This window comes from Rhizobiaceae bacterium (assembly GCA_023953835.1).
Lineage (GTDB): Bacteria > Pseudomonadota > Alphaproteobacteria > Rhizobiales > Rhizobiaceae > Mesorhizobium_G.
The window spans coordinates 633690-691360 of sequence record JAMLJB010000001.1 but is presented as its reverse complement, the minus strand read 5'-3'; the positions used below and the strand labels follow the sequence as shown (position 1 = coordinate 691360).

Annotated in this window: 56 protein-coding genes and 2 tRNA genes (2 of these 58 cut by a window edge); 41 read left to right on the top strand and 17 right to left on the bottom strand. The window is 61.1% G+C overall.

All coding sequences use genetic code 11. The features are described from left to right. Positions 1-1994 carry the 5' portion of a hybrid sensor histidine kinase/response regulator gene (locus M9924_03275; GenBank protein MCO5063417.1) on the bottom strand. The gene continues 1486 nt to the left of window position 1, outside the view, so 1994 of the gene's 3480 nt are visible here — the first part of the coding sequence; it begins with the start codon at positions 1992-1994; its stop codon lies off the left edge, out of view. Positions 1995-2193: 199 nt separating this feature from the next. Between M9924_03275 and mscL the strand changes: the two genes are divergently transcribed. The 3 genes from mscL to M9924_03260 all read left to right on the top strand — a co-directional run bounded on the left by mscL (position 2194) and on the right by M9924_03260 (position 5112). After that, positions 2194-2634: a large conductance mechanosensitive channel protein MscL gene (gene mscL / locus M9924_03270; protein MCO5063416.1), complete on the top strand. Its 441-nt coding sequence runs from the start codon at positions 2194-2196 to the stop codon at positions 2632-2634. 114 nt (positions 2635-2748) lie between these two features. Next, entirely contained in the window at positions 2749-3915 is a 1167-nt protein-coding gene (locus tag M9924_03265; protein MCO5063415.1) for a pyridoxal phosphate-dependent aminotransferase, read from the top strand. Between the two features lie 114 nt (positions 3916-4029). Then, positions 4030-5112 (top strand): branched-chain amino acid aminotransferase, encoded by a 1083-nt coding sequence (locus M9924_03260; GenBank protein MCO5063414.1) that lies wholly within the window; start codon positions 4030-4032, stop codon positions 5110-5112. Positions 5113-5184: 72 nt separating this feature from the next. Here the strand turns inward: M9924_03260 and hemA are convergent, their stop codons facing one another. Beyond that, complete coding sequence (hemA, locus tag M9924_03255; GenBank protein MCO5063413.1) at positions 5185-6462, bottom strand: 5-aminolevulinate synthase; 1278 nt, start codon at positions 6460-6462, stop codon at positions 5185-5187. Between the two features lie 346 nt (positions 6463-6808). Between hemA and galE the strand changes: the two genes are divergently transcribed. Further along, positions 6809-7801: a UDP-glucose 4-epimerase GalE gene (gene galE, locus M9924_03250; protein MCO5063412.1), complete on the top strand. Its 993-nt coding sequence runs from the start codon at positions 6809-6811 to the stop codon at positions 7799-7801. 62 nt (positions 7802-7863) lie between these two features. Continuing rightward, positions 7864-8178 carry a hypothetical protein gene (locus M9924_03245; GenBank protein MCO5063411.1) on the top strand — a complete coding sequence of 105 codons (315 nt, stop codon included), beginning with the start codon at positions 7864-7866 and terminating at the stop codon, positions 8176-8178. A 3-nt stretch (positions 8179-8181) separates the two neighbouring features. Here the strand turns inward: M9924_03245 and M9924_03240 are convergent, their stop codons facing one another. Then, positions 8182-8328, bottom strand: coding sequence for a hypothetical protein (locus tag M9924_03240; GenBank protein ID MCO5063410.1), 147 nt, complete (start codon positions 8326-8328; stop codon positions 8182-8184). A gap of 141 nt (positions 8329-8469) precedes the next feature. Between M9924_03240 and M9924_03235 the strand changes: the two genes are divergently transcribed. From M9924_03235 to M9924_03210, 6 genes are read left to right on the top strand one after another with little or no spacing between them, the layout of a single operon-like run. Then, positions 8470-9522, top strand: coding sequence for a dipeptidase (locus M9924_03235; GenBank protein MCO5063409.1), 1053 nt, complete (start codon positions 8470-8472; stop codon positions 9520-9522). Between the two features lie 35 nt (positions 9523-9557). Continuing rightward, entirely contained in the window at positions 9558-11201 is a 1644-nt protein-coding gene (locus M9924_03230; GenBank protein MCO5063408.1) for an ABC transporter substrate-binding protein, read from the top strand. A gap of 45 nt (positions 11202-11246) precedes the next feature. Beyond that, positions 11247-12284, top strand: coding sequence for an ABC transporter permease (locus M9924_03225; GenBank protein ID MCO5063407.1), 1038 nt, complete (start codon positions 11247-11249; stop codon positions 12282-12284). Further along, entirely contained in the window at positions 12281-13195 is a 915-nt protein-coding gene (locus tag M9924_03220) for an ABC transporter permease (GenBank protein MCO5063406.1), read from the top strand. Before M9924_03225 ends, M9924_03220 begins: the two co-directional genes overlap by 4 nt. Beyond that, positions 13192-14025, top strand: coding sequence for an ABC transporter ATP-binding protein (locus tag M9924_03215; protein ID MCO5063405.1), 834 nt, complete (start codon positions 13192-13194; stop codon positions 14023-14025). The genes M9924_03220 and M9924_03215 overlap by 4 nt, the downstream gene beginning before the upstream one ends. Next, on the top strand, positions 14022-14765 hold the full coding sequence (locus tag M9924_03210; GenBank protein MCO5063404.1) for an ABC transporter ATP-binding protein: 744 nt from the start codon (positions 14022-14024) through the stop codon (positions 14763-14765). Before M9924_03215 ends, M9924_03210 begins: the two co-directional genes overlap by 4 nt. 52 nt (positions 14766-14817) lie before the next feature. Here M9924_03210 and M9924_03205 read toward each other — a convergent pair whose 3' ends face one another. The 8 genes from M9924_03205 to M9924_03170 all read right to left on the bottom strand — a co-directional run bounded on the left by M9924_03205 (position 14818) and on the right by M9924_03170 (position 19036). Beyond that, positions 14818-15099 (bottom strand): glycine zipper domain-containing protein, encoded by a 282-nt coding sequence (locus M9924_03205; protein ID MCO5063403.1) that lies wholly within the window; start codon positions 15097-15099, stop codon positions 14818-14820. A gap of 256 nt (positions 15100-15355) precedes the next feature. Then, positions 15356-15431 (bottom strand) — tRNA-Phe (locus tag M9924_03200). Between the two features lie 184 nt (positions 15432-15615). Then, positions 15616-15813 carry a DNA gyrase inhibitor YacG gene (yacG, locus tag M9924_03195; GenBank protein MCO5063402.1) on the bottom strand — a complete coding sequence of 66 codons (198 nt, stop codon included), beginning with the start codon at positions 15811-15813 and terminating at the stop codon, positions 15616-15618. Continuing rightward, the gene (locus M9924_03190; protein ID MCO5063401.1) at positions 15813-16454 is read right to left on the bottom strand and encodes a Maf-like protein; all 642 of its coding nucleotides are present in this window, start codon (positions 16452-16454) and stop codon (positions 15813-15815) included. Before M9924_03190 ends, yacG begins: the two co-directional genes overlap by 1 nt. Before the next feature lie 39 nt (positions 16455-16493). Continuing rightward, a complete protein-coding gene (infA, locus tag M9924_03185) occupies positions 16494-16712 on the bottom strand; it encodes a translation initiation factor IF-1 (GenBank protein MCO5063400.1) in 219 nt (72 codons plus the stop codon). A 104-nt stretch (positions 16713-16816) separates the two neighbouring features. Beyond that, positions 16817-17299 carry a UPF0262 family protein gene (locus M9924_03180; GenBank protein MCO5063399.1) on the bottom strand — a complete coding sequence of 161 codons (483 nt, stop codon included), beginning with the start codon at positions 17297-17299 and terminating at the stop codon, positions 16817-16819. Positions 17300-17306: 7 nt separating this feature from the next. Then, a complete protein-coding gene (gene hisD, locus M9924_03175; protein ID MCO5063398.1) occupies positions 17307-18599 on the bottom strand; it encodes a histidinol dehydrogenase in 1293 nt (430 codons plus the stop codon). Between the two features lie 2 nt (positions 18600-18601). Next, positions 18602-19036, bottom strand: a complete 435-nt coding sequence (locus tag M9924_03170) for a DUF2948 family protein (protein ID MCO5063397.1) — start codon at positions 19034-19036, stop codon at positions 18602-18604. A gap of 246 nt (positions 19037-19282) precedes the next feature. Here M9924_03170 and M9924_03165 point away from each other — a divergent pair, with 246 nt between their 5' ends. From M9924_03165 to M9924_03065, 21 genes are all read left to right on the top strand, one after another. Continuing rightward, positions 19283-19477, top strand: a complete 195-nt coding sequence (locus tag M9924_03165) for a hypothetical protein (GenBank protein ID MCO5063396.1) — start codon at positions 19283-19285, stop codon at positions 19475-19477. A gap of 322 nt (positions 19478-19799) precedes the next feature. Next, complete coding sequence (locus M9924_03160) at positions 19800-20312, top strand: Hcp family type VI secretion system effector (protein MCO5063395.1); 513 nt, start codon at positions 19800-19802, stop codon at positions 20310-20312. A 191-nt stretch (positions 20313-20503) separates the two neighbouring features. Beyond that, entirely contained in the window at positions 20504-20737 is a 234-nt protein-coding gene (locus M9924_03155) for a hypothetical protein (GenBank protein MCO5063394.1), read from the top strand. Continuing rightward, positions 20734-21897 (top strand): hypothetical protein, encoded by a 1164-nt coding sequence (locus M9924_03150; protein ID MCO5063393.1) that lies wholly within the window; start codon positions 20734-20736, stop codon positions 21895-21897. Before M9924_03155 ends, M9924_03150 begins: the two co-directional genes overlap by 4 nt. Before the next feature lie 169 nt (positions 21898-22066). Next, entirely contained in the window at positions 22067-23245 is a 1179-nt protein-coding gene (locus tag M9924_03145; protein ID MCO5063392.1) for a hypothetical protein, read from the top strand. A 281-nt stretch (positions 23246-23526) separates the two neighbouring features. Next, on the top strand, positions 23527-25230 hold the full coding sequence (gene vgrG, locus M9924_03140; GenBank protein ID MCO5063391.1) for a type VI secretion system tip protein VgrG: 1704 nt from the start codon (positions 23527-23529) through the stop codon (positions 25228-25230). 2 nt (positions 25231-25232) lie between these two features. Continuing rightward, entirely contained in the window at positions 25233-25481 is a 249-nt protein-coding gene (locus M9924_03135) for a hypothetical protein (protein MCO5063390.1), read from the top strand. A gap of 205 nt (positions 25482-25686) precedes the next feature. After that, a complete protein-coding gene (gene tssB, locus M9924_03130) occupies positions 25687-26187 on the top strand; it encodes a type VI secretion system contractile sheath small subunit (GenBank protein MCO5063389.1) in 501 nt (166 codons plus the stop codon). Between the two features lie 59 nt (positions 26188-26246). Continuing rightward, positions 26247-27722: a type VI secretion system contractile sheath large subunit gene (gene tssC, locus M9924_03125; protein ID MCO5063388.1), complete on the top strand. Its 1476-nt coding sequence runs from the start codon at positions 26247-26249 to the stop codon at positions 27720-27722. Between the two features lie 8 nt (positions 27723-27730). Further along, positions 27731-28183, top strand: coding sequence for a type VI secretion system baseplate subunit TssE (gene tssE / locus M9924_03120; protein MCO5063387.1), 453 nt, complete (start codon positions 27731-27733; stop codon positions 28181-28183). 1 nt (position 28184) lies between these two features. Further along, positions 28185-29948, top strand: a complete 1764-nt coding sequence (gene tssF / locus M9924_03115) for a type VI secretion system baseplate subunit TssF (GenBank protein ID MCO5063386.1) — start codon at positions 28185-28187, stop codon at positions 29946-29948. After that, positions 29912-30928, top strand: coding sequence for a type VI secretion system baseplate subunit TssG (gene tssG, locus M9924_03110; GenBank protein MCO5063385.1), 1017 nt, complete (start codon positions 29912-29914; stop codon positions 30926-30928). Before tssF ends, tssG begins: the two co-directional genes overlap by 37 nt. 15 nt (positions 30929-30943) lie before the next feature. Beyond that, positions 30944-32272 (top strand): type VI secretion system-associated FHA domain protein TagH, encoded by a 1329-nt coding sequence (gene tagH / locus M9924_03105; GenBank protein ID MCO5063384.1) that lies wholly within the window; start codon positions 30944-30946, stop codon positions 32270-32272. Then, positions 32269-32970: a type VI secretion system lipoprotein TssJ gene (tssJ, locus tag M9924_03100; protein ID MCO5063383.1), complete on the top strand. Its 702-nt coding sequence runs from the start codon at positions 32269-32271 to the stop codon at positions 32968-32970. Before tagH ends, tssJ begins: the two co-directional genes overlap by 4 nt. Then, on the top strand, positions 32967-34310 hold the full coding sequence (tssK, locus tag M9924_03095) for a type VI secretion system baseplate subunit TssK (protein ID MCO5063382.1): 1344 nt from the start codon (positions 32967-32969) through the stop codon (positions 34308-34310). Before tssJ ends, tssK begins: the two co-directional genes overlap by 4 nt. A 3-nt stretch (positions 34311-34313) precedes the next feature. Further along, positions 34314-35150: a type IVB secretion system protein IcmH/DotU gene (gene icmH / locus M9924_03090; GenBank protein MCO5063381.1), complete on the top strand. Its 837-nt coding sequence runs from the start codon at positions 34314-34316 to the stop codon at positions 35148-35150. Next, a complete protein-coding gene (gene tssH, locus M9924_03085) occupies positions 35150-37789 on the top strand; it encodes a type VI secretion system ATPase TssH (GenBank protein ID MCO5063380.1) in 2640 nt (879 codons plus the stop codon). Before icmH ends, tssH begins: the two co-directional genes overlap by 1 nt. A gap of 3 nt (positions 37790-37792) precedes the next feature. Then, positions 37793-39340 (top strand): sigma 54-interacting transcriptional regulator, encoded by a 1548-nt coding sequence (locus M9924_03080; GenBank protein MCO5063379.1) that lies wholly within the window; start codon positions 37793-37795, stop codon positions 39338-39340. A 56-nt stretch (positions 39341-39396) separates the two neighbouring features. Continuing rightward, entirely contained in the window at positions 39397-40131 is a 735-nt protein-coding gene (locus M9924_03075; protein MCO5063378.1) for a type VI secretion protein, read from the top strand. Between the two features lie 18 nt (positions 40132-40149). Beyond that, the gene (gene tssM / locus M9924_03070) at positions 40150-43725 is read left to right on the top strand and encodes a type VI secretion system membrane subunit TssM (protein ID MCO5063377.1); all 3576 of its coding nucleotides are present in this window, start codon (positions 40150-40152) and stop codon (positions 43723-43725) included. Between the two features lie 43 nt (positions 43726-43768). Further along, positions 43769-45091, top strand: coding sequence for a type VI secretion system domain-containing protein (locus M9924_03065; protein ID MCO5063376.1), 1323 nt, complete (start codon positions 43769-43771; stop codon positions 45089-45091). Here M9924_03065 and murA read toward each other — a convergent pair. Both murA and M9924_03055 read right to left on the bottom strand, forming a co-directional pair. Next, on the bottom strand, positions 45088-46377 hold the full coding sequence (gene murA / locus M9924_03060; GenBank protein ID MCO5063375.1) for a UDP-N-acetylglucosamine 1-carboxyvinyltransferase: 1290 nt from the start codon (positions 46375-46377) through the stop codon (positions 45088-45090). The two genes, M9924_03065 and murA, sit on opposite strands and share 4 nt — an antisense overlap. Before the next feature lie 104 nt (positions 46378-46481). After that, entirely contained in the window at positions 46482-46637 is a 156-nt protein-coding gene (locus M9924_03055) for a hypothetical protein (protein ID MCO5063374.1), read from the bottom strand. A gap of 187 nt (positions 46638-46824) precedes the next feature. Between M9924_03055 and M9924_03050 the strand changes: the two genes are divergently transcribed. Next, positions 46825-46899, top strand: a tRNA-Thr gene (locus M9924_03050). 41 nt (positions 46900-46940) lie between these two features. Here the strand turns inward: M9924_03050 and M9924_03045 are convergent. Beyond that, a complete protein-coding gene (locus M9924_03045; protein MCO5063373.1) occupies positions 46941-47396 on the bottom strand; it encodes a hypothetical protein in 456 nt (151 codons plus the stop codon). Between the two features lie 257 nt (positions 47397-47653). Here M9924_03045 and M9924_03040 point away from each other — a divergent pair, with 257 nt between their 5' ends. Continuing rightward, positions 47654-48970, top strand: a complete 1317-nt coding sequence (locus M9924_03040; GenBank protein ID MCO5063372.1) for an NAD(P)H-dependent oxidoreductase — start codon at positions 47654-47656, stop codon at positions 48968-48970. Between the two features lie 2 nt (positions 48971-48972). On the opposite strand, the gene proC is transcribed toward M9924_03040, so the two are convergent. Then, entirely contained in the window at positions 48973-49788 is an 816-nt protein-coding gene (proC, locus tag M9924_03035; GenBank protein ID MCO5063371.1) for a pyrroline-5-carboxylate reductase, read from the bottom strand. A 68-nt stretch (positions 49789-49856) separates the two neighbouring features. Continuing rightward, entirely contained in the window at positions 49857-50519 is a 663-nt protein-coding gene (locus tag M9924_03030; protein MCO5063370.1) for a TetR/AcrR family transcriptional regulator, read from the bottom strand. 219 nt (positions 50520-50738) lie between these two features. Between M9924_03030 and M9924_03025 the strand changes: the two genes are divergently transcribed. From M9924_03025 to M9924_03000, 6 genes are all read left to right on the top strand, one after another. Then, complete coding sequence (locus M9924_03025) at positions 50739-51149, top strand: hypothetical protein (GenBank protein ID MCO5063369.1); 411 nt, start codon at positions 50739-50741, stop codon at positions 51147-51149. A 107-nt stretch (positions 51150-51256) separates the two neighbouring features. Further along, the gene (gene folD / locus M9924_03020) at positions 51257-52147 is read left to right on the top strand and encodes a bifunctional methylenetetrahydrofolate dehydrogenase/methenyltetrahydrofolate cyclohydrolase FolD (GenBank protein ID MCO5063368.1); all 891 of its coding nucleotides are present in this window, start codon (positions 51257-51259) and stop codon (positions 52145-52147) included. Positions 52148-52273: 126 nt separating this feature from the next. Continuing rightward, positions 52274-53194 carry a GlxA family transcriptional regulator gene (locus M9924_03015; protein ID MCO5063367.1) on the top strand — a complete coding sequence of 307 codons (921 nt, stop codon included), beginning with the start codon at positions 52274-52276 and terminating at the stop codon, positions 53192-53194. A gap of 497 nt (positions 53195-53691) precedes the next feature. Then, positions 53692-53898 (top strand): hypothetical protein, encoded by a 207-nt coding sequence (locus M9924_03010; protein MCO5063366.1) that lies wholly within the window; start codon positions 53692-53694, stop codon positions 53896-53898. Positions 53899-54179: 281 nt separating this feature from the next. Continuing rightward, positions 54180-55844 (top strand): VWA domain-containing protein, encoded by a 1665-nt coding sequence (locus M9924_03005; GenBank protein MCO5063365.1) that lies wholly within the window; start codon positions 54180-54182, stop codon positions 55842-55844. Between the two features lie 11 nt (positions 55845-55855). After that, positions 55856-56200, top strand: coding sequence for an MliC family protein (locus tag M9924_03000; protein MCO5063364.1), 345 nt, complete (start codon positions 55856-55858; stop codon positions 56198-56200). A 188-nt stretch (positions 56201-56388) separates the two neighbouring features. Here the strand turns inward: M9924_03000 and M9924_02995 are convergent, their stop codons facing one another. Continuing rightward, entirely contained in the window at positions 56389-57138 is a 750-nt protein-coding gene (locus tag M9924_02995; GenBank protein MCO5063363.1) for an SDR family oxidoreductase, read from the bottom strand. Positions 57139-57389: 251 nt separating this feature from the next. Between M9924_02995 and zwf the strand changes: the two genes are divergently transcribed. After that, a protein-coding gene (gene zwf, locus M9924_02990) for a glucose-6-phosphate dehydrogenase (GenBank protein MCO5063362.1) crosses the window boundary here: on the top strand, positions 57390-57671 show its beginning. Its footprint extends 1188 nt past the window's final position; only the first 282 of its 1470 coding nucleotides appear in the window; it begins with the start codon at positions 57390-57392; its stop codon lies off the right edge, out of view.

Sequence of the window (57671 nt, the reverse complement as noted above, 5' to 3'; positions counted from 1 at the left end):
AGCCGCAGGTCGCTGTCGAAAACCGTGATCCCCTGTTCCATCTGGTCCAGCGCGATCTGGAGAAGGTCACGATTTTGCTGGAGCGCCTCGGTGGCGTCGTCCAGCAGACGGTAGGCGTCGCGGGCCGAAGCGTCGTTGCGCTTGAGCAGCAGCGACAGAATGAGCCGCGATGAGGAGGAACCGACCGCACTCGCCAGCAACTGCTCCGAAAAGCGTATGACCTCCGTTCCAGCCTGCTCGTTGCCGTCCAGCACGCGGCCATAGGCGTTCTGGAAACTCTGGAATGAGCGCTCGGTGCGTTCCACGCCGAGATAGCGGCCAATCGTGTCCTTGAGCTGGTTGACCGTCACCCGGGTGCGGAAACGGCGCAGGCTGGGCGCGGGCGCCGCGTCGCGCCGCACGAAGATCGATGCCTGAATGCGCTCCAGCGGTCGCGCGGCGCGTGACAGCGACCCGAGGATGAAGAAGGCAAGGTTGAGCGACAGGCTCCACAGCACGCCATGGTTCAGCGGCTCCGCAACCGTGCCGAACAGCGCCTGAGGCTTCAGGGATTCGATGCCGAGCGGCCCGTAAAGAACGATTGCCGCGTCCGGGGCGGCAAGCGTCGGCAGCAGCAATGTGTAGCCCCAGACGGTGATGCCGACTGCCATGCCGAGGATCGCGCCCCGGCTGTTGGCACCGCGCCAGATCAGCCCGCCGACGAAGGCCGGCGCAAACTGGGCAATCGCCGCGAAAGACATCAGGCCGATGGCCGACAGGCGCGAATTGCCCGTGCTTTCGCGGTAGTAGAGGAAGGCGGTGAACAGGATGATGAAGATGGCCGCGCGCCGGATATGAAGAATGACGGCGGACCAGTCTTCATTCTCGCGGGGGCTGGAGGTGAGCAGCCTGCGCACGAAAATCGGAATGACGAGGTCGTTGGAAATCATGATCGAAAGCGCGACGCTTTCGACAATCACCATCGCGGTCGCCGCCGACAGGCCGCCGATATAGGCGATCATCGCCAGCGTGTTGTGGCCCTGAAGCAGCGGGACCGACAGCACATAGAGGTCGCTGCTGGTGGCGTCGCCGACCGTGGCGCGCCCGGCCAGTGCAATCGGCAGCACGAACAGGTTGATCGCAATGAGATAGAGCGGAAACAGCCAGGTCGCCGTGCGCAGTTCCGAGGTGCTGCGGTTTTCGACGATCATCACATAGAACTGGCGCGGAAGCAGGATGATCGCAAAGCCGCTCAGCGCGGTCACCACCAGCCAGGAGCCGAGCGACGTGCGGTAGTCGAGCGCCGACGAAGCGTCCGACGACGCCGCGATCTTGTCCGCAAGCTCTGACGGAGACCCGAACAGGATGAAACAGGTAAACAGGCCGACCGCGAGAAAAGCCACCAGCTTGACGATGGATTCGACCGCGACGGCGAGCACCAGCCCGTCCTGATGTTCAGTCGCATCGGCGTGGCGCGTGCCGAAAAGAATGGCAAAAAGCGCCAGCAGCACCGCGACGACAAGAGAGATGTCGGAGACGAACGGATAGAAAGACAGCGGCGCGCCCGTGTAATATTCCACCATCAGGTTGACGGAGCCGGAGATCGCCTTGAGTTGCAGGGCGATGTAGGGAACCGCGCCGATCGTGGCGATCAATGTGGCGATGGCGGCAACGGAAAAGCTCTTGCCGTAGCGGGCGCCCAGAAAGTCCGCGATCGAGGTGATTTTCTCGCCCTTGGCCAGTCTCGCGAGCCGGTTGAGAAGCGGGAACCCGAAGAGGAACACGAGAATCGGTCCGACATAGATCGCGAGGAACTCGATGTTGCGCTCGCTCGCGAGACCGACCGAACCGAAAAATGTCCAGGAGGTGCAATAGATGGCGAGGCTGAGTGCATAGATGTAGGGTCGCGGCAGCCCGGGCCCTTCGCGCGCGGCGCGACGATCACCGAAGCTCGCTACCGCGAAAAGCAGCGTTACATAGACAACAGCCGTCAATACGACGAGCAGTCCCAGCACCCTTAACGGCCCTCCCTGTCCGGCCGAGGCAAGCACAGCCTGCCGAACTTGTCCATTCCGCTGCCGTCACCTCGATACAACGCCATGCTGCAAACTGTCAGCCGGATTCCATTAAGGGTTTTGCGAGCGATCCTTTTTGCTATCCTCAGCTGTGGCGATCGTCGTGGCGGCGCCTCTGTCACCAATCGGAGGGTGGATAATGCTAAAGGAATTTCAGGAATTTATCTCGCGCGGCAACGTCATGGATCTCGCGGTCGGCGTGATCATCGGCGCCGCGTTCAGCAAGATTGTCGATTCGGTCGTCAACGATCTTATCATGCCGATTGTCGGCCTTGCCGGTCAGCGCGACTTCAGCAACTACTTCTTGCCGCTTTCATCCAACGTCACCGCAACCTCGCTAGCCGCCGCCCGCGAGCAAGGACCGGTGATCGCATACGGAAACTTCGCCACGGTGCTGCTGAACTTCGTCATCCTCGCCTGGATCGTTTTCCTGATGGTTAAGGGGGTCAACACCGCGCGTCGCCGGCTTGAAAAGGAAAAACCGGCTCCGGCGCCTGCCGCCGCGCCCGCCGACGTGCAACTTCTCACGGAGATACGCGACCTTCTCGCGACCGGCGCCAAGCCCACAAAGGCGAAATAGACCTTCGAGTCCTGTCTGGATCAAGAAAACGTCCCCGGTGGTCGTCTCCGGGGACTTTCTTTTTTGGACGACACGTATAAATAGGACAGCAATTCTTACCTAATGGGTTTCCGGATGGACCTGCTCACTGCTTTGCGGCCTGAAGCGAGGCAAGCGCCGATCAGCGGCATTGTGGCCGTGATGACGCATGGGTGGGGCAAGCCGGGCCTCATCCCGTTGTGGGCGGGAGAAGGCGACGCTCCGACGCCGGAATTCATCAGCCGCCCTGCCATGGAATCCATGGCCGCGGGCGAAACCTTCTACACGCGGCAGCGCGGCATACCCGAATTGCGCGAAGCGCTCGCCCGCTACCATACGCGCCATTTCGGACGTGCGTTCGATCCCTCGGAATTTCTGGTCACGGGCGGCGGCATGCAGGCGATCCAGCTTTGCATCAATGCAACCGTCGGCGCAGGCGACGAGGTGATCTATCTTTCGCCGGCATGGCCAAACCTTCCGGCAGCAGTCGAAATCGCAGGGGCGAGGCCCGTGCCGGTGCGCCTCGACTTCAACGACAATGGCTGGACGCTTGACCCGGAACGCATCGAGGCGGCAATTACCCCGCGCACGCGCGCCCTGTTCATCAACACGCCGTCCAACCCGACCGGCTGGACCGGCGACCATGAAACGCTGCGGACGATCCTGGCGATTGCGCGCAAGCACGGGCTCTGGATCATCGCGGATGAAATCTACACGCTGTTTCACTTCGGCGGCGGGCGCGCACCATCCTTCCTCGACGTGATGGAGGAAGAGGACCGGGTTCTGTTCGTCAACACTTTTTCGAAGAACTGGTCGATGACCGGTTGGCGCATGGGATGGGTCAAGGTGCACCCCTCCCTTCAACAGGTATTCGAAAACCTCATCCAGTATTCGACCTCGGGCGTCGCCACCTTCATGCAGCGTGGCGGGGTTGCCGCGCTCGACGAAGGGGACTCCTACGTCTTTGCGCAGGTCGAGCGCGCGAGACGGGCGCGCGACCTGGCCACAAGCATCATTGGCGGCAGCGGACGCGCGCGTCTCACCGCGCCGGTCGGTGCGTTCTACCTGTTTTTCGGGGTGGACGGCATTTCCGATTCCGGCGCTGCGGCCTTCGATATCGTTGATGAGGCCAATGTCGGCCTCGCTCCCGGCACCGCTTTCGGCGAGGGTGGGGAAGCATTTTTCCGCCTGTGCTTCAACCGCCGGTTGGAAGATGTCGAAGAGGCTTCAAAAAGGATAGCGACGTGGATCGCCGGGCTGTGACATTCGCACGCGGGAGCCGCCGCTTGCCAAACGCAAGAACTGGCGTCACCACCAAGTTGAGATTTGCTAATATTTCAGCCGTTGCATCAAGAGGCGGCTGACGGGAGGTCAGGTATGACGCAGGAAGGCACTTTCAGGAAGATTGCCCACCCATCGCCCAAGACGGACGAAGAGCGTGCGGCCCTCATGGTGAACCCCGGCTTCGGCAAGGTGTTCAGCGACCACATGGTGACGATCACATGGACCGCGGACAAGGGTTGGCACGACGCCCGGATTCGCCCGCGCGAGCCGTTCCAGATCGACCCTGCAAGTGCTGTCCTTCACTACGCCCAGGAAATCTTCGAGGGCATGAAGGCCTATCGCATGACGGATGGTTCGCTCGCGCTGTTCCGCCCGGAAGAAAATGCCCGGCGCTTCAACCAGTCGGCGGAACGCATGGCCATGCCGGAGCTGCCCGAAAAGCTGTTCATCGAAGCGGTGGAAGCCCTCGTGCACACCGATGAATCATGGGTGCCGCAGGGCGACGGCAGCTTTTACCTTCGCCCCTTCATGTTCGCCAGCGAAGCGTTCCTTGGCGTGCGTCCGGCGAACGAATACATCTTCTGCGTCATCGGCTCGACGGTCGGGGCCTATTTCAAGGGCGGATACAAGACCGTTTCCGTCTGGATATCCGAGGAATACACGCGTGCCGCACCGGGTGGCACGGGCGCTGCGAAATGCGGCGGCAACTATGCGTCAAGCCTCGTGGCGACGGCGGAAGCGTTTAAGAACGGCTGCGATCAGGTGGTGTTCCTTGACGCGGTTGAGCGCAGATGGGTCGATGAACTGGGCGGCATGAACATCTTCTTCGTCATGGACGACAAGACCATCATCACTCCGCCGCTCGGCACGATCCTTCCCGGCATCACCCGCGAATCCATCATGAAGCTCGCCCATGAAGCCGGATACACGGTCAATGAGACGCCGTATTCCTTCGACCAATGGAAAGCCGACGCGGCCAGCGGCAGGCTTCGCGAGGCGTTTGCCTGCGGCACCGCAGCGGTCATCGCCGGCATCGGCACGGTGAAATATCCGGGCGGCACCTTCGCCATCGGCAACAGCGGCGATGGCGAGATCACCACAGAGTTGCGCGGCAGGCTGGTCGGAATCCAGCGCGGGTCGGTCGAGGACACGCACGGCTGGATGCACGCGCTGTAACGCTCCAACTCTTTCGCAGAACGAACTGGAATGATTCACAAAGGCCCGGCGGCATAGCCGCCGGAACGGCTCTTATCCGCCCGCTGCGGGAACAACCAGCGGAATGACCCGCTCTGACTGGGCGACCGTCGGACGGTCCTTTCCGGCATAGGGAATGCCCAGCGCGTTCCAAGTCTCGACCAGCGCATCCTTCAACACGTCGATCAGGGCATCGCTGTGAAAGGGGGTCGGCGTGATCCGCAGCCGCTCGGTGCCGCGCGGCACGGTCGGATAGTTGATAGGCTGGATGTAAATGCCGTGCTTCCCGAGCAGCCGGTCGGTCGCCATCTTGCAGAGTTCGGGATCACCAACCAGCACCGGCACGATGTGGGTCTCTGACGGCATGACCGGCAGCCCGGCATCGCCAAGCACCTGCTTGGTGCGCGCGGCCTGCTGCTGCTGGGCATCACGTTCGCTCTGCGATTGCTTCAGATGACGGATCGAGGTCGCTGCCGCCGATGCGATTGCAGGCGGGAGCGCCGTGGTGAAGATGAAGCCCGGCGCATAGGAGCGCACGGCGTCGACAACCGCGCGCGGGCCGCTGATATAGCCGCCAAGCGTGCCGAAAGCCTTTGCAAGCGTGCCTTCAATGATGTCGATGCGATGCGCGAGGCGCTCGCGCTCGGTGATGCCACCACCGCGCGGACCATACATGCCCACCGCGTGAACCTCGTCGATATAGGTCATCGCATTGTACTTTTCGGCAAGATCGGCAATGGCCGCGATCGGCGCGATGTCTCCGTCCATCGAATAGACGCTTTCGAAAACGATGAGCTTGGCACGTTCGCGCCCCGCCGTCTGGAGCATGCTTTCCAGATGCGCCACGTCGTTGTGGCGAAACACCTTCTTCTCCGCGCCCGAGCGGCGCACGCCTTCAATCATGGAAGCGTGGTTCAACTCGTCGGACAGGATCAGGCAATTCGGCAAAAGCCGCGCAATCGTCGAGATGGCCGCCTCGTTCGACACGAAGCCGGAGGTAAAGACCAGCGCGGCTTCCTTCCTGTGCAAATCGGCAAGCTCCTGCTCAAGCTCGACAAGCGGATGATTCGTGCCGGAAATATTGCGGGTGCCTCCCGCGCCGGACCCCATGCGCTCCGCCGTGCCCTGAAAGGCTGCGATCACGTCGGGGTGCTGGCCCATGCCGAGATAGTCGTTGGAGCACCAGACGGTGATTTCCTTCGCTTCACCGTTAAATCGCCAGATCGCCTGGGGAAATTTGCCGGCGATACGTTCAAGGTCCGCGAATACGCGATAACGGCGCTCCGCATGGAGCTGGTCGATCGCTTCCTCGAAAAACCGTTGATAGTTCATAGAGGCACTCCGAATTTGCGGGCGGATCATAAGGTCGCCCTTCGCACGCGTCTATTGTGCCTATGGAGGCAAAATGCCACGCCCGCATTGATGCAGGTCAAGTAGCCGGAAGGCTCGGGTCAGGACCTGCTAATTTGAACGAAATGGCACCCGAAACGGCCGCAAGCCGCCGCGTCGAACCGCTCGGACGATGGAACCCCATCGACCTTCGCGCTTCTCCTTGCACCTTTTTGTCGATTCAGGTGCCATTTCGTCCAAATTAATAGGCCCTGACCCTAGTTGCGCATCCGGCTTCAATCCGGCTAACTCCTCGCACAACCCGAATTGGCGGAATGCGGGGAGTTGCATGGCGGTGCTCGTGACCGGCGGAGCCGGATACATCGGAAGTCACATGGTGTGGGAGTTGCTCGATGCCGGCGAGGATGTCGTCGTCATCGACAGGCTCTCGACGGGGTTTGAGTGGGCGGTCGCGCCGGAGGCGAAGTTGGTCGTTGGCGATATCGGCGACACGGCGCTGACCGACAGTGTGATCGCCGAAAACGATATCGAATCGATCATTCATTTTGCGGGTTCCATCGTCGTGCCGGAATCGGTCACCGATCCGCTCGGCTATTACGCGAACAACACAACCAAGACGCGCAACCTTCTGGAATCGGCGGTCAAGGGAGGCGTAAAGCACTTCATCTTTTCCTCCACAGCTGCGGTCTATGGCGGGCAGGGGTCCGAGCCTGTGCGCGAGGATGCGGTGCTCAGGCCCGAATCGCCTTATGGGCGCTCCAAGCTGATGACGGAGTGGATGCTCGCCGATACAGCGGCGGCCCACCCGCTCACCTATACAGTGCTGCGCTACTTCAACGTGGCGGGGGCGGATCCGCGTGGTCGCACGGGTCAGTCCACGCCGGGCGCGACGCACCTCATCAAGGTCGCGAGCGAAACGGCGCTCGGCAAGCGCAGCCAAATGCAGGTATTCGGCTCGGACTACGCGACGCCGGACGGCACCTGCGTGCGAGACTACATCCATGTATCGGACCTCGCGGCCGCGCACAGGCTTGCGCTGGAGCGCCTGCGGGCAGGGGAGGGAAACCTCACCGCGAATTGCGGCTATGGTCACGGCTATTCCGTGCTCGAGGTGATCGACAGCGTTCGCCGCGTTCACGGCGGAGATTTCGATGTGCGCAAGGCTGAGCGCCGTCCCGGCGACCCCGCCGCAATCGTGGCCAATGCCGATCTGGCGCGCAGCGCGCTCGGCTGGAAGCCGCAGCGCGACAATCTCGACCTGATCGTCGGAGACGCACTGGACTGGGAGGCAGCGCTTACCCGGCGCAATACGGCGCGCTGAGACAGGAACCAACTCTGGGCTCGTCCGTTTTTCTGTGAACGATGCATCACTGAGGGCATGTCATGGCAAGCTATTTTTCCTACTCGCGCGACGAAGTGATCGAGAATTTGGAGGCGCAGCTCGCGAGCCTCCGCAAGGAAGTGAAGGGTCTGCGCAAGATCGCCGCGAAGCGTGGAGCGGCAGCGTATGAAGACGCCAGCGACGGCGTCGCACACATCTATGAAGAGATCGCCGACCGGGTCGTAGATGCCCTTCCGACCGTGCGCAAATCCGCGCGCACCGTGGAGCGGCATGCACGCGAAAATCCTGCTGCCGCCGCCGCTGTCGGATTGGTTGTGTTGGGCCTGCTCGCCGCAATGATGATGCGGCGGTCCTGACCCCTAGTTCTGTTCGACGGAAACGCCGTTCTGATCAATGCGCAGTTCGACGCCGTCGGGCTTCGATTCCTGCCGCCAAATGTAGAGGCCCATAACGATGACCGCTGCGAGGAGCACTCCAAGAAGCAAATAGAGGGTATTCTGATTCATCGACGATTCCTTCTTCGGTGTCCTTAATACACACAATAGGTGCGTGGTCCAAAGCTAACGCAATCCTGTGTTGCAGCGCGCCGCCCCCTTGATATGCAAAGCGACTGCTGAACATCATCGCGCAAAAACGTGGAGTGCGTGATGGAAGCGGTTTTCGACGGCCACAATGACGTGTTGCTGCGCATGTGGCTGAGCGCGCAATCCGGCAGCGATCCGGTCAGGGAATTTGCCGAGGGCACGCGGTCCGGCCATATCGACGGGCCAAGGGCGGCAGCGGGCGGATTGGCCGGCGGCCTCTGCGCTATCTACATCCCCGCAGGCCATCTCGCGCTCGATCGACCGGATGCGAAGGGCCACTATACCACCCCGCTTTCGCAAACGCTGGAGCGCCAGCCTTCGCTCGACATCGCAATTCAGAAGGCGGCCATCGCCGTGAAGCTGGACGAGGCGGGCGCGTGGCGGCTCTGCCGCAGCGTCGACGACATCGAGCACGCGATGGACGAAAAAATCTTCGCGGCGGTCATGCATATGGAAGGTTGCGAGCCGATTGACCGCGAACTCGCTGCGCTTGAAGTTTTCCACGCCGCCGGGCTGCGATCGCTCGGGCCGGTCTGGAGTCGCAACAACATATTCGGCCACGGCGTGCCCTTCGCCTATCCCATGAGCCCGGACACAGGGCCGGGCCTGACCGATGCCGGTTTCGATCTCGTGCGCGCGTGCAATCGGCTCGGCATTCTGATCGACCTTTCGCACATCACGGAAAAAGGATTTTGGGACGTCGCCCGCACCACCGACCAGCCGCTCATCGCCAGCCATTCGAACGTCCATGCGCTGACCCCGGTGGCGCGCAACCTCACCGACCGGCAACTCGATGCGGTCAAGGAGAGCAAGGGCCTCGTCGGGCTGAACTTCGCCGTGACCATGCTGCGGGCCGACGCGGGCGACAATGTGGACACCCCGGTCGACAGCATGATCCGCCATGTCGACTACATGGTGGAGCGCATGGGAATCGACTGTGTCGCGATCGGCTCGGACTTCGATGGCGCATCGATTCCCGCGCAGATTGGGGACGCAGCCGGCCTTCAATTCTTCGTTGAAGCCCTGCGAAGCGCCGGATATTCTGGACGGGAGCTGGCAAAGATATGCCGGGAAAACTGGTTCCGCGTCCTGCGTGCCGCCTGGGGCGAAAACTGACAAAAACGTCAATGATTACAGAAGGGAACAGAGTGATGATGATGCGAATTCATGCCACGCGTTCACGTGTCCTTTTGTCGGGGACGCTGCTTTCCGCTCTGCTTGCTGTTGTCCCTGCCGCGTTTGCCGACACCCCGCCGGACACTCTGGTTCAGGCCTGGGCAATCGATGACATGATCTCGCTGGACCCGGCCGAGGCGTTCGAGCTTTCGACCGGCGAAATCACCGGAAACACCTATGACATGCTTGTGCGTCTCGACGCCGCCGACACGACCAAGGTCATCAGCGGCATCGCGGATAGCTGGACCGTCTCCGACGACGGCCTCACCTATACGTTCAAGCTCAAGCCGGACATCAAGTTCGCATCGGGCAACCCGATCACCGCAGACGACGTGGCATGGTCGTTCGAGCGGGCCGTGAAGCTGAACAAGAGCCCCGCATTCATCATCCAGCAATTCGGACTGACGGCGGACAATGTGACCGACAAGGCGAAGGCTGCCGATCCGGGCACCTTCGTGTTCACGGTCGACAAGTCCTATGCGCCGACCTTCGTGCTGAACTGCCTGACCGCAACGGTCGGCGCAATCGTCGATTCCAAGCTGGTGAAGGAGCATGTGGCCGCCGTAGCGCCCAGCGAGGAATACAAGTTCGACAATGATTTCGGCAATGGCTGGCTCAAGACCAACTATGCGGGTTCGGGCCCGTTCAAGACGCGCGAGTGGAAGGCCAACGAAGCCGTCGTCATCGAGCGCAACGACAACTACTATGGCGACCAGGCCAAGCTCGCCCGCGTCGTCTACCGCCACGTCAAGGAGAGCGCCACGCAGCGCCTGATGCTGGAAAAGGGCGACGTGGATGTCGCGCGCAACCTGCAACCGGGCGACTTCGATGCGGTCAGCAAGAATGGCGACCTGGCGTTCACATCCGCGCCGAAGAGCACGGTCTACTATTTCAGTCTCAACCAGAAGAACGAAAATCTCGCCAAGCCGGAGGTGCGCGAAGCGTTCAAATATCTGGTCGACTATGAAGCGCTGGGGGAGACGCTTCTGAAGGGCATCGGCGTGATCCACCAGAACTTCCTGCCGACAGGTATTCTCGGCGCGCGCGATGACCTGCCCTACAAACTTGACGTCGCCAAGGCCAAGGAACTTCTTGCAAAGGCCGGCCTGCCGGACGGGTTCTCGGTCACCATGGACGTGCGCAGCCAGCAGCCGGTTTCCGGCGTGGCGGAGGCCATACAGGCGACCGCCGCACAGGCGGGCATCAAGATCGAGATCATTCCCGGCGACTTCAAGACCATTCTGACCAAGTACCGCGCGCGGCAGCACGACATGGCGATCCTGCAATGGGGCGTGGATTACTGGGACCCCAATTCCAATGCGGAGACATTCGCCTCCAACCCCAACAATGCCGACGATTCGATGAACAAGACGCTCGCATGGCGCAACGCCTGGGATGTCCCGGCCGACATGCAGCAGACGGTGAAGGATGCGCTGACAGAGCGCGATCCAGACAATCGCTCCGAAATGTATGCCGACCTGCAACAGAAAGTGCGCGACAACGGTCCCTTCGTCCTGCTTTGGCAGGAAATCGAAGTGGCAGGACTGCGCAAGAATATACAGGGCTTCCAGCTTGGCCCGACCTTCGACACGAATTTCGTGGCTCCGGTGACCAAATAGCGGGCAGGGGTTCCGCCATTGGCGAACGCCGCTGACCGCGCGACCATGCAGGGACGGCGCCATGCCGGCGCCGCTTTCCTCCGGTCGGCGGCAAATTTCATCGTCGTTGCCGCTATCACCTTCCTCGGCCTGATCACCGTCACGTTCTTCATTGGTCGCGTCATACCGATCGACCCTGTGCTGGCGATTGTCGGGGACCGCGCGCCAGCCAGCGTGGTTGCCGCCGCGCGCAAGCAATACGGCCTCGATCTCCCCCTGTGGGACCAGTACACGCTTTACCTCACCAAGGCGCTCAGCGGGGATTTCGGCAATTCCGTCCTGTCCACCTATCCGGTGATGGACGACATCAGGCGCGTGCTGCCCGCAACCTTCGAACTGGCCACCGTCGGCACCGTCATCGGATTGTTGCTCGGCATTCCCCTCGGCGTGCTGGCGGCGGTGAAGCGCGACAGCCTTGTCGATCAACTTGTGCGCGTGATCGGGCTGATCGGATATTCGGTGCCCATCTTCTGGCTGGGCCTCATCTCGCTTCTGGTGTTCTATGCCCGGCTCGGCTGGGTGGAAGGACCGGGCCGCATCGGCGTGGCCTACGAGTACAGCTTCACCCCGATCACCGGCCTGTTCCTGCTCGATGCGGTCTTGCAGGGCGATTGGAATGTGTTTGTCGACGTGTTCCGCCACGTCATCCTGCCGGGCGCGCTTCTTGGCTATTTTTCAATGGCTTACATCAGCCGCATGACTCGATCCTTCATGCTGAACGAGCTTTCGCAGGAATATATCGTGGCGGCGCGCGCAAAGGGCGTTTCCGAAACCCGCGTCATCTGGGGTCATGCGTTGCGCAACGCCGCGGTGCCTCTGGTGACGGTGATCGCGCTTTCCTACGCGACGCTGCTGGAAGGGTCCGTCCTGACCGAAACCGTGTTCGCATGGCCCGGCATCGGCTCCTATCTCTACAACTCGCTCCAGAACGCCGACATGAACGCCGTGCTCGGCGGCACCATCGTGATCGGCGCGATCTTCATCACGCTCAATCTCCTGTCCGACCTGCTCTATCGCGTTCTCGATCCAAGGACGCGCCCATGAGCGAAACCGCCATGTCCCGGCGCGAATGGCTGCTGAGCGAGCGCCCGCAATCGCGGCTGCAGGCAAGGCTCGGCCGCGCCTATATGAGCTGGCAGCGCTTCGCTTCCAACCGACTTGCGCTGGTTGGCCTCGGCATCATCGCCGCTTTGTTGTTCGTGGCCACTTTCGCCGATGTGCTGGCACCCTATTCCCCCGTCGCGGGTGACCTCAGACAGGGGTTGAGGCCGCCCGACTGGCAGCACTGGATGGGAACGGACGATCAGGGGCGCGACATTCTCTCGCGCATCATTTTCGGTTCGCGCCTGACGCTCTATGTCGTGGTGCTGGTCGCTATCCTCGCCGCGCCCATCGGGCTGATGGTGGGCACGGTTGCGGGCTATGCGGGTGGTTGGGTGGACACGATCCTCAGCCGCATCACCGACATCTTCCTCGCCTTTCCGAAACTCATCCTTGCGCTCGCCTTCGTGGCCTCGCTCGGCCCCGGCATCGAGAATGCGGTCATTGCAATCGCGATCACTTCATGGCCTCCCTATGCGCGCATCGCACGGGCCGAGACGCTGACGGTGCGCAATTCGGACTACATCGCCGCCGTGCGCCTGATGGGCGCGTCGCCCGCGCGCATTGTCGTGCGCCACATCATGCCGCTGTGCATTTCCTCGCTGATCGTTCGCGTGACGTTGGACATGGCTGGAATCATCCTTACCGCTGCGGGTCTCGGCTTTCTCGGCCTTGGCGCGCAGCCCCCGCTGCCCGAATGGGGCGCGATGATCGCGTCGGGTCGCCGCTTCATTCTCGACCAATGGTGGGTGGCGGCAATGCCCGGCATGGCGATCCTGATTGTCAGCCTCGGCTTCAACCTGCTGGGCGACGGCTTGCGCGACGCACTCGATCCAAGGGGTTCCAACCAATGAGCGCGCTGCTCACCGTGGAGGACCTGTGGGTCCGTTTCCAGACGCGAAGCAGCGCCATCGAGGCGGTGCGCGGTGTCTCCTTCCAGCTTGGGCGGGAACGATTGGGCATTGTCGGAGAGTCCGGCTCCGGCAAGTCGCAGACCGGCCGGGCGATCATGGGTCTGACGCCGCCGCACGCGCGGGTCACGGCGCGCAGGCTCTATTTCGACGGCATCGACCTGATGCGGTCCTCGGCGCGCCAACGACGCGAATTGCGCGGCGGCCGCATCGCCATGATTCTCCAGGATCCGAAATATTCGCTCGATCCGGTCATGACCATCGGCAGTCAGGTGGTCGAATCGCTGCGCACGCACGAGAAGATCGGCAGGGCTGAGGCGCGGGAGCGCGCATTGGCCATGCTGGAAAGCGTGCAGATTCGCGATCCGGCGCGTGTTTTCGACCTCTTTCCGCACGAGGTCTCGGGCGGCATGGGCCAACGCGCGATGATCGCCATGATGCTGATAGCCAATCCAGAACTGCTCATCGCCGATGAACCCACCTCAGCGCTCGACGTCACGGTGCAACTCGACGTGCTGCGTATCCTCGACCATCTGGTCACGGAGCGAGGCATGGGCCTGATCTTCATCTCGCATGACCTGCGGCTGGTATCGTCCTTCTGCGACCGCGTCATCGTCATGTATGCGGGCAGGATCGTCGAACAGCTCAAGGCATCCGAGCTTGCGCAGGCGCAGCATCCTTACACGCGCGGCTTGCTGGACTGCATGCCACGTCTCGACGTCGATCGTCATCCGCTGCCCACGCTCGACCGCAGGCCGGAGTGGGCGCTGTGACGGCGGCATTGGAACTGAATGAAGTCGCGGTTGTCTATGACGGTTTTCGAGCGCTCAAGGGGGTGAGCCTCAAGGTTGGTTCGGGCGAGGCTTTCGGACTGGTCGGAGAATCGGGTTCCGGCAAATCGACCATATTACGAGCGATAGCCGGGCTTGCCCCGGTTGCATCCGGCGCGATTTCCGTCGACGGGAGGGCGCTTGGGAGGAAGCGTGACAAGGCGTTCTACCGCCGCGTGCAGATGGTCTTTCAGGACCCTTACGGATCGCTGCATCCCCGCCAGACTGTGGACCGGCTGTTGCAGGAGCCGATTGCCATTCACGGCATGGACCAACCGGAGCTTCGCATCGTGCGCGCCCTTCAAGAAGTAGGTCTGGGTTCGGGCTTTCGCTTTCGCTACCCGCATCAGCTGTCAGGCGGGCAACGCCAGCGGATCGCGATTGCAAGGGCGCTGATCCTCGAACCCTCGATCCTGCTGCTGGACGAACCCACTTCGGCGCTCGACGCTTCTGTCCAGGCCGAAGTGCTCAACCTGCTCGAAGCCGTGCGCAAGGCGCGCGGTCTCACGTTTGTCCTCGTCAGCCACGATCTCGCGGTCGTCACCCATATGTGCGAACGCCTGATGGTGATGCAGCATGGCGTGGAAGTGGAAACGTTGCGGTCCGATGAATTGGCTGCCCACCATGCGCGTCAGCCCTATACACAGAAGCTCGTTGAAGCGAGCGCAGGCTTCCGGCGTTGAAAAAGAAAAGGCCCGGGCGATGCCGGGCCTCTCGAATGCAATGCCGAATGGATCAATAGCCGCTCGGGCAACGGGCCTCATAGATACGGCCATACTCGTCGCGATAGCGGCACCAGCCTTCGCGCGTATTGCCGTTGTTGTCCATCGCCTTGCCGACGAGCGCACCTGCAACCGCACCGACCGCACCGCCGATGAGGGCATTGCGTGTATCGTTACCGCCGGCGGCGGTGCCGAGTGCTGCGCCGCCAACGCCGCCGATCACCGCGCCTTTTTCAGCATTGGTGCAGCCTGCCAGCGGAACGAGCAGCGCGAGGCCGAGAACGAGTTTCTTCATTGATAAACCTCCAGAGATGACCCTTCGAGCGCATGAATACACGGATGCCCCTGCGTTACACAACGCCCCAGAGCCGGATTGGCTCCACTGGGAGTTGAACTTTGTTGCGTGGACGCCGCGCTGTCCCAACATGCTTGCCGCCACAAGCAGACAGAACATGGCAACCACAAGGCGAAGTTTCGCGAAAGCACAGAATTCGTTCGCTTTTCTGCCGGCCACTTGCGAGGGCGAATAGTTAGCTGACGCAAAGCAGAGGTGGTGCCCAGGGGCGGAATCGAACCACCGACACGCGGATTTTCAGTCCGCTGCTCTACCAACTGAGCTACCTGGGCCTGATGCAGTTTCAACAGAAGCTGCGTTGCGCAAGCGGGAAGTCCCCGAAAGGCGCGTGGGTTATAGCATGGGATTGACGGCTGTCCAGCGTCCCCGCAACGAAATTTCACCCCTCGCGCTAACTACATGAGATCGCGTCATTTTCTGTGCGATTGTGGGCGGTTGAACGGTGCTCGGCGCGGCTCACCGGTCGCCTTCGTCGCCCTCTTCCGCGTCGCCCTTCGGGCCGATCACATAGGAGCCGGAGAGCCAGCGATTGAGATCGATCTGCTTGCAGCGCATCGAACAGAACGGATAGGTCTCGCGCGCCGACGGCTTTCCACATTCGGGGCAGGGGCGGCGGCTGCGGATCGGCGTGACCTTTGCGGCGTCCGCGTTCATTAGCGCCCCGGCTTCGGCTGTCCGACGGTGAGCCAGCTAAAATGCACCGGATAGCCGTCGCCGGTCAGCAGTGCGACGGTCTCATAAAGCGGCAGCCCGACCACATTGGTATAGGAGCCCACCAGCTTGACCACGAAGCTGCCTGCGAGGCCCTGCACGCCATAGGCACCCGCCTTGCCGCGCCACTCGCCCGACGCGAGATAGGCGTCGAGTTCCTGACGCGACAGACGCTTGAATCTCACCCGGCTTTCGACGAGCCGCTGTCGCAGCTTGCCGTCCGGTGTGACCAGGCAGACGCCGGAATAGACACGATGCGTGCGCCCCGACAAAAGCTTGAGGCAGTTGGCCGCTTCGTCAAGGATTTCCGCCTTGGGCAGGATGCGGCGACCGACCGCGACCACCGTGTCGGCTGCCAGCACGAATGCGGGCTCGTATTCGCTTTCTTCCTTCAACCGTTGCGCGGCGTTTTCCGCCTTCTCACGCGCCAGCCGCTTGGCCAGCGAGCGCGGATGCTCCGAGCGCAAGGGGGTCTCGTCGATCTCGGTCGGGAAAACGCGGTCGGGCTCGATGCCCGCCTGTTGCAGCAGTTCGATCCGGCGTGGAGAGCCGGAGGCGAGTACCAGCTTTTTGTCGGTGCTCATCGCAGCGAATACCGTCCCGGCCGTCGAATCAGGACCGTCCTACTTGAAACGATAGGTGATGCGGCCCTTGGTCAGGTCATAGGGCGTCATCTCGACCAAAACCTTGTCGCCCGTCAGCACGCGGATGCGGTTCTTGCGCATGCGGCCGGCGGTGTGGGCAATGATCTCGTGTTCGTTTTCGAGTTTTACGCGAAACATCGCGTTGGGCAGCAGTTCCGTAACGGTGCCCGGAAATTCGAGGACTTCTTCCTTCGGCATTCTCTACCTTTGCTTGGAATCATGTGTTTTCGGCCGCGCCGAAAAGCTGGCGGAACCTATAGTATCGGGATCGATTTGTGAACCTTGGATTTGAAAGGGCGGCGTCATCCGCGCCAATGCAGCACGCATACCAGTGTGAACAACCGCCTCGCAGTGTCGAAATCCATTTCGATCTTGCCCGAAAGGCGATCCATGAGCGTCTGCGATCCCTCATTGTGCAGACCGCGCCTTCCCATGTCGATTGCCTCGATCTGGCTGGGCGTGGACGAGCGGATCGCGTCGTAATAGCTCTCGCAGATCATGTAGTAGTCCTTGATGATCCGCCGGAAGGGCGTGAGCGACAGTATATGCGTCACCACGGCCTCGCCGTTTTCCCGAAAGATCGCGAACACCAGCCGCGACTCAACCAGCGACAGCTTGAGCCTGTACGGTCCCGAATCATCGTTCACCGGCGCGAAACTGTTCTCTTCGATCAGGTCGAAGATCGCCACCGCGCGCTCGTGCTCGACATCGGGCGTTGAACGGCCGATCGTCTCGTCCAGTTCAACGTCCACGAGCTTTGCGTTGGTGCGCCCGGTGCCCGACATCCTGAACCTATATGTTCAGCCTGATTGCAACGGAGCGCGCATGCCCGTCCAGCCCTTCCGCCTTGGCCAGCGAAATCGCCGCCGGGGCGAGCTGTCGCAACTGGTCGGGGCCGAGCTTCAATATCGATGTGCGCTTGACGAAATCGAGAACCGAAAGGCCGGAGGAAAAGCGCGCCGAGCGCGCCGTCGGCAGCACATGGTTCGAGCCGCCGACATAGTCGCCGATCACTTCGGGCGTATGGCGTCCGATGAACACCGCGCCTGCATTGCGCATGCGGGCGAAAAACGCCTCGGCAGCGTCGAATGCAAGTTCGACATGCTCCGCCGCGATGCGGTCCACCAGCGGCAGGGCATCGTCGATCCGGTCCACAAGGATGACCGCGCCGAAGTCGCGCCAGCTTTCTGCGGCATGTTCAGGCCGGGGCAGGGCGGCAATCTGCCGCCCGACTGCGATTTCCACAGCGTCGGCAAATCCCGCGTCGTCCGTGATCAGGATGGACTGCGCGCCGCCGCCATGCTCGGCCTGCGCGATGAGGTCAGCCGCGATCCACTCGGGATCGTTTTCGCCGTCTGCGACGACCAGCACCTCCGAAGGTCCGGCGATCATATCGATGCCGACCTTGCCGAACACCTGCCGCTTGGCGGCGGCGACATAGGCGTTGCCCGGCCCGACGATCTTGGCGACAGGAGCAATCGATTCCGTGCCGTAGGCCAGAGCCGCGACCGCCTGCGCGCCGCCGACGCGATAGATTTCGCCAACGCCCGCAATGTCGGCGGCCACGAGCACCAGCGGGTTGATCGCGCCGCCGCTTGCGGGCACGACCATCGCGAGCCGCCCGACGCCCGCGACGCGCGCGGGCACGGCGTTCATCAGCACCGAGCTTGGATAGCTCGCAAGCCCGCCCGGCACGTAAAGTCCGACCGACTCGACCGCCGTCCAGCGCGAGCCGAGTTCGGCCCCGATGGCATCCACATAGCGCTCATCCTTGGGCAACTGCCGGCGGTGATGCGATTCGATCCGTTCGCGCGCGAAGTGCAGCGCGTTCACCGTGTCCGGGTCGGCAGCCGCGTAGGCGGCCTCGATGTCCCTGCGCGAGACGGCGATGCCGAGCACGCGCAGGTCGGCCCTGTCGAATTTCGCGGACAGGTCGAACAGCGCTTCGTCGCCGCGCGCACGCACGTCGGCGATGATGTCGCGCACCACCTTGTCCACCTCCGGCGAGGCTTCGCGCTTGGTGTCGAGAAAGGCCGAGAACGCCTTTTCAAACCCCGGATCGCGCTGGTTCAATCGGATCGGCATTCTCAAACCTTGTGAACGGGGCGCGAGGAAGCCTGCCATGCGCCCCCGAGATCGGTGAGGCGGGCCTCGATGCACTCGACTTCGGCGCGGATGATGCTGCCGCCCGCGAAAAGCAGCACAATTTCGCCTGAAGGTTCACTGCCCGCCTCGAAATCGATGGCCAGCAGCGACAATATCTCGGCCTTCCGGTCCCTTGGAATACCGGTGGAGCGCACTGATTTGACGCGATCGAAATGCAGCACCGCATTGCGCCGCTCATTGTGCTGGCGAATCAGCCCTGCCGCGCTTTCCCAGGCGAAGCGGTTCATCGGCAGCACAAGGCTTCTGCGCGCTGCGTCGAAGCGCAAGTCGCCCACTTTCAGAACCGCGTCCTGCACATGGGCGGACACGATCTTCAGATCGTCGGCGTCGAGCGCGATGAGCTTGAGAGGTGTCATTCGGGTTTCCGGGCAACTGCGGATCAAGGCTTTGTTATGCGCTTGCGCGGCGAGGCGCAACCGGGACGCACGGAGAACGACCTCCCGCCGTGCCTGCATGTCCAAAGGCTGAGGAATCCTGCCGAATACGTTGGGTGCGCATGTGCCGCACGCCCGCCGCCTCACGAAAATGCGGAAACCGAAAATTAGAAGTGATTTGCGTTAACGAAACGTATATATAATAATATGCATTAGCGGGGTTTGGACATGAGCAAAAACGATATAGCCGAATATTCAGTTGATCTGACAGAGTTGGAAGTGCTTGTCGAGCCGGAAAGCGGCGACGTGTTCTGCATTTTCGAGTTCGAGGAAGAGCCGACCCTGATCGTGCGCATGAATCGTTTTCGCTTCAAAAACTTCCAGAACAAATCGAAAGCCGCGCTGGCTCGCCTTCTGCATTGAGTTCACTCGAATCGGGACCGCCCGCAGGGCGGTGAAATCCGCCAAGGCGTGGCCGGCTGCCGCTCGCACTCCGGCAAACCTGCCGCCCACGCACTTTCTTTTTTGCGTCATCAGGCGGATATCCGCCCGTGCATTGCCTTTCCAAGGCGGAACTTCGCTCCGAAAATCCGGTGCCGGGGTTGAAAAAATAAGAAAAACAATATCTTATAGAATAAATTAGAAAAGCAAAAATTAGCTGATGCGTATGCTCGGATGGTTCGGGCAATCCTCATTTCCATAACGACCCGGATGGTTCGGGTCGGGAAACACGAGGAAAACGATCATGCCAATGCCAGCATATGTGAAGATTGAGGGCGAGAAGGGTGGGCTAATCACCGCGGGCGCTACGACAAAGGAGTCCATGGGCGAAGGGTTCCAGGACGGCCATACAGATGAAATCATGGTCCAGGCGTTCAGTCATTCAATCATCATGCCGCGTGACGTCCAGTCGGGCGATTCCACCGGCTTCCGAGTGCATCAGCCTTTTTCCTTTGTCTGCACGTTGAACAAGGCCGTGCCACTTCTTTACAACGCGCTGGCGGTCGGCGACCTGCTCAAGGTCGAGATGAAGTGGTACCGGACGGAGAATAGCACGCCGACCCACTTCTTCACGACTGCACTCGAAGGTGCGAAGGTGGTGGATATCAACCTGGAGATGCCTCATTGTCAGGATCTCAACTTCGCAGCCTTTACCCAACTCGCCACTGTCAAGTTGAGCTACCGCAAAATCAATTGGGATCACGTCACCGGCAATACATCCGGAAGCGACGACTGGAGGGACCCGGCCAAGGCTTGATTTAACGGGCCGGGGCGGCATCGTCGCCCCGGCTTTTTCCGTGTACGGGCCGCTGTGGCCTGCGTTGAACTATAAAAATATATATTAGAAATATCTTGACAGGTCCCCAGACTCTCAATTTCATGAGGTTGCGTAAGTACTGGAGGGGGCTGGTGGTGCTTGGGCGACAGGCTAGTGAAGGCGCTGGGGCAATGCGCAATGCCTTGTTGAACATGGAAGGCGTGCTTTGCTCATTTGATCCGCATCGGATCGCGAAAGAAGCAAGCTGCAAGAGTCCATCCGCCGCACATCAGGCATGGCAGTCGAGCCGACAGGGTTTTGGCTTCCTGCGGCCCGTACTTAAGAGCAGGAAAGCATTGGGGTTCAATCTGCGCTTCGTGGAAAACTACCGCATGCGTGGAAACAAAAGCAGGGCTGCACGATGACCACGTCCAATTTCGCTTCGACAAATGACGCCATCAATTCGGAAGAGGACAGGAAGGCAAGAACTTCGGCACCTCAGAGCGGTTCCCAGCAGTCAGGAGGGACGCTGACTGTCGAGCCGGTTAAGAGCGAAGACTCTAAGAAAACGAAAACGAACGACTACAGCCATACGGAAATCGGCACGAAAGGCACGGCCACATTTGCCGGATCGGCCCTTTCACACAATTTGGTTGGTATAAATCTGGATCACGTAACCAGTGTCGTACACCGATACTTTGGGCGTTTCGACGGAACGCTCCTGACGTTGTTGATACAGGGTATCGGCATTACTGCAGGCCTCTACGGCAAAGCCTATGCATACGACATTGCATTGAGGAGAAAAACCACCGGATACAGCAGTTCCTCCAACTATTGGAAGGGCGGTATACCTTTCATCGTCAGCACGGACGACCTCAAAAGTGGAGCCAAGGGCGCTCTAGGAATCGGTGTCGAAACTGCTGATGATCTGAATGCGAGAATAGATGGTGGTTTCGCTCAATTCAGTGGGGCGGTCCTGGGGAAGCTCACAAACCGCGTCAACATCGACAAGGCGGACACCGTTTCGATATCGCGGGGGACCAACTATACGTTCAGGGCGGGTCACAATCACAACTGGAGCTTTGGAACCACGATAAACTATGCCGAGATGAAGACATTGTCGACCCACGCGAAGGGTAAGTGCCAACTGTATGGCGGCGACTTCGTCATGGCCTATCAAAGCGACACCGGCGCGTTGCAACCGCACGCTGGAGCAGTGAAGGACTCCGTCTTCTTCGATTCATCCGAAACGGCCTACGCCGCCTTGGGCAAGGCAGCACCAGTGCGCATGGAAATGACCGAAACGGGGTTCCTATTGAGCGCCGCACCGGATGTATTCATGAAGATATTGCCAAGCGGCGTGGACATCGTCGTGGGCGCGACGACGGTCAGCATTGGCAAGGACGGGGTCAAAATAGTTGGGGCGGTCAATATAACTGGAGAGGTGTCGGTGAATGGTGGATTGAGCGCCGTGGGGCTGATCAGTTCGTATGTGGACGTTCGAACCTTCAAGACATCCCTGAATGCGCACACGCACATGAGCAACGGTCCGGGGAAGCCGACTGCGATACCCATGCCGTCGTAGATACCGATAGCGCCGCACTGACACCGGACTAAAAGGAAGCTGCCCGTTAGCGCGCACCAAGCCCTTTGCCGAACGGGAGACCGCCCCGCTCTGGCGGCAGGCGCCCGCTTGAGCCTTCGACATGAAAATCGGATTCGCTCGCGCAATCGCCCAAGACAAAAGAGTTTCTATGAACACCTATTTCAGTGAGATTCATTTCAGGACCGGCGCTTCGCATTCGCAGGCAATCGTCGGTGTTCAATCTGGCGATGGAAGGCCGGAAGCGCTGCTTGAGGCCTATGCGAAAAGACATGGGCTGGTATTGCTCGAACAGCCTGCCCTGGTCGATGAGGCCAGCATGAGGATGAGCCAGGGGTTCACGCCCCTTCACGCGCATCTGTCGCGAAAGATCGGTCCCGACAGGCCGGTTGCCTTTCTTGTGCTGAACAAGGCGCCGGCCAGCGCGTGCAGCCTGGTCAGGCATGAGTTCGACGCCTCCCTGCCGGTCGTGATTGTGTTCAACGCCCCGCGCAACCTCGCGCAGTATAGACGGCTCCGGCTCGCGCACCGGGACGTGGTTCCGCTGGCGAGCTTCGTGGACGACACCGACTTCAACCTTCCCGCCACCGTGGGCGTGCCTTTTCCCGAATGGTCGAATGAGGCGCAGGAACTGTGCGCCGGGCTCGACGCGCCGTTGATTCTGCTCGACCCGCCGGATGCGCTCAAGAAACCTTCGCACGGACCGGCCCTTCAGTTGATGGAGGAGGACGCCTGGTCGATCTCGCACCCGCTCGACTGCCATTGGTGGCGCTCGGCTCCCGTCATCGATGCCGAGCCGCGCGACATTGCCGGCACGCGCATGTTCAGAATGCTGCGGCCGAACGGGGGTCCTTCCGAACCCGGCTATATTGGCCGCGCGCATTTCGATTTCGATCTTCTGACCTATCCCGAAACGCGGATGGACGATCCGACATGCCCGTCGAAACGCCTCATCGCGCTGGCATGCGAAACCGCGATTGCCAACTCCTATCTCGAGGGCGTCGACTATGGCTTTCTCGCCCCGGCGCTGAGGCGGCAATCCGGCATTCCCGACCTGAAATCGCTCGGTAGCGTTGCCGAGGTTATCGACCTCCTTTTCGCACATGCGGACAGCGCCGTGCATCGGTATCGCGTCAGGAACGACAACAGGCTGCGATATCAGTCCATCGAGGACATCGTGTCCGGGCTCGGCCTCGCGGCGGAAAAGGGCCAGCTCGAGACAGCCGTCGCCCGATGGGAAATACTGTGCGGGCTCGACATGAAGGTCATGCCGCTCGAGTTTCCGGCAAGCCAGCTTGCGGCTATATTTGTCAGCGAAAACAGCAACTGAACGGTCGCACAAGATCGACCCCGTCAGTAGTCGGCTAGCAATATCCGATAGAGTTGAACACGCAAAAACAACGCGAAATTGCAAAGAACACAGTGTCCTCCTTTCGGATATATTTGAAAGTCTTTATATTAGAAAAGACTTGACAGAAGGGGCGGCGCGATCCTCATATTGTTGCATGCACAGGGGGCAATAGGGGGCATTCTGTGGTTACAGTGCAGGATAATTTTGAGTCTTCCGGGGCTGCGCAGGATAGCCTTGCCGGTTCCGGAGTAGATTTCGATTTGCGTTTTTCGTTCGATGCGGATGCATTGCCGAAGGCGTTCGAAGTGTTCGAGTTCAGCGGCAGGGAGGAGATTTCCGATTGCTTCGCGATCGAGGTAGACCTCGTGTCGTTTCAGGACGACATCGATCTCAACATGCTGCTCGACACGTCAGCCGTGCTGACCGTGGCGAAACGCGGGCAGCCGCGGCGCTATATTCACGGCGTCATCGCGGAGATCGAGAGGCGCGCGGTCGGGCTCGCGCGAACGGTGTATCGGGTCACGCTGTGCCCGTCGCTGCACCGGCTGCGCTATATCAGCGACAGCAGGATATTCCAGAAACTCTCGGTTCCGGACATCGCAAAGGTGATTCTTGCGGAAAATGGCATCGTGGATGTCGAGTGGCGCGTCGAGCGGGCGCATCCGTCCCGCGAGTTCTGCGTCTGCTATCAGGAGACGCTGTACGACTTCCTGCTGCGGCTTTTTGCGGACGAAGGTATCTTCTTCTGGTTCCAGCATTCCAAGGGCGGCCACAAGCTGATCGTTTCCGATTCGCCGTTCTCCATGCCGGTCCTGGAAGCCGCGCCGACGATCACCTTCAACGGCTCGCCGGGGGGCTACTACGACGGCATGTGGGTCAGCCGGTTCACACAGATCGACCGTCTGCGCGCGACCCGTCGCGTGTCGCGGGACTATACGTTCAAGAGTCCCGCGAACAGCCAGGACGTGCAGGCCGTGCAGACCGAATCGAACGGGGCGAAAGGCCAGTATGAGTTGTTCGCATATCCCGGCGGCTACAAGGACCCCGGCATCGGCCAGACCGTCAACAACGATGCTCTCGAAGCGCACAGGGTCGATGCGACGACAGCGGAAGGCGTGACCAACTGCGTGCACCTGTCCTCGGGCTTCACCTTTCAACTGACGGATCATCCCGTCGGCGCCGCCAACATCAGCCACCGCCTTGTGAAAGTCCGGCACTCGGGCCGCCAGGGAACAGCTCTGGAGGAAGAAGCGTCGGACGCAGCCGTGACGAGCTATAGCGCGAGCTTCACATGCCAGCCGGCCCGGCTGCCATACCGCGCGAAGAATCCGAATCTGCGCCAGAAGATCCTCGGTCCGCAGATCGCGCACGTCACGGGTCCTGAAGGAGAAGAGATCTACTGCGACGAGCATGGCCGCGTAAAGCTCTGGTTCCCTTGGGACCGTCACGGCAAGCAGGACGAGAGTTCGAGTTGCTGGATACGCGTTGGTCAGAACTGGGCGGGCGGCACCATGGGCTCGATTGCCATTCCGCGCGTCGGCCACGAGGTGATCGTCGAATTTCTGGATGGCGACCCCGACCAGCCGATCATCACCGGGCGCACCTTCCATGCAACGAACCGCACGCCCTACCAGCTTCCCGCCAACAGGACCAAGATGGTCATGCGCTCGCAGGTGCCCGGCGACAAGGGCTTCAACGAAATGAGCTTCGAGGACCAGCCAGGCAAGGAAGAACTGTTCATACAAGCGCAGCGGCGCAAGGTGGAGATCGTCGGCAAGAGTTCGCTTGAAATCCAGACGGACGGCATAGGAGAGGAGGGTGCGGCGCAGGTCGTGGCCACGCACGCGGCCTATATCGGCGCGAGCATCCTGGCAGCCGGTCTGCTCCCGCTGGCCGTTCCCACCGCCACGCTCACCGCCTTCTCCAAGGAAGCGGAAGGTGAGCTGCGCAAGAGGAGAAACTGAGTATGGAAGGCGATCAGGAACCTTCCCCTGAGGAGATCGCGAAGCGCAGGCGCGCGCTGGCGATGGCCGGAATCGTGCGCATGGACATCTTCTCCGTACTCAGTCGGGACCCGGAAGGTGATCACATCTACGCGCGCCAACAGCACTTGCGGGAGATCTATCCGCCGTCTGCGGACGATACAGACCACATGATGCAGGGCGAGATGGGCGGCCTGGGCAATTTGTACGCACAGGGTATGAAAGGCGTCTGACGCACCGACGGCCTGCGCTTCAATTCCTGAAGGTGACATTGCGCGAACGCTCCATCGGGCGGGCGCGCTTTTGCTTTTCGGCGTGTGCCAACGAAGCGGCGCAACAAAACAAAACTGAACATTAGTATTTTGAATATTAGCAAACACTTGACTCTTGTGCGTCGACCGTGAACGATGTGCTTGAGGAAATTCTGAAAGGTGATTTATGGCACGTGATGGGTCTGTTGCGCCGAAAGAGCGCATCAATATCAGGTTCATTCCGGCGACCGGCGACCAGACGGCGGAAGTAGAACTGCCGCTCAAGACGGTTGTATTGGGCGATTTTACCGGCAGGGCCGATGAAACGCCGCTCGATCAACGCAAGGCGATTTCGATCGACAAGAACAGCTTCTCCAGCGTCATGAAGGAAATGGACCTGGAACGAACCGTTCAGGTTCCCAATGCACTTGTCGAGAATGACCCGGATGCGCGACTGACGGCAACGTTGAAATTTGGCTCACTCCGCGACTTCTCCCCGGATTCGATTGCGCAGCAGGTGCCTGAACTGCGCAAGCTCGTGGAGCTGCGGGATCTGCTCACTGGACTGAAAGGTCCGCTGGGCAACGTTCCCGCATTTCGAAAGGCGCTTTCGGAAATCATCGAAGATCCCGAGCGAAGGGCGGAACTGCTGGCCGAGTTGGAAAAGAACTCCGCCGAAGAAGGCTGATTTCTTCCACGCAGCCCGACTCCACATATGACGTGCCAAGATAACCACCCGGGTAGATGATGGAAACCAAGACAGTAGAAATCGCCGAGCAATCCTATGGCGAAATACCGTTGCTCGATCAGATCATGGCCAAGAGCAACCTGCATCCGCAGGACGAGGGCTACGACCTCGCGCGCAAGGGGGTCGAGGCATTCATAACGGCGATGCTGGCCGAAGGCGACACAACCGAGCCGGTCAACAAGATGCGCGTCGATCGCATGATCGCAGAGATCGACCGCAAGATATCGGCGCAGATGGACCTCATTCTGCACGCGCCCGAATTCCAGGAAATCGAGTCAACCTGGCGGGGGCTCAAGCTCCTCGTGGACCGCACCGACTTCCGGGAGAACATCAAGATCGAGATTATTTCAGTCCGCAAGGACGAACTCCTTGAGGATTTTGAGGTCGCGCCGGAAGTGACGCAATCCGGTCTTTACAAGCACGTCTATTCCGCAGGTTACGGCCAGTTCGGCGGTGAACCGGTCGGCGTGATGATCGGCCTCTATGACTTCAATCCGTCGGCGCAGGATATCAAGCTGCTGCAATTCTGCGCCTCGGTTGGCGCAATGGCGCACTCACCTTTCATTTCCTCGGTCTCTCCCAAGTTTTTTGGGGTCGAAAGCTTTCCGGAGGTCGCGGAAATCAAGGAACTGTCGTCAGTTTTCGAGGGGCCGAAATATGCCAAGTGGCGGTCTCTGCGCGAGTCGGAAGACGCGCGCTATGTCGGCCTGACAGGACCGCGCTTCCTGCTGCGCAACCCTTACGACCCGGAGGAAAACCCGGTACGCAGCTTTCAGTACCGTGAGAGCGTCGAGCAGGATCACGAACACTACCTCTGGGGCAGCACCGCATTGCTGATGGCGGAGCGGATCCACGAGAGCTTCGCCAAATATCGCTGGTGCCCAAACATTATCGGTCCGCAGTCGGGGGGCACGGTGAACGACCTTCCGGTGCATGTCTACGAGTCGTTCGGGCAGCTAGAGCAGAAGATTCCAACCGAAGTGCTCATCACGGACCGGCGCGAGTACGAGATGTCCGAGGAGGGCTTCATCAATCTCACCATGCGCAAAGGCAGCGACAATGCCGCGTTCTTCTCGGCGAATTCGATCCAGAAGCCCCGGCGCTATCCGAATACCAAGGAGGGCAAAGAAGCCGAAGCCAACTATCGCCTCGGCACGCAATTGCCCTACATGTTCATCATAAACCGGCTTGCTCACTACATTAAGGTTCTGCAACGCGAGCAGATCGGCTCCTGGAAAGAGCGCGGTGACCTTGAGAGAGAGCTCAACAGGTGGATTTCGCAGTACATCGCTGATCAGGAAAATCCGCCGTCCGCCGTTCGGTCCCGCCGTCCGCTTCGCGCAGCCAAGATCGACGTATCGGATGTCGAAGGCGAACCCGGTTGGTACCGGGTGTCAATTTCGGTGCGTCCGCATTTCAAGTACATGGGTGCGAGTTTCGAACTTTCGCTCGTCGGTCGTCTCGACAAGGAATAGGTCAGGCAATGAAAGGTGCCTATTCTTCGGTGCGGCCCGTCAATACGGCCGACCGGGCGCCCTCTTTGCTGGAGCGTTTGAGGTCGGATGATCTTCAACTGCACCGTGAAGTGCGTGACCCGGTTGCCGAGCGCGTGGAGTCCATCAAGGCAAATCTGAACCGCGTGCTGAACGGCAGGGTGGGGGGAGCGGCAAGCGCTCCAGCATTCGGACTGGACGATCTGAACGATTCAGCCATGGGATCGCGCGACCTGATGGCGGCAATCGCCAATGACATCCGGCGCGTTCTCACGGCCTATGAGCCACGCATTGAAGACGTCTCGGTCAAATTCGATCGGCAGCTGAATGAAGGCGTCGAATTGCATTTCACGATTCAGGCGAGGACGCGGATCCAGCATGAGGGTCACGAACTCGCGATCGAATTCGTGATGAAGGAGGGGCGGCACATCGCCGTCATCTGAAGTGTCGTTTGCTCGCTATTTCCAGGATGAGCTCGATCACCTGCGAAGGGCGGGGAACGCGTTCGCACAGGAATTTCCTCAACTCACCAAATACCTTTCGAGTCGCTCGACCGATCCCGATGTGGAACGCCTCCTGGAAGGTTTCGCGTTTCTGACGGCGCGGCTTAGGGAGAAGATCGACGATCAGCTGCCGGAAGTTACGCAACTTCTCCTGATGCTCCTTTGGCCGAATTTTCTTCGTCCGATTCCGGCGATGTGCATTGTGGAATACGCGCCGGTTCCCGGAGCCATCGCCGACCTGCAAAAGGTGGAAAAAGGCGCCGAGGTCCTGAGTACGCCGGTTGATGGGACGGTTTGCCGCTTCCGTCTCGCAACTGACGTCGAGATCCTGCCGTTGAAAATCGACACCGTTCGGCACGAGCGATCGCACGCGGGGTCGGCGATCACCATCAGCGTTTCCACGCTCGCGGATGAAGCAATTTCAGCGATAGGCCTTCGCAAACTGCGCTTCTACTGCGCGGGTTCGCCCTATTCGGCTCAGAGCCTTAGTTTGTGGCTGCAACGCTACCTGCGCCGCGCTTCGGTCAGCGTCGGAGGCACGCAATACGATCTGGGTTCGGGGTGCGTGAAGCCGGTCGGCTATGCGAGCGAAGATGCGGTGCTGCCCTATCCGCATAATGCGTTTGCCGGCTATCGGCTTTTGCAGGAGTTCTTCACCTTCCCGGAAAAATTCGCCTTCTTCGATCTTGTCTTTCCGATGCAGGCGAGCCTGCCGATGTCATCGGCCCGCGCCGATATCGTGCTGGAGTTCGACCGCCCACTGCCGCCCGACGTGCGCGTGGACAAGGAGTCGTTCAAGCTGCATTGCGCGCCGGCGATCAATCTGTTCGATCACGATGCCGAGCCCATCCTGCTCAACAACAAGCGCAATGACTATCCGGTTGTGCCGGCCAGTCGCGACTCCTCGGACGTCGAAGTCTTTTCGATCGATGAAGTAACGGGTTGGCGCCCCTCGACCGACGGTCGGCCAGGCTATTCCCAGCGCTATGATCGGTTTGAAAATTTCAGTCACGAGATCGAGCGCGCCGAAGGGCGCGATGTTGTCTATTTCCGGGAAAAGGTGCGCCAGCAGATTGCCGGAACCAGGCTTGACCGCTTTCTCAGCTTCGTACGGGAAGATGAAACGCACGTCTTTCGTCAGCACGAAATCATCGCGGTCAGGCTGAGCTGTTCAAACGGCGCGGTGCCGACCCATCTGGGTTACGGGGATATCGACAAGCCCGGACGAAACCTCCCCGCCTTTGTGAAGCCGGCGAATATCACCAGGCCTTCAGCGCCTTGCTATCCGATGGTGGACGGCGCTCTCCATTGGCAGCTCATTTCTTCCCTGGCGCTGAACTATCGCTCGTTGCAGGATCCCGTAGCACTCCGCAACATATTGATGACATTCGATTTTCCGGCGCGCTCGGATGCCCAGAAAGAGCGCACTGCGCGCAACAGGCTTGAAGGAATGGAAGGCATCAGTTCCGTTCCGATCGATCGTCTGCTGGCAGGGCTGCCCGTGCGCGGCATGCGGTCCGTCCTGCGCATGCGGGAGAGCAAGTTCGCGTCCGACGGCGAGATGTTTCTGTTCGCCAGCGTGCTGGCAGAGTTTTTTGCGCTCTATGCGACGGTCAACTCTTTCCACGAACTTGTCGTGCAGGGCATCGAAAAAGGGGAGGAGTACCGATGGCAAGCGCGCATCGGCAATCAGCCCCTGATCTGATTTCCGACCTGAAGGAGAATGGCTTCGACTATGCATTCTTCCGGGTGGTAACACTGCTCCTGTCCGAAACCGGCCAGGAGGTCGAAGAACGTGCCCTGCATGTTCAGCGACCGGAACATCTTCGGTTCAGCGTCGACACGGGTCTTGGTTTCCCCGCAAGCGATGTTGTCTCGATCACGCAGCGAGGCCCTGAAGACGACCCCGGCTATGAAGTCAAGGTCAGCTTTCTTGGGCTTCACGGCTCTTCTTCTCCCCTGCCGTCTCATTTCCTTGAAACCGCGGCGTGGAGTGCGGGCGAAGAAGGCGTCCTTCAGCGTTTCAATGACTTTTTCTCCGATCGCCTGATTTGGCTGCTTTTCCTGATCTGGCGAAAGTACAGATACGATATCCGATACCGGCCGGGCGCAGAGGATCAGTTCTCCGATTGGCTCTTCTCGTTCATAGGCATCGGTGACAGGGAGGTGCGAGGCTTCTCCCATGTGCCCTGGGCGAAGCTCCTCCCCTATCTCGGCATCATCGCGATGCGCACGCGCTCCGCCGCCATGTTGGCGGGCGTGATCCGCCACGCGTTCACATTGTCAGACGTTTCATTGCGCGAGTTGCAGCATAGGCGCGTCGATATTCCGCCCGACCAGCTTTGCAGCAGCGGAATCATGAATTGCGCGCTGGGGCAGAACCTGACCATCGGCGATACGGTCGAGGATGTCGCAGGCAAATTTACCGTTGTCGTTCGAGACCTGACCTTTGCGCGATTCAGGGACTTCCTTCCTTCGGGCAACGATTTCCGGCGCCTGCGGGAACTGGTCGAGTTCCTGCTCAAAGACCAGCTCGCCTACGATCTCGAATTGCACCTGACCGAAGCTGATACGCCGAATTTCCTGCTCGGCAATCCCGACCGGGCCCAATTGGGATGGACCACATTCATCGGTGATCAAATCGCCCACGGACACCAGCCGATAGTGCTCCGGGCGCGTGGATAGGTTGAGTAAAAGCGTATGAAAGCGAAGTTTCAGATAGAAAACGTTCACAGTGCCGAACCGGCATTGCAGCCGAGTTGTACCTTTACCGAGAGAGGCGGTCGTATCGGCTCAGCGATCGATGCGGCCTGGCGTATTCAGGATGTTGCGGGAACCGTTCCCGAAGCTGCCGCGACGATTGCTGTCATCGATCAGAGATTTACCCTTCAGGCGATTGCCGGGGCAAAAATCTGGCTCAACGGCGCGCGGTCGAGCGTTCCCGCCGGGCGCCCCATCGTTTTGAACGACAATGACACGCTCTCGATTGGAGAGCTCCGCATAAGCATTCGCACGTCGGATACGTCGGAGGAGGAAGGACGGGACCTGAACGCCCTCGTCAATCCGCGCGACAGGAGGTCCGAGGGCCTCGTGATAGATGGTGAGTTCGCGGCGTCGAACGCTGCGTATCCAGCCACCAGGCCCGTCGTGGATGATCCTCTTGCAGCCTTGGATAAGGCGGCAATCGGCGGCGGCGGACCCGCTGCGTCTGCAGGGCATACTATCCTGCTTGATCCGCTCGACAGCCTGGGTAGTCCCGTGGATATGCTTCCGATGACGCCCGCCAGCACGCAGGAGTCCGATGGGCGCGTCGAAATCAATTCGGCTGTAGCCTTTCAGAAAGTCTCTTCCTTCCTGTTCGACGCTGAATCCGACGAAATTGGTGACCCGCCGCCCAGGGTGCCCGTGCCGGGTTCGCTGACGTCTCCCCGGGGTTCTCTGACGCGGGCACTTGGGTTGTCGCAGCCCGGCAGCGACGAGACCGAACTTGGCGCCGATGTGGCAGCGGCGTTGCGCGCCGCAATCGAAGGGCTGAACGGCCTCTTTCTCAAACGAGCGACCAGCGCCGGACATTTTCCCCCAATGCGCAGGTATGCTGTCGAGGACAATCCCTTGCGTCTTGCCGTGAACGGTCAGGCAGCGATCGATAGCCTGTTCGGTGAGCCCGATTCCCTGCGCCTTTCGCCCTCCGCTGCCATCGCGGAAAGTCTTGAAGACCTCGGCCACCACCAGGACGCGACAGAGAGTGCAGTCGATCTTGCGTTGAATGCCGTTTTATCCGCGCTTGGGCCCGAGGTTCTGGCGCGCCGTTTCGCGTCCTGTGCGCAGCCCGCCGGCCAACCGGGCGACGCGGAACACGACGCGTGGTGCTGGCGAATGTTCAGGACCTATTTCAGGGAACTCGCATCGCATCGCCAGGGCGGTCTGCAGGCACTGTTCTGGGAGATTTTCGCGGAAGAATACCAGACGGCGATGCGCGCCCTTTCCGCAGGAAACATCAACTCGCCGACTGCGGAGAGGCACAAATGAACCGCAGAATTGTCATTGCAGGCATCGCTGGTCTGCTGAGCGGGTGCGGGCTCAAGGAAGCTGCCCCAAAGATCGCGAAGATTATGAAAGATCCGAAGTTACCCGTGGGGCCACAGGACGACGCACCGAAGAAAATCGACCTGTATGCCTATGCGGCCCCTGACGTGAATCGCAATTTCGACGGCGAGCCGTCACCTGTTGTGGTGAAGATATTCGCGTTGTCATCCGAACACAGACTGTTCGCCCTGGACTTCTTCTCGATCGTCAACGATCCGAAGGGCGCGCTCGGGGTCACTCTCACCGAAGAGCTCGATGAGAACATGATGGAACCCGCGGCATATAAGCTGCTGGGCTCTTACGAAATTCCGAAGAAGGCAAAGAAGCTCGCTGTCGTTGCGGAGTATCTCGACATCGACAACACCAACTGGCGTGCTTCCATCGACGTCAGCGCGGCGGGAGACAGCGGCCGCCTGCTGATGCTGCTGTGGAAAAACGAAGTTCAACTCACCAACGGTGAAAAGGCAAAATCGCTCGAGGGCAAGCTGAAGCCTGCCACGGACAAGCTGAAACAGGGTGCGGACAAACTCAAGCCCGGCGCGGAAAAGCTTGCGCCCGCCGCGGAAAAGCTTGGCGCGCCAGCGAAGAAATTTGAACTGCCCTGGAAAAAGCTGAGCTTGCCGGGGGGAGCAGCACAATGAGCGCGCGCAGCAAAGTTGTCTGGTCGCAAGGCCTTTTCGTCAAGCCGCAGCATTTCCAGCAGCAGGCGCGTCACATCGAACACACCTTGACCCGCATGGTTTCGGGCAGCGAACCGCATTTCTACGGCTTCACCTCGCTGACCCTGAACGAGGATCTGCTTTGGCTGGGAAAGGTCGACCTGCGCCAGGCCGCCGGCGTGATGCCGGATGGAACGGTCTTCGATTTTCCGGCGGACGACCTGACGCCGGCAGTGCTCGATGTATCGGCTGATTTCACCGCCAATGAGCTGGTCTATCTGTGCCTGCCGCTTTCGGGCGAAGGCAATATCGAAGTCGACATCGCCTCTGGTAGCAGTTCGCGAGCGTCGGCGCGTTACGAAATCTCGGAATACCTTGCGCGTGACAACAGTGTGCAGGCCGGAGAGGTGGCAACGCTCAAGATCGCCCGCGTTCGGCCAATCCTGGCGCTAGGGTCGAGCGACCTGTCAGCCTATGCACGGATTGCGGTCGCGCGGATCATCGAAAAGGCCGAGGACGGAAAGCTCCTTCTCGACCCCGATTTCCTTCCCACAGCGCTTTCGATTTCGGCGGCCCCATCGATGCGCCGCACCCTGTCCAATCTTGCCGATGGCGTGGACCAGCGCGCCCGCTCCATTGCCGCGCGCGTCGGAAAACCTGACCAATCGGGTGTCACCGCAGTTTCGGATTTTCTGCTGTTGCAGGTGCTGAATCGCATCGGACCGATGCTTCGACACTACACCCGACAGTCGGTCATGCACCCGAGGACCGTGTTCGAACTGCTGATTCAAATGGCCGGCGAATTGTCGACTTTCATGACCGAGGAACGGTTCTGTCCGGAGCTTCCCGCCTACAATCATGATCGCCCCGATCTGAGCTGGAGGCCGGTCGTGGACATTCTGCGTCGGTTGATTGCCCGCTCGCTGGACAGCAGCGCGGAATGGATTCCGCTCGAATCGAAAAGCCGCGGCTATGTGTTGGCGCCGATTTCGGATCGCGATCTGATCCGCGATGCGGAATTCGTGCTGGCGATCAAGGCAAGCGTCCCGCAGGACAGGCTGCAGCATGAATTCACCGCGCAGGCGAAGGTGGCTTCCATGGCCAATATTCGCGATCTCGTATCGAAGCAACTGCCCGGAATTCCGCTGCGGCTGATGGCCGTTGCCCCGCGACAGCTCCCTTATCACGCAGGCTATTCCTATTTCGCGCTCGACCGTTCGACCCCGGCATGGCGGCAGATGGCGGGTTCGGAAGGCTTTGCCTTCCATGTCGCAGGCGATTTTCCGGGGCTGGAGATGCAGTTTTGGGCAATCAAGGGCTAGCCAATGAGTGAAGTCGCATTCACCGAGTTCAGCGGCAGGGGAGGAAGACAGGACGCTGCGTCTTCGATGCCGGCGCCCGTATCCGCGCGCGGGAGCACAGCGCTCGCGCGACACGCCGCGCGCGATTTCCAGATCGTATCGACAGGCTCGAACCGCCTGCTGGAAGGCGCCATGCCGCTGCTCGGTGCGTCGGTCCGGCTGCGCGGCCTCTATCACCTGGACGATGTCGCCGCATTGCACGCGCATCTCGCAAATGAGGTTCAAGCGTTCGAGCGCGCCAGTGAGGCCGCAGGTTACGACGCGGCGACGGTCATTGCAGCGCGCTACTGCATTTGCGCGACGGTCGACGAGGCCGTCCTCTCCCATCATTGGGGAGGCGACAGCCTGTGGCCGGAGCGGCCGTTGCTTTCGCTGTTCCACAATGAAACCTGGGGCGGAGAAAAGGTATTCGCCATCCTTGATCGCGTCATGGCCGAGACCAACCGGTTCCAGGACCTGCTTGAGCTCATCTACTACTGCATCGGCCTCGGATTCGAAGGCAAATATCATGTGATGCACAACGGGCAGGCCAAGCTCCACGAACTGCTGGAAACGGTCTACCGCCAGCTGGAAAAGCAGCAGGGCGAACCGCCCGGACGCCTGACCTTCCCCGAGCAGCACATCGTGAATCGGCCGGAGGAAATATCCAGACGGCTTCCGATCTGGGCTGTTCCGGTGATCGGAGCGGCTATCGTTGGTGCGATCTACATGGCGTTCGACGTTCCGCTCGACCGCCAGATCGACCACATCCGCGCAAGCATAAATGAGTCCCTAGCGACGATCGAAAAGTGGGTGAAGTGATGCTCAAGATCTCGAAGGAAAAGATGCTCGAACGCCTCAACGCCCATACGCGCCAGGCGCTGCAACGGGCCTCGGAACTTTGCATCGAGAATTCCGGCTATGAGGTTCTGGTCAGCCACTACCTCCTCGCATTGCTCGACCAGCCGGCGAACGACCTGTCGCGCATGCTGATCCAGCAGGGATGCGACATACAGGTCTGGACAGCCAAGCTGCGCAAATCACTGGACTATGCCCGTCGCGGCGCGCGGGAACTGCCTTACTTCTCGCCAATGCTGCTGGAACTGCTGCAGGACGCGTTCCTCATATCCACGGCTGAACTGGGCGAAAAGGAAATCCGCAGCGGCGCAGTGCTGATCGCCTGCGCGCGCAATCCTGACCGCTACTGTCATTTCCACATCTTCCCCGAATTCGAAGCGCTCGACGCGGCGGCGATGACGGCCGGGTTCAAGGACCTGACCAGGAGTAGCCTGGAAGGGGAGGCGCGCGAGGAAAAGGCCGACGCTCCGCTCAAATCCGAATCCGCGCTGCAGAAATTCGGACGCAACATAACCGCCGAGGCGCAAGCCGGTCGCATCGATCCGGTCTTCTGCCGGGAGGCCGAGATTGCCCTGATGACGGACGTACTTTGCCGCAGGCGCAAGAACAATCCGATCCTCGTGGGCGATCCGGGAGTCGGAAAGACCGCAGTAGCGGAAGGCCTCGCGCTCAAGATCATCGAGAACGACGTGCCCGATGCTCTGCGTGGCGCGGTCATCTGGGAACTGAACCTGGGCGCGTTGCAGGCAGGTGCATCGGTGAAGGGCGAGTTCGAGCGCAGGCTCAAGGCCGTGCTCGACGAAATCCTGAACTCGGCGGAAAAAATCATCCTGTTCATCGACGAAGCGCACACGCTCATCGGCGGCGGACAGGCGGGTGGCTCCGATGCGGCAAACCTTCTGAAACCGGCGCTCGCCCGGGGACAGCTTCGCGCGATCGCCGCGACCACATGGTCGGAATACAAGAAATATTTCGAGAAAGACCCCGCCTTGACGCGGCGTTTCCAACTCGTTCGCCTGGAGGAGCCGACGCCGCAGCAGGCCATCACGATCCTGCGCGGCCTGCGCGGCGCCTATGAGGAAACCCACGGCGTCTATATCACCGATGCGGCGCTGCGCGCTGCGGCGGAATTGTCCGCGCGTTACCTGACCGGCAGGCAATTGCCGGACAAGGCGTTCGACGTACTTGATACCGCCTGCGTCCGGGTTGCGTCGGGGCAGGCGGCCACGCCGGTCGCCCTTGACCTCCTCCACAAGCGGATCCGCATGGAAGAACTGGCCATGGAGGACGCGGCGCGGGACAGGCGGCTGGGCGCCGAGGGTCTGGAGCCGGAAAGCGATGCGCGCACAGCTGAACTGACCTCCCTGCGAGAGGAGGCCGAGCGGCTCGAAGCGCGATGGGCGCGAGAGAAAGCCCTTGTCGCCGACATTCTGGAAGCGCGCAGGCAACTCAATGCGCTGGAGGGTCCGGACGGCGATCCGGACATGCGGGAAAAGCTGCAAAAGGAAATCGCCGATGCGATTGCGACGCTGCGACTCGAGCGCGGCAACGAGCCTCCGTTGGTCAATTTCGAAGTTGGCGCCGCCGTCATCGGGCAGGTCGTGTCCGATTGGACCGGGGTTCCTGCCGCGAACATGTCCGACGACGACGCCGAACGATTGCTGCTTCTCGGCGATCGCCTGCGCGCCGCCGTGCTGGGACAGGACGAGGCAATCGCCGTCATTCACGACCGCCTGAAGGCTGCCCGCCTCGATTTCGTCAGGCAGAACACGCCGCGCGGCGTATTCCTGCTGGTCGGTCCTTCGGGGGTCGGCAAGACGGAAACCGCCGAACAGGTCGCAAAGCTGCTCTATGGCGGGCGTCAGTTCCTGACCGTCATCAACATGTCGGAATATCAGGAGAAGCACACGGTCTCGCGTCTCATCGGCTCACCCCCCGGTTATGTCGGCTATGGCGAGGGCGGCGTGCTGACCGAGGCCATCAGGCGCATGCCCTATTCCGTGGTGTTGCTCGACGAAGTGGAAAAAGCCCACCCGGAGGTCATGAACCTGTTCTATCAGGTTTTCGACAAGGGGGTGCTCAACGACGGCGAGGGGCGTGAGATCGATTGCCGCAACGCCGTTTTCTTCATCACGTCGAACCTGGGTTCAAGCGCGCTCATGCAGAACCGCGAAACGGTCGCCGGGGCGTCCATGGAGGCGCTGGAGGCGGCGCTGCGTCCGCATCTGGAACCACATTTCAAACCGGCCCTGCTGGCGCGCATGCGCATCCTTTGCTTCAAGCCGCTTTCGGATGAAACGATCCGGGGCATCATCAATCTGAAACTGACGGCGCAGGCTGCGAGGCTGCGCGAAGCACGTGGGCTGGAACTTGTCTGGGATACGGAGACGGAAAGCCAGATCGCGGCGCTCTGTGCTCATGCCGACAATGGCGCGCGCATGGCGGAGCAGGTCATCGAGCGCTGGATACTGCCCCCGGTCGCAGAGGAAACATTGACCCGCCTCAGCCAGCGCATGCCGCTGGAGCGTATCGAAGTCACGGCGAGGGACGGCGGCTTCCAACTCACTTTCCTGCCCGAATATGCTCTGGACGAGGCCGCCTGAGCCATGGATGCAGCGTCCCGCTCGGGCGACACGTTAGATGAGCTTTGCCGGCTTGCGAGCGCGGATGGCTGGACGTCTGCTCTGGAGACGGCATGCGGTCTGCTCAAGCATGCCGCTTCGGGAGAAAACGCTTTCCTCTTCCTGACCGACATAACCGGACAGGCGGTCGAACTGGCCGCAGCCCAGATCCGCGGTCGCGAACACCGAATCCTGGAAGAACTTCGTGTCGTGATCGATCCGACCGTCAACGACACCTGCCCGATGGTGCAGGTCGCGCAGTTGGGGCGGTTGCTGAGCATTGCGGACCACTCCCACGGCTATGATTTCAGCCGGATCGAAACATTGATCGCGCCTCCATCGCGCGGCAGACGTATGCTCTTCATTCCGCTGCGAGGCATGCGCCGGCCAGGCTTTTTCGGCATCGCCGTTGTCACCGGTATCGAAACAGCTTCCGACCTCGGCCCTAACACCAATGCACTGCTCAAGGCGATTTGCGACCTTCTGGATCTGTATTTGACCAATGGACGTCAGGCGGCCGAACTGCGATCGCTGCGGCATCGCGCGGAGTCGGAAGAGCGGGAAAAGCGCGAAACAAGGCAGCGTCAGGCAGCGCGGATCGAGGCTCGACTGGTCGGCAACTCGGCATTGATCAGCTCGGCGAGGGACCGTGTCGCCCAGTTTGCGGCCACCGAACATCCCGTCCTGATATTGGGCGAGCAAGGGAGCGGAAAGGAGCGCGCCGCGCGTGAAATTCACGGCTTGTCCAAGCGCCGCAACGCCACCTTTGTCTATTTCGACTGCGCTTCGGTGCCGCCGCTGGCGCTCGTAAGTGAGTTGTCCGGCTATAAGCGCGGCGCAATTCCCGGACAGGCGGCGGCACGGCGCGGACTCCTGCGGGAGGCGGCGGGCGGCACACTTTATCTGGATCGCGTTGACCTTGTCCCGCCGGAAGCCCAGATGTTTCTTGGCCGATTGCTTGAAACGGGCGTCTATCGGGCATTGGGCAGCGAACGCGACATGCCCTCCGACGCGCGCCTCATATTTGCGGCGCTGCCGGATTTTGTTCAGCGCGCGGAAGCCGGAACCTTCCTGCCCAGCCTTTCATTTGCGCTGCTGCGCTACGTGCTGAAAGTGCCTTCGCTAGAGGAAAGACGGCAGGATATCGGGCCGGTCGTCGAGGCCATTCTGGCGCGCGTTTCGGCACCGGGAGGCGACACGCTCGAGCTTTCGAATGGCGCGCTCGCAGTGCTGCATGCGCTCGACTATCCCGGCAATCTGCGCCAGCTCGAGTCATTGGTCGAGCGTGCCATCGACCTCGCCGCGGATGGCGAGAAGGCTCTTACCTCGGCGCATATCGAGGCGGCGAGAAATGTTGATGTCGGCGTTTCGCCTGTCGCAAGCGAAGGCTTGCGCGAGGCCGTCGCCCGCTTCGAGGCGGACCTCGTCCGCCGTGCCCTGAACCTCAGCAGCGGCGATCGTGCGCGGGCAGCCGAGTTGCTCCAGATTCCCAAGCGGACCCTTGCTGACAAATGCATCAGATACGCGCTTTGATCCTTCTCTTTTTTGCGTTCTGCTCGACAGCAGCGGCGGCGAACCTCCAGGAGGAGATGGCGACCTGCGCCGCGATGACTGACGTATTGGAGCGATTGGCCTGCTACGATCGTCTGTCGCGTTCGGTCGTGCCTGAACCTGCGCCGGCTCCGGCGACAGCACCCGCGGTTGCCGTTCCGACTGCTCCACCCCCTGTAATTGTGCCTCCCGCAGCGGCTGAGCACACGGGCGGGGAGGACAGCATTCCCGCAAAACGTGAAATTGCTTCCTATCTCAAGGGAACGCGGAGAATTGGCGACGAGCTTCAACTGACTCTGATCGACGTTCATACGGGCGAGCCGCTGCCCGAGGGACTGTTCGACGATCTTGCGAGGGGCGGCACGGAGCTGGAGCGCATTCGCGCGCAGGCGGATTTCATCATGGCTTTGCCGGCAACGCCCGAAAGCGACGAGGCCGCAGCACTCACCGTCGCATGTCGCGCCGGAATTACAGAGATTCGTGTCTATTGGCCGGAGCCGTTCGACGGGCAGCGCATACAGGTTCGCCTGCGCCGGGGAGAAAGCGTGGGCGAGGTCGTGACGATGAGGGTCAAGGGTGGCGGCTATGTGTTTGAAGCGCCGCGCGGCCTTGAAGCGATAAGGCTGATCCGCAGCATTGTCGAAGCTCCGAGAATTCAGGTGCTGGCGGGCGATCAGGGGTTTGAACGGACACGGTCCGCATTCTTCGAAATGAAGGATTTGCGCGGCGCGCTTGGGTTGCAGGCGCGCATATGTTCCTGGTCGGGCCGTTGAGCGATGGGTGGGTCTGAGATGAATCGAATTTGGGCGCAGTCCAGGAAGGTGCTGGAGCCGGTCCCGATCATCGCGATCTTGAGCCTGCTGCTCTCCGCGATCACATGGTGGTTCGGCGAGCGGCTCGGCTTCAATGACATCTATCCGCTGACGGATCCGACCCTACGTTTCTGGGCCGCGCTGTCATTCCTGGCATTCGGCATCCTGCTGCTCCTGTTTCTCGCCGCGCGGGTCGTGAGAAGGTGGCGGCGGAGCCGTGAGCAGCAGGTCGTGCGAGAACCGACGCCTGAGGAAATCGAAACGCAGGCAATGCACCGGGTTTTCGAGCGTGTCTGCAATGCGATGCGCAGCAGATGGTCCGAGGAAGGCAATCCCGTCTACGTCCTGCCGTGGTATCTTGTGATCGGCCAGAGCGGTGCAGGCAAAACGGCGCTGATCGAAAACAGCGATATGCGACTGCCCATCGATCACGAAATCCGCACCGCGCTGTTCGATCTGCGGGGAACCGAGGCCGCGCGGTTTGCCGAGTGGCGTGTCGTGGGCAGCGACGCTGTGCTGATTGAATTGCCCGGTGGGGTTTCAGTCGGACCGGAAGAGCGCAGCGTGATGCAGACCTTGCTCTGGCATCGTTTTCTCACCGAACTGCAAACCGTTCGGCCGAGGCGGCCGCTCAACGGCCTGATACTGGCGATCGACCTCATCGACTTTGCCGAGATGGACAATTCGGCCCGCGAGGGGTTTGCGGCGAGGATCCGGCGCACGATCGACGAGATCGTCGAGAGCCTTGCATCGCGGCTGACGGTGCATGTCGTTTTTACCAAGCTGGATCAGGTGGCAGGCTTCCTCGATTTCTTTCATGAGATCAAGCTGGAGGAACGCGAGAGCCTTTTTGGCTTCCAGTTCGATACGGAAGGCGACCAGTCGTGGCTTGAGCAGTTCGACGCGCAATACTCGGAATTTCTGGCCCGGCTTCACCGAGCGCTCAACATGCGCATGGCGACCGAGAAGGATGTGAACCGGCGTCAGGAAGCCTTTGCCTTTGCGCGTGGCTTTGCGGGAATTCAGAAGTCCCTTCGATCGTTCCTGGAAAGCGCGCTGCAGGCAGATCGCTTTTCGACGCCGCCATTGTTTCGCGGTGCATATTTTTCCGCACCGCGGCTGGAAAACGCGCCGCACAATATTTTCCTCGAAACGGTCGCCGAGCGCTACAACCTGCCGGCGCCGCTTTACGCGGTTCCGCAGGGTGCGTCCAAACCCTATTTTGCAAGCCACATCCTGAAGGAGGCGGTGTTTTGCGAGGCGGGTCTGGCGGGCAACAACCGGCGCGCCGAAGAAAGGTACATGCGCCTCATTGGCGCGTTGGGGCTCGCCGTCACCGCAATTATCCTGGGCGCGTCAGTTTACTGGTTCGCGCAATATCGCGGAAATATCGCCAACGCGAACGCGGTAAACGCGCGCATCGACGAGCTGCGGACGCAGCCCGGGGGCGCGCATGACACAATGGCGCAACTCGATGCATTCCGTGATGCGATGTTCCGGTTCGGCGATTTTCGCGACGTCAGTTGGGTTTCCGCCAAGCTGTCCCTGTACAGGGGACAGGACGTTTCGGTCCTTGCCGAAAACGCATACAGGATGGTCCTCCGCAGGAAGTTCATGCCGGATCTCATCGACAAGTTGCAGGGCAAGCTTGCGAATGTCTGTTCACCGGGTTCGGACGAGCAACTGAATCTCTTCCGCATACTGTTGATGCTCGGCACGCCGGAACAGCGCAACGTACCTGCCATCGAGGCCTATTTCCGCGCCGGCTGGCAGGAGGCCTACCAGAACAACGGCGGTATGCAGCAGCGATTGGCCAATCATCTGCACTATGCGCTGACTGTGGACCCTGAGCCCTACATGCTCGACCAGGAACTGGTGCGCAAGGTGCGCAGGGATCTGGCGCAGGTCACGCTGTACAGGCGACTCTACGCATCGATCCGGGGGCTGGCGGGTCGTCAGTTGCCGAATCCCCTGGAGTTTCGCTCGGCTGTGGGCGCAAAATTCGACATCGTCTATGTGGCCGACAAAAGCGCCGCGACCGGCAGCCAGGCCAGTATGCCCGTCATGACATCGACCGCCAACTGTGTTGCTCCAAGCGTGGTTGAACGTGATCCGTTCGAAATCGAGCGAATCTATACCAAGGACCAGTTCCACAAGTTTTTCATTCCGCAGATGCAGGCAGTGTCGCGCGCCGCTTTTGAAGACGTGTGGACGCTGGGTGTCCTCGACAAGACGGAAACCTCAGACGCCGATCTTGAGGTCATGCGGCAGAAGCTGCGCGAAATCTATGTCGAGGATTATATCCGCACCTGGCGAACGGCCCTCAAGTCAATGAAGGTGCGCCCTTTCACTGACTTGCGGGAAGCGGGCGAGATTTTGCGCGGCATAACGGGCGATGACAGCCCGATCAGGCGGATTGCGACGCTCGTCACGGAAAACACGGTGATATATGCGCCGGAAGCGGTCGCGCCCGATACGAAAAGCGGCGTCTTCAACCTGCCGTTCGATCCTGACAGGGAAGCCGGCCTGCGCATCAACGAGGAGTTTCGCGCCATCCAGCGTCTGTTGACCGGCGAACAGAGCACGGTGCAGCCGAACATCGATCAGATCGAGCAGGCGCTTGCGGACCTCAACGACTATATGAGCGCGGTGCTTGAGGCGCCGGACCCATATGTCAAGGCTCTGGAAGTGGCCACGGCTCGCGCCGGATTGAAAGGCTCCGACCCCATTTACCTGATGGAACGGCTTGCCGAGCGCATGCCCGCGCCGTTCGACGCACACCTGCGCTTCATCGCAAGCGAAAGCTGGCGCGTGATACTGGAAACGGCGGCGCAGGCGCTTGACCGGAAATGGAAGCAGGAAGTCTATTCGGAGTTCCAGCGTGTGATCGCGGATAAATATCCGTTCGACCGCCAGAGCGATGACGACCTGCCGTTGCAGGACTTCGAAAACTTCTTCAGGCCGGGCGGAAAGCTCGAAAGCTTCTACAAGGCCAATCTCGCGGTGTTCGTGGACGAAGCGAGCGGGGAGCCCCGCGACATTGATGGTCATTCGCTTCCGATCGACCCGCAATCCGCCGCGCAATTGCAGCGCGCGATGCGCATCACGAGAACCTTCTTCAACGAAGCCGGAGAGCTATCCGTCAAGTTCAGCGTCCAGCCCGTCGGCATGACTGCAAACCTGTCGCGCGCGCAGATCAACTTCGAAGGGCAGCTTGTGGTGTATACCCACAGCGCCGCTCGTCCGGTACGGATCGTATGGCCGAACAGCATCGATGGCGGCGCATCTTCCCGCTACGATCTTTCCACGCTGGGGCGCGAAAGCAGGTCCGGCGGGCGACAGTTCAACGGTCCCTGGTCATGGCTGCGGCTGTACGACAGCGGCAGCAAGATCGGTACCAGCGAGAATTCCGTCGATGTCAGCTTCTCAAATGCAAAGGGGCAAAGCGCACGCTTCCGCATCTGGGCGGAAGGTGAGATCAATCCGTTCTTCAATAGCCCGCTCAACAGCGTGATGTTGCCGAGCCAGTTGCGCATACCGGCATCCAGCCAATGAAAACCGCATTGGAAGGGGGCACCAAGCTGGTGGGTGCATCCGGATGATCGTCAAGAGATTGCAGGAAGAAAACCTCGACGCGGGCGAGATTTCGGAACCCGTGGAGGAACTGCTCGACACGCTCGACACCGCATTGATGAAACGCGGCACGCTGAACGCGAATACGATCGACTGGGAGCAGGTCGGCAAAGATGCGCGCGCGGTACTGGAGGAATGCCTCCATTTGCGAGCGCTGAGGGCTTTGATTTTCGCGCTTGGCCAGACGCCTACCGAGGAGGCATTGGAGGAGGCGATGCAACTCGCAGAGGCGGGGTTTGCGCCCGGCGCCTGGGCCTTGTTCCATCCGCAAGGGCCGAAGGCGGAGCGCCGCCGCACGCAATGGGGCGCAGACATTCTGTCCGCGTTGCAGCAGTCGCAAAAGCAGATCGAACGCCAGACGCGCGGCTTGCCCAAGGAGTTTCTGGCGAGGGCCGAGGCGCTCGGCAAGACTGCCGCTTCGATAGGCATCGACAGTTCGGCCTATCAGGTTGCGGTCAACCAGTTGCACGAGCGGGGCGAGCCCGCCCCCGCCGCGCAGCAGGTTGAGCAGGAACATCATTCGGATGCTTCCGTTGAACTTGACGCCCGCGGTCGCGCCGAATTGCGCAGAGATATCCGGTCTTTGGCCGATCGTATCGGCAGGCACGAACCGGGCGCCGAAATAGCATTCCAGATGCGCCGCTATGGGGCCTGGCTGGACTTTCGCACGCTGCCGCCAGTCGACAGCGAGAACCGCACCACGCAATATCCGATGCCTTCGGATATGGTGGATGAGTTCCGCTCCCTTGCGGAGCGCCCCACCGACAATGGGTTGATGAAGCTGGAAGACCAATTGTTTCACAGCCCGGATTGGCTCGAAGGCCAACGGCTCGCCACTCGCATCGCTTCGGCGCTCGGATACAAGGCGGCTGCGGAAACGATCCATCATGCCGTCGCGCGCCGGTTTGCGGACATGCCTGGGCTTGCAGGCCTGCGTTTCGTGACTGGCAATCCTTATTTCGATCCGGCTCTGCTGGAGTGGGTGCACCAGGCAAAGATGGGCGGCAGCACCGACGAAGCCGAAGACGCGGAAGGAGAAGAGCGCGAGGAGCCGACGCTGGAGGACCGCATCGCGGCGCGGGAAACAAACGTTGCTTCACAACGCTCGCGCCGGGCAAGGGCGGTTGCGAAGCTCGCGCTTGCCAAGGAATTGTTGGCCGCGGGATTGTCGAGCCATGCAGGCTTCCTGTTGCAGGAATTGGTGGAAACGCTTTCCGATCCCGTTCTTGCAAGCTGGGACAGCGAACTGGCCGATGATGTGCGCAGCGCACAGAGCCGTAAGGGCTAGCTTGACAGCCGTTCGATCATCGCACCGCAATTCGACAGTTTCTCCTCGAGACGCTCGAAGCCGCGATCAAGATGATAGACCCGATTCACGATGGTTTCGCCCTCGGCGGCGAGGCCGGCAATAACGAGCGAAACAGATGCGCGCAGGTCCGTTGCCATCACAGGCGCGCCGCGAAGCTTTGCCACCCCATCGACCACTGCGGTCTGCCCCGACAGCGAAATATGCGCGCCCAGACGCGCCAGTTCCTGCACATGCATGAACCTGTTTTCGAAGATCGTTTCGGTGATGTGCGACTTGCCCTTCGCCATGGTCATGAGCGCCATGAATTGCGCCTGAAGGTCTGTCGGGAAACCGGGAAACGGCTCGGTGACCACGTCCACGGGTGAAATGCCCGATCCGTTGCGCTGGATACGAATGCCCGAATTGGTCGGCGTGACTTCCGCTCCAGTTCTCGAAATGACGTCCAGCGCCGATTGCAGCAGTTCAGGCCGCGCGCCTTCCAGCAACACGTCGCCCCCGGTCATCGCGACGGCCATGGCGTAGGTGCCGGTCTCGATGCGGTCGGGTATCACCCGGTGCCGCGCGCCGGAAAGGGAATCGACGCCCTCGATCGTGATGGTGGGGCTTCCCGCGCCGGAGATGCGGGCGCCCATGGCGTTCAGGCATTCGGCCAGGTTGACAATTTCCGGTTCACGGGCCGCGTTTTCCAGAACGGTTTCGCCGCGCGCCAAAGAAGCCGCCATGACGAGCACATGGGTCGCGCCGACCGAGACCTTGGGAAACACATAGCGATTTCCGCGCAGGCGATTGCGCGCGGTGGCCATGACATAGCCGCTTTCGACGTCGATCTCAGCGCCGAGCGCCTGCAACCCCTCGATGAAGAGATCGACCGGCCGCGTGCCGATGGCGCAGCCGCCCGGCAGGGAAACACGAGCCTCGCCCATGCGCGCAAGCAGCGGCCCGATAACCCAGAAGCTGGCGCGCATTTTCGAAACGAGCTCATATGGAGCCGTGGTGTCGACGATGTTGCGTGCGGAGAAATTGATGGTGCGCGCGTAGAGTTCGCCCTGTTTTTCGCGCCGCCCGTTGACCGAGTGATCGACGCCGTGATTGCCGAGAATGCGGATCAACTGCTCGACATCGGCAAGGTGTGGAACATTTTCGAGCGTGAGCGTGTCGTCGGTCAGCAGCGATGCGATGATCAGCGGCAGGGCCGCATTTTTCGCGCCGGAAATGGGAATGCTGCCGCGAAGTTCGTTCCCCCCGACGATTCTGATTCGATCCATGAAAATTCTTTCTGTCCGGGCCAACCGGAAAAAACAGTGGAGCGCCGTCTAACTCATCGCGCCGGTTGATTCAAGAAAAGCGCTTCGCGCCTTGACGCACACATTCAGTCCTTGCCGTCGGCCGGCTGTGCCGGTTTGCCAGCCGACCTGCGCTGCCTTGCCTGCGCCTTTCGCTTCAGCAGGTTGGCCCGTAGCTCCGCCGCCAGCCGCATCTTGCGATTGTCGGGATTGGTTGCAGGCCCCTTTTTTTCAGTACTCATGCGCCTGATGCGTCCCCAGCGCTGTAGTGTTGAAGATCAACAGACGGTGGCATATTTGCGGCCAACAACCCATGGTAGCGTCGTGAAGTGGCTAATACCAATATCTACAGCGCGGCGCCGGAAAATCCACCGGAAGGTGATTTCCCGTGTTGACGAACTGCCGGAAATACAGGAAAAGCCGCCACGCGCTGCGGTAGCTCAGTGGTAGAGCACTCCCTTGGTAAGGGAGAGGTCGAGAGTTCAATCCTCTCTCGCAGCACCATCCCGCAGAAAAATCGTCAAAAATCGCGCCCGCGCGCCGGATCAATTGCCACCGTGGCCGCTTGCGAGGCGTCTCAGCCCGACCACCGACAGCGCAAGCAGGATCACGGCCTTCGCGGCTTCGCCTATGACATACCAAAGATGGTAGCTGTTCGGCGCAGTCGTATCGCCGGACAGGATCTGGCTCACCCGCGCAACAAGCGCGGGCAGCAGCCAGAATGCCTCTGCGACCACGATTGCCACCAGCAGCACGCCGAGCAGCGCGCGAAGCGCGCCCGGCCTGAACACGAACAGGCACACCAACAACAGCGCGGACAATCCCAGTTCGACCTTGCTGAAAAACTCGAAGGTCACGCGGCCCACATCGAGCGCAACCGGCAGTTCGAGCGTCGGCGCGCGAAATTTCACCGGCGTCGCGAGAAAAGAAACGCCGATCAACAGCCCGAGCCACAGCGTCGTCACAAATGCGATTATTGCTTCTCCGACCTTGGACGGCATCAATCCCCCCATGCTTGCAGGATTCCGAAAGACGGCCCTGAATGACATTTGTCGCGCGATATTCAAACGGCCTAAAGCGTCGCATGCAGTGCCGCCCGGCCGGAGGCATATTGCCCTCCGACCGCGAAGCCTATGTTCCGGTGGGCTAAATCGGTTATAGGGTGGCGGGAGATGAGTCCCCTGCCGCCTTTTTCCACTTGGCATGGCGCCCAAGACCTGAATTTCAACAATTTCGCTCCAGTCGGCGAACAAGGAACATGATGCAATCAATTGCCCTGACTGGTCTAGCACGCGATCTGGCCCGGCGCGCGGAAGAGGGCAGGCCGGTGCGCATCGGCGTCATAGGATCGGGCGAGATGGGCACCGATCTCGTCACCCAGTGCATGCTGATGAAGGGGGTGGAATTGGCCGCGATGTCCACCCGCAGGCCCCACACCGCACGCAATGCCGTCAGGATCGCCTATGGCGACGAGGACCATGCATGCGAGGCCGGAAACGCATCCGCCGTCACCGCTGCAATCGAGGCGGGCAAGCTCGCAATCACCAGCAATGAGTTGCTTGTCACCAATCCGCTCCTCGACGTGGTCATCGACGCGACGGGCAAGCCCGGCGTGGCCGCCGATTTCGACCTCATGGCTATGGAGCACGGCAAGCACCTCGTCATGATGAATGTCGAGGCCGACGTGACGATCGGACCCTATCTCAAACAGCAGGCCGACCGGCTGGGCGTCATCTATTCCATCGGCGCCGGCGACGAGCCGTCAAGCTGTATGGAACTGATCGAGTTTGCCACTTCGCTCGGCTATACCATCGTGGCGGCGGGCAAGGGCAAGAACAACGCGCTCAACCACGATGCGGTGCCCGACGCCTATCGCGAGGAGGCCGAGCGGCGAAACATGAATCCGCGCATGCTGGTCGAATTCGTGGACGGCTCCAAGACCATGGTGGAAATGGCGGCAATCGCGAATGCCACCGGGCTGGTGCCTGACGTTCCGGGCATGCACGGCCCGAGCGCGGGCCGTGAGGATCTCGCAAAGGTGCTGGTTCCGCGGGAGGCAGGCGGTGTGCTGTCGCGCAAGGGCGTGGTGGACTACACCATCGGCAAGGGTGTCGCGCCGGGCGTGTTCGTCGTTGTCGAGGCGACGCATCCGCGCATTGTCGAGCGCATGGACGATCTGCATGTCGGCCACGGTCCGTATTACGCCTTCCATCGCCCCTATCACCTGACATCGCTCGAAGTGCCGCTCACCGCCGCGCGTATCATGCTCTATGGAAGGCCGGACATGGTGCCGCTGGCGCGGCCCGTCGCCGAGGTTTGCGCAGTTGCCAAGCGCGACCTCAAGCCGGGCGACAGTCTCGATGCCATCGGCGAGACGTGCTACCGGTCATGGACGATGAGTGTTGAGGAAGCGCGCGCCGCAAAGGCAATTCCTGTCGGGCTTCTGGAGGGCGGCAAGGTGCTGGAGCCGGTGCGCAAGGGCGAGTTGCTGACCAGCCTCAACGCAACGCCGGATCGGACAACGAGATTGTTCGCGCTGCGCAGCGCCCAGGATGAAATGCTCTACGGGTCCTGACCCTAGCTTCCCAGCTCGACGGAGCGCTTTTGCGCGGCGTGAACGGCTTCGGTCAGCAGGTTCTGCATCTTTTCGCCGCCCATCAGCACGTCGAGCGCGGCAGCGGTCGTGCCGTTGGGGCTTGTGACCTGCCGCCGCAATTCGCCGGGGTCCTGACGGGTTTCCGCAGCGAGACATGCCGCTCCATAGACCGTTTGCATGGCGAGCAGCCTTGCGGTGTCCGATGGAAGGCCGACCGTCTCGGCGGCTTTCGTCAGGCATTCGATGAAATGAAATATATAGGCAGGTCCGGAGCCGGAAACAGCCGTTACCGCATCCATCAAGGCTTCATCCGCGATGCTCGTGACTTCGCCGCTGGCGGAAAGCAGGTCCTCGATGGCGGCCTTGGCGTCGGCGGTCACATGCGCATTCGCATAGGCCACCATCATGCCCTTGCCGATTGCGGCGGGCGTGTTGGGCATACAGCGCAACACCGGGGTACCGGACCCCAGTATTTCCTCGAATGTCCTGATCGGCGTGCCGGCCGCAATTGAAATGAACGTCGTCGCCGACGAGCCGTATTCCTTATAGTTTTCAAGGACATCGCGCAGCACCTGCGGCTTCACTGCAATCAGCACCATATCCGGTTTCAATCCGGCGCGGAGGCCGGTCGCGCTTGCCGCCGTCGCGATGCCCAGGCCGGCGGCGCGATCGCGAAGCGCCTCGTTGGGTTCCACGACAAAGACCTCGGACGGCTTCATCTTCCCGGATTTCAACCAGCCGGAAAGCATGGCGAAACCCATATTTCCGCACCCGACAAGAACCAGCTTCACGACCATTTTCACGCTCCGTTTCGCCTGCTTTAAACGCAGCGGGGCGAAACGGGAAGAGCGGTCGAGCGCGACCGCTACGGCCACCGACCGATGACGCCGCAGTCACCGGGATCGCCAAGCGATTCGATCTCGCCTTCGGTAACGGCGGCCATGGCGACATCGATCATCCGTCCGGCAAAGCCAGTGGGTTCGCCGAATGGGAATTTCGGGAATGTAATCATCAACGAAACCGCGCCATGGATCGCCGACCACAGCATCGTGGCGATTGCAAAGACATCGCCCTTCATCTGGCCGCGCGAAACGGCGGCGGCGATTTGCGACAGCAGCAGGTTCAGGCAAGGATTGTTCTTCTTCAGCCTGTCGAACGTGTCCTTCTCATGCAGATGGGTCTTGGGCGTCATGAAGACGGTGACATATTCGTTCGGGTTCTCGAGCGCGAAGGCGGCGTATTCGTTGAGGCCGATCCTTATTGATTCCAATGGGTTATCGGTTTGGCGGGCGGCCACGCGGCGGGCCAGCATGGCAAACGCGTCCTCCGCCACGGCCAGCAGGATTTCGTCCTTGTCCGCGAAATAGGAATAGACCGACATCGGCGCATAGCCGACCCGTTCGGCCAGTTTGCGGATGGTCAGGCCCTCATAACCCTCCTCTCGGATAAGCTGATGGGCCATCGCCAGAAGCTCGGCTCGGGTGTCCGCCTTGTGGCGTTCGCGGCGGGTCATGGCCGGCGCATTCATGGGTCGATTCCTTGCATGACGAAACAATATACGCTGTACGAAGCCGGATTCAACGGCGCATAAGCGTGTGAACAGGCGCGATTCTCCGCGCAAAAATGCCGATTCCCGTGAAAATACGACCGCAAAACATACGAAAATTCGCGCAAAATGCCGCTTAACGCTTTATTCTGACGCAGGCTTTAGCGTCAAAGCGAGCGACGAGGCGGTCGGCGGGAGCGGATGGAAGGCGACGAGGCAGACAGGGAACGGCGGTCGATCCCCTCGCTGGCGCATGCGCTCGAGGAGGCGCGGGCACGCGCGAAATTCACCCCCCGGATCGATGCGCCAGAGGAGGGGCTGGAGACGCGCGCGAGGCGACCGGCTATGCGCAAGCGGTCAGGGTCATTGCTCGACTTCGCCACCCCTTCGGCGACGGCTCCGTCTGACAGCAGGATCGAAGCCGCGCGCCTTGCCGTCGAGGCGGACGCCGCACGGCGGGCCTTGTCGGCGCGGGATGCGAAGGCATCCTCGCAGATGCAGGACAGCATGGGCGAGATGCGCGCCGCCATCGAGGAATGCCTGGTCGCGATACGCGAATGCCGCGAAATGGTGCGGGCATTGGCGACGCGGCGCGACCGCAACTATTTCTGATTTCGGGACCGATTTCGCTTTTGCGTCAAAAGGAGGCGCAAGCGCGGATTGCGCAAGCGCGCTTTGTTGATTATCGCCCGCACATCGGCAACGCGCAGGGGTCCGGCATGGCTGAAAGAATCGACGGCAGGCAGATCGCGGAAGAGGTGATCGCCGAGGTCAAGAAGCGGTCGGCAACGCTCCTGGAAGCCCGGAACGTGCAGCCCGGCCTTGCCGTCGTCATTGTGGGCGAGGACCCTGCGAGCCAGGTCTACGTCGCGTCCAAGTCGAAAAAGGCCAAGGAATGCGGGTTCAAATCCGTCCAGCACACGCTGCCGGCCACAACCGGCGAGGCGGAGTTGCTGGCGCTGATCGCGAACCTCAATGCCGACCCGTCGATCCACGGAATACTTGTCCAGCTTCCGCTGCCGGACCACATCGATTCGGGTCGCGTCATCCAGACCATCGCGCCGGAAAAGGATGTCGACGGCTTCCACTTCATCAATGTCGGCAAGCTCGTGACCGGCGAAATGAAAACGGCTTTCGTTCCCTGCACGCCCGCCGGTTCGATGATCCTGATCGAGCGGGTGCGCGGGCGGGACCTCTCGGGCCTGAATGCCGTGGTTGTGGGCCGTTCCAACATCGTCGGCAAGCCCATGGCCAGCCTGCTGCTCGGCGCGAACTGCACGGTGACGATTGCGCACAGCCGCACCCGCGACCTTCCGGCGGTCTGCCGGACAGCCGATATTCTGGTTGCGGCGGTGGGTCGCCCGGAAATGGTGCGCGGCGACTGGATCAAGCCCGGCGCCACGGTCATCGATGTCGGCATCAATCGCATCGCCACGCCGGACGGCAAGACCCGGCTGGTCGGTGATGTGGCCTATTCGGAGGCCGAAAAAGTGGCGGGCGCGATCACGCCGGTGCCGGGCGGCGTCGGGCCGATGACGATTGCGCTGTTGATGGCGAACACACTGGTGTCGGCCTATCTTGCCGCCGGGCTGGAAAGGCCACAATTCTAGTCGAATCGAGTAAGCCCATTTCCTGTCACCGGGGAGGCGATGGAACAGGACGTCTGGACCAGTTCGGGGGAGGCAGGCCGCCGCGCTGCGGATGCGCAGACGCGGCATCGCCAGTTCGCGTTCCTCATGGTGGAGCGGTTCCCCATGTTCTCGCTTGCCGCCGCCATCGACATCCTGCGCTCGGCAAATCGGCAGCTCGGTCACAATTTCTATAGCTGGATCACGGTTTCCGCTGACGGAGAGTCGGTCATGGCCTCCAACGGCCTGCCGGTCAAGGTGGACTACAGCATCGCCGACGTGCCGTCTGCCGACATTCTGTTTGTCGCGGCGGGCCTTTCGCTCGAATTTCCCGGCAAGAGCAAGGTGCTGGCGGGCCTGCGCAAATGGGGCCGCCGGGGCGGGGCGCTCGGCGCGCTTTCCGTCGGCTCGCATCTTTTGGCAGACGCCGGGCAACTGGACGGTTGCCGCTGCACCATCCATTGGGAAAACCGCGCTTCATTCATGGAAGCCTTTCCCGGCATCGAATGCACGGGCAATGTGTTCGAGATCGACCGCAAGAGATACACCTGCGCGGGCGGCACCACCTCCATCGACCTCATGCTCGCCATCGTGCGGGAAGACCTTGGCTCGGGCATTGCCAACGAGGTCGCCAACCAGTTCAACTACGAGCGCGTGCGCTCGGCTGCCGACCGGCAGCGGCGCGGCCCCGAGCGCGACCTCACCGGCAAATCCGAGAAGCTCAAGCGCATCGTCGAGCGCATGGCCGACGCGCTGGACGAGCCGCTGTCAGCGGTGCAACTCGCCAGGGCGGCAGGACTGTCGGTGCGGCAGGTCGAGCGGCTGTTCCTGCGCCACATGAACATGACGCCCGGCAAATATTACACGCGGCTTAGGCTCGAACGCGCACGCGAATTGTTGCGGCAGACCAACATGCCGATCCTCGACATTGCCGTGGCGACGGGCTTCGCGTCGCATTCCTATTTCGCGCAGAGCTATCGCCAGCATTTCGGACGGCCCCCCAGCGAGGAACGCCGCACGACGTATTGACGGGAGAGGGCAGGGTCCGGTGTCGCATGGTTGCCCCACCCCTCATCCGCCTGCCGGCACCTTCTCCCACAGGGGGAGAAGGGGATGTCAGTCACGCCGGCCTCAGTCAACGACGTCGCAGAAAATGCGAGACGTGGTTGCCATCGTCCTTCTCCCCTTGTGGGAGAAGGTGCCGGCAGGCGGATGAGGGTGTACAAGCCTCCCGCTCCAAAATCCCGCTTCTATTTTAGCATATGATGGAATATGGTCGCGCCGGGTCCGGTCATCTGGCCGGGCCTTGGGGCTTAGAAACCCCACACACAAAAAGGTCTGTGCCGACCGGAACGGTACTTCCACGCGCCTCAGGGCCGGGGGAGCCCTCGTGCATGTCCAGAGCCTTGCGGCTTAAAGACGAGGGCGGCCGTGTGTGTGCGGTTTTCTAATCCCCCGGTCACCAGAGGGGTGCATGGGGCTTTGGGGACCCCTCGGTGACCAAATTGCATGGCACGGGGAGCAGCATGGACAGCTATCATTTCTGGCAGGATTTCTTTCAGACGTTCCGAGCGTCGTCAGACTTCATCAAGGCGATGTGGATTGTCGTCCCTTCATTCACCTTGCTCGGCCTGACTTGGATCGTTCTGATCTCGCGCTTTCGGCGGGTAATGTGTGTGGATACGACCCCAACTTTGGTTTGCTGCGCAACCAGCCTCTCCCCCACCAAGTGAGGGTAGCGCGCGTTTTCCCTGTCACGTTCGCGCCGCCCCTCAACCCGCTGCCGCGACCTTCTCCCCGCAGGCGGGGAGAAGGGAATTGTCATCAACGTTGGGGATTATCTTCCTTCTCCCCGTTCTACACGGGGAGAAGGTCGCGGCAGCGGGTTGAGGGGCGGCGCCAGCCCTGCCGCATTTGTGCGATCCGTCATCCGGAAACCCTATTCTTGCTTCCGGCATTGTAAGATGCACCCTGTTTGGTTAGCGTCGCCCGACTTCGAATCCGTGGAGGAACGATGCGGCATCCGGCACGCGTTTTTGTCATCCTGTTTGCGATCCTGTGCGCCACGACGATGGCGCGGGCGGAAGGCCGCGCGATCATCGTGCTCGATGCATCCGGGTCGATGTGGGGCCAGATAGACGGCAAGCCGAAGCTGGAGATTGCGCGCCAGACGCTGCGCACCGTGTTGCAGAGCATTCCGTCCGACCTGGAGCTTGGCCTGATGGCCTATGGCCACCGCCAGAAGGGAAGCTGCGAGGACATCGAGCTTGTGGTGCCGCCCGCCACCGGCACGGCAGGCGCGATCGCCGCCGCGGCGGACCAGATGAAATTCCTCGGCAAGACGCCGCTTTCCGCTGCGGTGAAAAAGGCGGCGGAGGACCTGAAATACACAGAGGAAAAGGCAACCGTCATCCTCATAACCGACGGACTGGAAACCTGTGCCGCCGATCCATGCGCGCTCGGCAAGGAACTCGAGCAATCGGGCGTCGATTTCACGGCCCATGTCGTCGGCTTCGGCCTGACCGCCGACGAGGGGAAGCAGGTGGCGTGCCTGGCGGAAAATACGGGCGGCAAATACATGCAGGCGTCGGACGCCTCGCAACTGGAAGAGGCGTTGAAGACGACGGTGGCGGAGGCCGCGCAACCCGCGCCCGAGCCCCAGCCGGCGCCGCCTCCGGCTCCCGAGCCGGCGAAGGTCGAGTTCAACATCATGCCGACCGCGTCGCTGACCGAAGGCGGCGAGGCGATCAATTCGAACGACCTTTCCTACACGGTTTCCCGCGCAAAGCCGGACGGAACGGCGGGCGACTACGTGACCACCGAATATGGCCAGTGGAAGGGCAATCTCGAACCGGGCGAGTACGTGATCGTCGCGAAGATGGGCGAGGCCGCCACGCAGCAGAAAATCGGCATCGAGGCGGGCAAGACGGCAACCCCGCGCTTCGTCTTGAATGCGGGCACGCTGGCAATTCGCGCGGTGCCCTATGAGGGCGCGGAGCCGGATGGCGATGCGCAGATCATCGCCGATTTTCCGGGCGGCAGTTCATCGGCCAACTATGGCGAGCGGACATTCGTTCTGCCGGCAGGCGAGACGAAGATCACCGTGAAGCTCGGCGCGGGCGAAGTGAGCGAGACGTTCAGCATCGCGGCGGGCCAGACCATCTCAAAAGATATTGTGGTGGGCGTCGGTACGGCGGTGATTTCGAGCTTCTACACGCAGGGCGGCGAGAAGGTCGATTCAGGCAATCTCTACACGCGCATTTTCAAGGCGGCGAAAAAGATGGACGGCACGCGCGATCAGGTCGCGTATGACTATGGCACCGATCCCGATTTCGACCTGCCCGCCGGTGACTATGTGGCGGTGGTGCAGCTCGACGCCACCAATGTCGAAGTGCCGTTCTCCGTCAAGGTGGGCGAGCGCAAGGACGAGACGGTCGTGCTGAATGCGGGCGTGCTGGCGGTGGACGCGCCCGGCGCCAGCGAGATCAGGCTGTTCGAGGGCAAGGCCAATTTGCAGGGTGAAAGGCAGGGCGTCACCTATGGCTATGGTGAAACATTGCAGTCCACCGTGCCCGCCGGAGACTATATGCTGATCGTGACGCCGAACGGAGAAGGGCAGAAGAAGGAAAAGCCCGTCACCGTGAAGGCCGGAGAGCGCACCGAGATCAAGGTCGAATAGGGGAGGCGGGCATGCGGCGGTGGTTTGCGGTTTTGATTGCTGCCATGGTCGCGCAAAGCGCGCAGGCGGCCAGCGTGACGCTCGACCTGCCGGGTGGTGCGGCAAGCCGCGAGACGGTGAACTACGCCTGCGGCGGCGAGAAGATCACCGCCACCTATATCAATGCCGGTGACAACGCGCTCGCCGTGTTGAAAATCGGCGAGAGGGTTGTCGTCACCGTCAACGTTCTTTCAGGCAGCGGCGCGCGCTATGCCGGGCAGGAAATCGTCTGGTGGACCAAGGGCAGCGAGGCGACGCTCTACGACCTCCGCAAAGGCGAGAACGACCCCGGCGAGATGTGCAAGACTGTCAGTTAGGGCCACGATGATCGCGTAGGAATCGAGACTTCACGGTTTCGTGATCGCGCGGGGTGACGTAAGGGCAGGGTTGCAGGTTGCATACCGGCACAACCATTGCGACAAGCGCGATGCGCGTAATCCCAAGACTACCGCTATGGCCAGCGGCTCATCGTGACCCTTTGAGCTCGCTGGCCTGAAAGCGCGACCTACACACACCTGCCGCCGTCGACCTCAAGCGCCACGCCGGTCAGGAATGCGCCTTCGTCCGAGCACAGGAAAAGCGCGGCGTTGGCGATGTCGAGCGGCGTCGAGAACCGGCCAAGCGGAATGACGGACTTGAACTGGCTGCGCCGCTCCGGCGTGTCCTCGCCCATGAACTGCGCGAGCATGCCCGTCTCTCCGGCGACCGGGCACAGGCAATTGACGCGGATCTTCTTCGATGCAAGCTCGACGGCCATCGACTTCGTGGCGGTGATCACCCAGCCCTTGGAGGCGTTGTACCAGGTCAGGCCCGGTCGCGGCCTCAGCCCGGCGGTCGAGGCCGTGTTGAGAATAACGCCGCCGCCCTGTCGCTCCATGATCGGCACAACCGCACGAGTCGAATGGTAGATCGCCTTCATGTTGATCGCGGTGATGAGGTCGAAAACATCCTCCTTCACCTCAAGCAGGCTGCCGTTGCGGTGGGTATAGCCGGCATTGTTGACCATGATGTCGATGCGCCCGAAGGCGGCCATCGCGGCATCCACCATCTCGGCGAATTCGGAGCGCTGCGAAACGTCGGTCTGGGTCCAGATCGCATCGCCGCCGATCTCTGTCGCGACACGCTCGGCCCCGACCGTGTTGACATCTGCGACCACGACGCGCGCGCCTTCTTCCGCGAAACGCCGCGCCATGCCTTCGCCGAAACCGGACGCTGCGCCCGTGACGATTGCTACCTTGTCTTTCAAACGGGACATGCACTTCTCACTGATTGATTGAATACCATGGTCTTTCCGGCCTCGATTTCGACCGGCAGGTCGGCGCGATTGCCTTGTCCTTTGCATATCTGCCATGTGAATGACGCATGTTGCGGACAGCTTTCGTGCCGCGCAAGATGCCTGTCGGCAATTCGGCAGGGGCCAGCGTCAAATGCGACACAAAGGCACTGGCGTTTTTAAATCGATTAGATTAAACCGGCCGCGACGACGCGGCATGACGCGAGAAGCCTATGACCAGCCAGATCATCAAGGTCGATCCATTCGATTTCATCATCTTCGGCGGAACGGGAGACCTTTCCGAGCGCAAGCTGCTGCCCGCGCTCTATTATCGGCAGTGCGATCACCAGTTCTCGGACCCGACGCGCATCATCGGCGCATCGCGCGCCAGGATGCCGGACGCGGAATTCCGCGAGTTCGCTGAAAAGGCGATCCGCGACCATGTGAAGCCGGACGATATCAACGAAGACGAGCTGAAGACATTCATCCAGCGCATTTCCTACGTCGCGGCGGAC

Bases quoted from the DNA above. Each gene is read 5' to 3' on its own strand.
- mscL (MCO5063416.1), top strand. From the start codon at position 2,194: ATGCTAAAGGAATTTCAGGAATTTATCTCGCGCGGCAACGTCATGGAT.
- M9924_03265 (MCO5063415.1), top strand. From the start codon at position 2,749: ATGGACCTGCTCACTGCTTTGCGGCCTGAAGCGAGGCAAGCGCCGATC.
- M9924_03260 (MCO5063414.1), top strand. From the start codon at position 4,030: ATGACGCAGGAAGGCACTTTCAGGAAGATTGCCCACCCATCGCCCAAG.
- hemA (MCO5063413.1), bottom strand. From the start codon at position 6,462: ATGAACTATCAACGGTTTTTCGAGGAAGCGATCGACCAGCTCCATGCG.
- galE (MCO5063412.1), top strand. From the start codon at position 6,809: ATGGCGGTGCTCGTGACCGGCGGAGCCGGATACATCGGAAGTCACATG.
- M9924_03245 (MCO5063411.1), top strand. From the start codon at position 7,864: ATGGCAAGCTATTTTTCCTACTCGCGCGACGAAGTGATCGAGAATTTG.
- M9924_03240 (MCO5063410.1), bottom strand. From the start codon at position 8,328: ATGAATCAGAATACCCTCTATTTGCTTCTTGGAGTGCTCCTCGCAGCG.
- M9924_03235 (MCO5063409.1), top strand. From the start codon at position 8,470: ATGGAAGCGGTTTTCGACGGCCACAATGACGTGTTGCTGCGCATGTGG.
- M9924_03230 (MCO5063408.1), top strand. From the start codon at position 9,558: ATGATGATGCGAATTCATGCCACGCGTTCACGTGTCCTTTTGTCGGGG.
- M9924_03225 (MCO5063407.1), top strand. From the start codon at position 11,247: ATGCAGGGACGGCGCCATGCCGGCGCCGCTTTCCTCCGGTCGGCGGCA.
- M9924_03220 (MCO5063406.1), top strand. From the start codon at position 12,281: ATGAGCGAAACCGCCATGTCCCGGCGCGAATGGCTGCTGAGCGAGCGC.
- M9924_03215 (MCO5063405.1), top strand. From the start codon at position 13,192: ATGAGCGCGCTGCTCACCGTGGAGGACCTGTGGGTCCGTTTCCAGACG.
- M9924_03205 (MCO5063403.1), bottom strand. From the start codon at position 15,099: ATGAAGAAACTCGTTCTCGGCCTCGCGCTGCTCGTTCCGCTGGCAGGC.
- yacG (MCO5063402.1), bottom strand. From the start codon at position 15,813: ATGAACGCGGACGCCGCAAAGGTCACGCCGATCCGCAGCCGCCGCCCC.
- M9924_03190 (MCO5063401.1), bottom strand. From the start codon at position 16,454: ATGAGCACCGACAAAAAGCTGGTACTCGCCTCCGGCTCTCCACGCCGG.
- infA (MCO5063400.1), bottom strand. From the start codon at position 16,712: ATGCCGAAGGAAGAAGTCCTCGAATTTCCGGGCACCGTTACGGAACTG.
- M9924_03180 (MCO5063399.1), bottom strand. From the start codon at position 17,299: ATGTCGGGCACCGGGCGCACCAACGCAAAGCTCGTGGACGTTGAACTG.
- hisD (MCO5063398.1), bottom strand. From the start codon at position 18,599: ATGCCGATCCGATTGAACCAGCGCGATCCGGGGTTTGAAAAGGCGTTC.
- M9924_03170 (MCO5063397.1), bottom strand. From the start codon at position 19,036: ATGACACCTCTCAAGCTCATCGCGCTCGACGCCGACGATCTGAAGATC.
- M9924_03165 (MCO5063396.1), top strand. From the start codon at position 19,283: ATGAGCAAAAACGATATAGCCGAATATTCAGTTGATCTGACAGAGTTG.
- M9924_03160 (MCO5063395.1), top strand. From the start codon at position 19,800: ATGCCAATGCCAGCATATGTGAAGATTGAGGGCGAGAAGGGTGGGCTA.
- M9924_03155 (MCO5063394.1), top strand. From the start codon at position 20,504: ATGCGCAATGCCTTGTTGAACATGGAAGGCGTGCTTTGCTCATTTGAT.
- M9924_03150 (MCO5063393.1), top strand. From the start codon at position 20,734: ATGACCACGTCCAATTTCGCTTCGACAAATGACGCCATCAATTCGGAA.
- M9924_03145 (MCO5063392.1), top strand. From the start codon at position 22,067: ATGAACACCTATTTCAGTGAGATTCATTTCAGGACCGGCGCTTCGCAT.
- M9924_03135 (MCO5063390.1), top strand. From the start codon at position 25,233: ATGGAAGGCGATCAGGAACCTTCCCCTGAGGAGATCGCGAAGCGCAGG.
- tssB (MCO5063389.1), top strand. From the start codon at position 25,687: ATGGCACGTGATGGGTCTGTTGCGCCGAAAGAGCGCATCAATATCAGG.
- tssC (MCO5063388.1), top strand. From the start codon at position 26,247: ATGGAAACCAAGACAGTAGAAATCGCCGAGCAATCCTATGGCGAAATA.
- tssE (MCO5063387.1), top strand. From the start codon at position 27,731: ATGAAAGGTGCCTATTCTTCGGTGCGGCCCGTCAATACGGCCGACCGG.
- tssG (MCO5063385.1), top strand. From the start codon at position 29,912: ATGGCAAGCGCGCATCGGCAATCAGCCCCTGATCTGATTTCCGACCTG.
- tagH (MCO5063384.1), top strand. From the start codon at position 30,944: ATGAAAGCGAAGTTTCAGATAGAAAACGTTCACAGTGCCGAACCGGCA.
- tssJ (MCO5063383.1), top strand. From the start codon at position 32,269: ATGAACCGCAGAATTGTCATTGCAGGCATCGCTGGTCTGCTGAGCGGG.
- tssK (MCO5063382.1), top strand. From the start codon at position 32,967: ATGAGCGCGCGCAGCAAAGTTGTCTGGTCGCAAGGCCTTTTCGTCAAG.
- icmH (MCO5063381.1), top strand. From the start codon at position 34,314: ATGAGTGAAGTCGCATTCACCGAGTTCAGCGGCAGGGGAGGAAGACAG.
- tssH (MCO5063380.1), top strand. From the start codon at position 35,150: ATGCTCAAGATCTCGAAGGAAAAGATGCTCGAACGCCTCAACGCCCAT.
- M9924_03080 (MCO5063379.1), top strand. From the start codon at position 37,793: ATGGATGCAGCGTCCCGCTCGGGCGACACGTTAGATGAGCTTTGCCGG.
- M9924_03075 (MCO5063378.1), top strand. From the start codon at position 39,397: ATGGCGACCTGCGCCGCGATGACTGACGTATTGGAGCGATTGGCCTGC.
- tssM (MCO5063377.1), top strand. From the start codon at position 40,150: ATGAATCGAATTTGGGCGCAGTCCAGGAAGGTGCTGGAGCCGGTCCCG.
- M9924_03065 (MCO5063376.1), top strand. From the start codon at position 43,769: ATGATCGTCAAGAGATTGCAGGAAGAAAACCTCGACGCGGGCGAGATT.
- murA (MCO5063375.1), bottom strand. From the start codon at position 46,377: ATGGATCGAATCAGAATCGTCGGGGGGAACGAACTTCGCGGCAGCATT.
- M9924_03055 (MCO5063374.1), bottom strand. From the start codon at position 46,637: ATGAGTACTGAAAAAAAGGGGCCTGCAACCAATCCCGACAATCGCAAG.
- M9924_03045 (MCO5063373.1), bottom strand. From the start codon at position 47,396: ATGCCGTCCAAGGTCGGAGAAGCAATAATCGCATTTGTGACGACGCTG.
- M9924_03040 (MCO5063372.1), top strand. From the start codon at position 47,654: ATGATGCAATCAATTGCCCTGACTGGTCTAGCACGCGATCTGGCCCGG.
- proC (MCO5063371.1), bottom strand. From the start codon at position 49,788: ATGGTCGTGAAGCTGGTTCTTGTCGGGTGCGGAAATATGGGTTTCGCC.
- M9924_03030 (MCO5063370.1), bottom strand. From the start codon at position 50,519: ATGAATGCGCCGGCCATGACCCGCCGCGAACGCCACAAGGCGGACACC.
- M9924_03025 (MCO5063369.1), top strand. From the start codon at position 50,739: ATGGAAGGCGACGAGGCAGACAGGGAACGGCGGTCGATCCCCTCGCTG.
- folD (MCO5063368.1), top strand. From the start codon at position 51,257: ATGGCTGAAAGAATCGACGGCAGGCAGATCGCGGAAGAGGTGATCGCC.
- M9924_03015 (MCO5063367.1), top strand. From the start codon at position 52,274: ATGGTGGAGCGGTTCCCCATGTTCTCGCTTGCCGCCGCCATCGACATC.
- M9924_03010 (MCO5063366.1), top strand. From the start codon at position 53,692: ATGGACAGCTATCATTTCTGGCAGGATTTCTTTCAGACGTTCCGAGCG.
- M9924_03005 (MCO5063365.1), top strand. From the start codon at position 54,180: ATGCGGCATCCGGCACGCGTTTTTGTCATCCTGTTTGCGATCCTGTGC.
- M9924_03000 (MCO5063364.1), top strand. From the start codon at position 55,856: ATGCGGCGGTGGTTTGCGGTTTTGATTGCTGCCATGGTCGCGCAAAGC.
- M9924_02995 (MCO5063363.1), bottom strand. From the start codon at position 57,138: ATGTCCCGTTTGAAAGACAAGGTAGCAATCGTCACGGGCGCAGCGTCC.